This is a genomic window from Mucilaginibacter celer, assembly GCF_003576455.2.
GTDB classification, from domain to species: Bacteria; Bacteroidota; Bacteroidia; order Sphingobacteriales; family Sphingobacteriaceae; genus Mucilaginibacter; species Mucilaginibacter celer.
Genome location: NZ_CP032869.1, coordinates 4207169 through 4264254, shown reverse-complemented (window position 1 = coordinate 4264254; position 57086 = coordinate 4207169). Strand labels below are relative to the sequence as shown.

The window sequence follows — 57086 nt, the reverse complement described above, 5'->3', positions numbered from 1 at the left end:
TCTCGTTCTTTATCTTTTTTTAAAATTTCTTCATTTGCCAGGATATTGGATACCGCTGCGGATATTTGATAGGAAACACCTTTAACAAGGTCTAATACCCGGTCTGAATAATCGAAGTTGTTTTCCAGGTTGATATAAAGCACCCCAATGTTGCGGTTGTCTTCTCTCAGCGCAATGCCAATCCGCTTTCTGATCCCTGATTGATGGAGATACTGCAAACAGGCGGGCTCTTGCGTAAGGTCGGCAATTTTATCCAGGTTAAAATGCACTATTCCATCTGCTTCCATCACCCTGTTAAAGTAGCCGTCGTTGTATTCAAAACGAACCGGCCCGTTGCTATACCGGGCCAGATTTTCTTTAGTAAAAGCTAAATCCGTTGAAAGAAATATATCATGGGTTTGATCATCATTGTTCAATACCATGATAACGATGTTCTGAAATTTAAATAGTCTTTTTAGGTTGACCTGTATAATCTGCAGGAGGTCCTTTTTATCTTTGATAGAAGTTATATCATAGCTTAAGTTTAATAATAAGCCTTGCTCTGATTGCCTGGCCTGAATTGTTTCATTGGCAATGATATTACCAACTGCGATAGAAAACTGATTGGCTATATCTCTCACAATATTTATATACCGATGGTCTACTTCATCCTGCTCGCCAAGGCATAGCGCCCAAACGCCGATAAACCGGCCTGCAATTTCCAGGCTTTGCATAATTACCTTTCTGATACCACATTCATAATTGATTTGCAAATACTCGGGGATAGTCCCTCTCGCCGAAAGCTGTTCCAGGTCAAATACCTGAGGTTCACTTGCCAAAATCACCTTATTGAAAATCTGATCGGCAATGGTGTATTTTGCATAAGTAACCTGTTTATATTTAGGATGAAATTTGGTTTTAGATTCAGTATCCTGCATAAACGTGCTCAGCGTAAGCTCATCATCATTTACGGTTGCCACCCAATGATGGCTGAAGTTGAAAAGACTCCGAAGTTTATAGTGAATAATCCGGAGGAGGTCTTTTTTCTCCCTAATGGTTGCAAAATCTATGTTAAGAGATAATATAATTTCCCGTTCTTTATCACGGTTATCAATTTCTTCCTGCGCTTTGATATTAAGCACCGCGAAGGTTAAGTAGGAAGCTATCTGGTTACAAAGAGCGCCCATGTCAAAATGCTTTCCATCAGCTTTCTTTAACAGCATCACCCACACGCCAATAATTGCAGTTCCCTGGCGTAAATTAAAGGTATAGAAGTCAAAAGTTTCGTCAATCTCCCCGTTTATGAGGTATGGACCGGCGTTTCCATTCAGTACAAGTTCATCAAAATCAATTATTGGTTGCGGGGGCTGCACCTGGGGGGGATTGATATCATGACCAAAAGGTATCTTGCCGTTAAAAATGCGCTCAGAAAATTGATTCGGGTTTTCTTTGTCGCCAGATTGCTGTAAAAAATTGATAAGTTCTTTTCCATCGTCACCATGCATAAAAATGGTGGTATACTGGTATTCAACAATCCGCTTTAAAGAGCTGCCCAGCAGATTGTTTAATTGATCCCTGTTTTTTATCGATGCAATTTCCCAGCCCAACTGCGTGATAATCTGATCCTGTGTGTTAAATTTCCCTGGTAGTCCTTCCGTCATAATTTATTTACCAAGCGTGAAAAATAAAATCCCTGAGTTTCATCCGTAAGTACCTTGACGATTCTTTTTATGCAGGGAGTTTATAAATTTCATGCCATGTATTTAAATTATTTATAGCCAGTATTTTGTGTTTTTTAAGTTGAAAAAACGCCGTGGTATATCCCTTTTATTTTTATTTTCCGTGAAATATCACGGCATCTGTGCTTTGGCTGCGGAAACGCCAATAAGTTGCCGGAAAACATTATCCTGGCATTTTGTATCTGCTATTATCCGGCAATGGATAATGTTCTTGGCTGAACCGGTGTCGATTTAAGATTTTTTCTTATCCTGCTTAACGATGGAGGTTCGATACCCAAATAAGAGGCCAGGTATTTATCAGCAAACATTTGCAATAAGTGAGGCTCATTGCTCAATAGGTGGTTATATCTGTCGCTGGCAGATAGGGTGAGCAGATGAAATATCCGGTTATAGGCCGCAATTAATGAATGCTCTTTCAGTTTTTGTACGCATTTTTCTAATACAGGTACATGATCAGCATTGAGATTAAATCCACGGGTACCAATTCTAATAGCCCGGATATCGGTAAGGGCTTCGATATACAGGTTTCCGGGTGTCTGCGTCAGAAAACTTTTATAATCTACAATAAAAAGGTTTTTAAAATCGCTTTGAGTTTCATTAAAATGAAAAGCCCAGGTTATGGTTTTGCCCGCACGATCGGCGTAATATGACCGCGCTTTACCTGATATGATGAAATAGAAATATTTTGCAATTTCTCCATCTTTAAATATAGTTTGCCCCTTTGGAATCAGCACCTCTTTGCAGCTGTTTAAAATTACTTCAATCGCCGCATCATCCAGGCTTATCATCTTTTGGATGTAATTGAGTAAGGGTATTGTGTTAATTGGATAAGTGCATCTCATAGCTTAATGTTTCTTAGGATTTTGTTATTCGTATTTTTATCTGCGGGCTCAACCGGTTGAGCTTACATAAGGCTTTTTGCCTGAGCAACGGATTGCGCTAAACCAACTCATCATTTAATCCGTCATACGCCAGGCAAGAAGATCAGATGCTTCTAATTAAATTTTATGCCAGTAATTTATTGTATTGATAATCAATTTGTTGTGTTTGTTTTGTTTCAAATCAAACTCTTGGTATTACAACGCTACATGAGTTGCATTTGAAATATCAACAGGGAGTAGAGTTGAAGTTTGGAGCTCAAATAAGCGTATTAAAAGGCGCGTGCCTGCCAGGTAAATTGTCGGTTACACCTAAAAACAATTTGATCTGCGTTTAAAAAGAAACAACATGTTACTCTTGAAATATCAATACAAGGTGTGCGTTTGTTGAAATATCGATATGGAAAGGCGGGATTTGTGTTCTGATCTTCAGGGTTTTAATAAGTGGCACGAAATTATATTATGTGAAGCCGCCAGGAGCTTAGCGGATATTAAAAGGTGACGCTTCGGGTAAAATAAGAGCGCGTTAGTGCGGGTTATGATATGCTAACGGTGTCCCGGTGCTTAGGCGAAGATATAGGTAATGCCGATATCGCTAAAACATAGTTTGGTCTTTCAGAGGCACCCTGTTTTTAATCTCGGAAGATGAGTAGTTTTACATTGGTTATCCCTTTTCCCGGTACGGGCATGGGTAAAAAATATGGAAGTGAATAAAAAGAGCGTATCAAAAAAGATGCCCTGCATCTTTACAAAAAGTTTTGTGCTAAGCATTTTGCTGCTCATGTTCCATGTTAGGGGTTCAGCACAGTATTATCCGGCCCCGATGCCGGTAAACCCGGCAAATGAAAGTAAACTGGCGATTTCTTTAAAAAACAGCAAGCCTGATAAAAACAGGGTAGCTATACTGCTCGATCTGGCAAATATATATTCTTACAGGCCGGTAAGAAAGCAGGCCGATTTTAACCGCGCAATGGACTTTGCTAATGCTGCGACTAAATTGAGTGCCCGCTTACGTAATGACTCCCTGTATAATAATGCTCAACTTTTTACAGCGGAGATTTTTACACTTGAAAACAATATGAAATCTGCAGAAAGTATTCTTGGTTTGCTCAACGATACTTCAAAATTGAAGTTATTACTGAATTTAAGTTATAAATACTGGGAGAGGGAGGGAGATAAGAAAGAGGAAGACTGGCCTAAAGCAATTTTTTTTGCTGAACAGGCAAAAAAATTAAGCATCCAACTTCATTTGCCTCAATACGAAATTTTGGCGTTGAGTTACATGGCCCTGGTGCATTATAGTAAGGGAAGCCATACAGCCGAAGCCGAGCTCCTTGAAGTTTTGAAAAAATATAATGCCATAAAATACCGAAAGTTGCAATACGTCTATCATCCTTTGGCGGTTATTAGTTACAGGGCGGGAAAGCCGGACAAAGCGGACTATTATTCGATCAAGACTATTGAAAGTATGCAGGAAACAGGCGACACTACAGTTGCCGGCGACTTTTATTACTGGCGTTCGGTTATTACCGGCAACAATGAGGATTATCAAAAAAGTCTTGATTACGCGCTATTAGCTATCACTCATTTTAAAGTACATCCGGGACAAATAAGCTTAGCCGACCGGGCCGATGTACTTGGAATGCCTGTTATTGCATTGCGTAAAATGAAAAGGTACAGGGAAGCGCTAAATTATATCAGGAAAACAGATCAGGAGTACCCCCTGGTCAGTGTTGATGATAAAATTGACGATGTCCTCATGATCGGAAATATTTACAGGGATATGAAAGCTTATGATATGGCTGCAAAATATTTCGAAATTGCCCTGAATTTGAATAAAAAGCAAAATACGATCAATAATGGGATCTACTCCAATCTCGGCCAGCTTTACGTCGAATCCGGGCAATATGCGAAGGCGAAACCTATTTTAAATAAGTTTTTTAATATTATTTCGACATATAAAGGCCCTCCGATTGCTTCAAGTGTAATTAGCCATCTTAATTATATGGCTTTTCTGGCCGATTCTGCTACCGGAGATTACCGTTCGGCAATTAAGCATTTGTCTGATTATCGCGGGCTGGAAGAATTTAATTTGAGACAGGAGCAGAACAAGGAGGTGAGGCGGCTGGAGGTGCAATACGGTGTAAAAGAAAAGGAAGATGCATTAAAAATAAAAGATCAGCATATTACCCTACTCAATCAGAATTATAAGCTGGAGCAGATTAAGCTAAAGCAATCCAGGATGGAAAAGAATATCATCATTGCAGCAATAGTGGTGTTATTAATTTTTACAGGCCTGCTGTACAACCAGTACCGGAGTAAAAAGCGGGCCAACCAGGCCACTGTGAAAGACAATGAAGTGATTGCCTCGCAAAATGTACTGATCAATCAGAAAAACAGGCACCTGGAACTTTTACTACGGGAAAAGGAATGGCTGATCAAAGAAGTGCATCACCGGGTAAAAAATAACCTGCAAACCATTATCAGCTTGCTGCAATCGCAGGCTGCATACCTTGAAAATGACGCCTTAAAAGCAATACAAACAAGTCAGAATCGTATTTACACCATGTCTTTGATCCATCAAAAACTGTATCGCGGCGAAGATGTTCAGCAGATTAATATGGCAAATTATATCCCCGAACTGATCAAGCATCTGAAAGACAGTTTTGACAGCTCCAACAAAATTATTTTTAATGAAAAAATTGATGATATCGACCTCGATGCATCCGTTGCTATACCTATTGCCCTGATCATCAACGAGGCCGTGACCAACTCCATTAAATACGCATTTCCGGGAGAGGGGGCGGGTGAAATTACGGTAAGCCTGCGTAATCAGGACGATTTATTGAGGTTAGAATTATCTGATAACGGCGTAGGAATGGACAAAAATTCAATAAACGCAAACCCTGTTTCACTTGGGTTGCAATTAATCAGGGGCCTTACTAAAGAAATCCGGGGTGAGGTTAGTATAAAAGGCAGTCATGGTGTTAAAATCACCATTTTGTTTAAAAAACAGGCTATAGAATATGCCAATATTTTAACAGAGGATTTAATAAACCCGGCTTAAACCAGCACGTCATTTATGAATAACAAAATACTCATTGTTGAAGACCAGTTTATAGAAGCTAACAGCCTGCGCATCAGTCTTCAAAAAGCAGGCTACGCTGTTTGCGAAATAGCATCAACTGTAGAAGAAGCCATAAAGATCAAGAATAAAGAAAAGCCCAACCTGGTGCTGCTGGATATCCGGTTACAGGGCAAGCTGAGCGGTATTGACCTGGCCCGCATTTTACGATCAGAAAACATCGCTTTTATATTTATATCTGCCAACTCCAGCAAAGAAATTCTGGATGCGGCAAAAACCACGCGGCCATATGGGTTTATCGTTAAGCCTTTCCGGGATAAAGATGTTTTGGTGGCTATAGAGGTAGCGCTGTACCTCCATCAGCAAAACCAGGAAGTTATATCGAAAGATCAATTTTCAACCAATGAGATTCCCGGCGATGGCTTAACCGGTATTATTGGCGAAAGCCCTGCTATGGCGGCAGTGCTGAATAATATAAAAACAGTAAGTAATTCTTCTATATCAGTACTGATTTTAGGGGAAAGCGGCACCGGCAAAGAATTGGTGGCACGCTGCATTCACCGCATATCCCAACGCCGGGATAAACCTTATATCGTGGTAAACTGTGCCACATTGCCTGCCAACCTTGTTGAATCTGAATTATTTGGTCACGAAAAAGGTGCCTTTACAGGGGCTCAGGAAAAAAGAACGGGAAAATTTGAACAGGCAAACGAGGGTACTGTTTTTTTAGACGAAATAGGAGAATTGCCGCAGGACCTGCAAATTAAACTGCTGCGGGTTTTACAGGAAAAAGAAATTGATGTGATAGGCGGAAAAAAAAAGGCAATAGATGTGCGTATTATTGCTGCCACCAACCGCAACCTGGAAGAGGAAGTTGCTGCCGGCCGCTTCCGATTAGACCTCTTTTACCGGCTTTACGTATTTCCTGTTCATTTGCCGCCCCTGCGCGAGCGTAAAGAGGATCTGTTGTTATTGGCAAACCATTTTTTGCGGATTTATTCTCAAAAGGAAAAAAAGGCAGTGACCAGGCTAAGTGCCGGGGCACTTGATGCCATGCTGAATTATTCATGGCCCGGAAATATACGTGAACTTGAAAACATAATAGCCAGAAGCGTTTTACTGGCGAAGGGGGATACAGTGACCGATCTCCAACTGTTGTCATTTCAACAAAAAAGTGCCCCTGTGTTGTCTGCTGCAGCGCCAAAAACAATGGAAGAAAATGAGCGTGAATACATTATCAGCATAATCAATCAGTGTAACGGGAAACTTCAGGGATTAAACGGGGCCGCCAAAATGATGAACATCAATGTATCCACTTTAAGATCAAGAATGAAAAAACTGGGCATCTCAAAAACAAAATATTCATGAATTTTTGCCTTGAGGCAGGTTTATTTTAATAAATATAGCCGGGCGGATACGCCCTGTGATCTTGCAGTAACATTCAAATTAATTATGGAAAAGGCTGGAAATTTGTTGTGATGATGATGCTATCCTGTAATTAAAAAACTGATCGTCAATTTATTTTGCATACTCTTTTTCGATTTTAACCTGGGTTAAAGTTATTGCGGCGGCATCGCCCGATGTTTGCCATGTCCTAAACAATTAGGCATTAACAAACATGAAAACAGCAATAATAATGATGGCAATGAGTGTATTAGGTTTTACCGCTCAAGCCCAAAAATCAACTAACAAAAATTCTAAAACCGTTGTACTTGTTCACGGAGCCTGGTCTGATGCATCTTCATGGGATGCGGTAACCCCGCTGTTAAAAGCCCAGGGCGAAGAGGTAATTACTATTAACCTTACAGGCCACGGAAAAGATACTACCTCATTTGCCGGTATTACCTTTCAAACTTATGTTAACCAGGTAAAAGCAGCTATCGGTACCCGCACCAACGTAGTTTTGGTAGGGCATAGTTTCGCGGGAATGGTGATCAGCCAGGTTGCTGAAGAAGAGCCCACACAAATTAAAGAACTGATTTTCCTTGCGGCAGCATTACCGCATGACGGCGACAGCCTTTTATCGCTGGCACAACAGGATCCCGGATCTCACATCGGCAAATCGCTTACTATCGACAAAGAGCACGGTGCCGCTATCATCGCCAAAGACGCCGCGGCCGATATCTTCGCCGCCGATGCACCACAGCCGGTTCAGGAATATATTGCAGCCAACCTAAAACCAGAACCACTGGCACCACTGGCCACACCTGTACACCTTACCGAGAAGAACTTTGGCAGCGTTAAAAAAGTATATATCCACACCGCGAATGACCATGCCATCAGCTATCCTGCACAGCAGTATATGGTAAAAAACAACAAAGTGGCTAAAGTATACACACTGCAAAGCAGCCATACTCCATTCATTTCTATGCCCGATAAACTGGCCGCAATTCTGATTGCCGAAAGCAAATAATCAATTCTTCCTATCGTAAAACATAAAAAATGTCGCAAGATTTAAACACGGGTAATACTCCATTTACTCACGAAACAGTCCCTACAGCCTTTATTGATGTTAAAGGCACCAAATTCGCTTACCGCACATTCGGACAGCAGGAGGGCACGCCGGTAGTATTTTTACAACACTTTACAGGCACTTTAGATAACTGGGACCCGGCGGTTACCAATGAGTTTGCTAAAACATACCCTGTTATTTTATTTGATAACAAAGGTGTTGGCAGCAGCGAAGGCGAAACCCCGGCTACCGTAGCCGAAATGGCCAATGATGCCTATGATTTTATCAATGCTTTGGGCCTGAAAGAAGTTTATTTACTTGGTTTTTCGTTGGGTGGCTTCATTGCCCAAAACCTGGCGGAAAGCTATCCTGAACTGGTAAGCAAAGTAATTTTAGCAGGCACCGGCCCGAAGGGTAGCGAGGGCATAACCGAAATTGTGAACGTGGTAACCGCCGGCATGTCTGACGGCCCGGCAAAGGTTTTGCGGAATATATTTTTCACCAAAACAAGCAATGGCGTTGAGGCCGGCGAACAATTCCTTGAGCGTTTGCAGTTAAGAAAAGAGAACCGCGATACCCCTACAGCTTCGGCAACGGTAAATGCACAGGCAACAGCCATTATTACCTACGGCTATGAAAAAGACCCGGAACACCGGCAACTGCGCAATATTAAACAGCCCGTTTTGATTGTAAACGGAACTAACGATTTGATCGTACCTTCTGTCAACTCGTTCACGTTATCACAGCACCTCATCAATTCAAAACTCATTTTGTGGAGTGATTCGGGCCATGGCGCTATATTTCAATACAGCCAGGATTTTGTGAAGGAAGCCAATGCTTTTTTAGCAGCAGAATAAAGCATCTCCTTTAATGGAAATCTACATCGGGCATAAGTGAATTTAAGTAGCTTATGCCTGATGTATTTTGGCTTTTAAAGCTCAATTATTGATGACGAAACTATTCCATCAGTAATTTATGCTCATGAAACTAATTTGATACCACAAAACCAATCACATGAAAAAAACATTCTTACTTTTTTTATTAAGCATCGGCATGCTGCGTGCTGTAGCGCAGAGTCCTTCAGAACAGGAATTTAAGCACGGCCCTGACCTTCAGGGAGATAGCGTCATTTTCCCCTTAACACTTGTTGACGCTTTTCCTTTTGTATCAGTACAGGTAAATGGCGTTAAAGGAAAATTTATGTTTGATACCGGGAATAGGTGCTACATTGAAATTAACGATAACCTGGTGAACTTGCCGCATAAAAGAGCGGTAAGCAAAGGACAGGTTGGAAGCGGACAATCATTTATATCAAACACTAACGACACCATTGCTGAAGTTAAGTTTAAGAACGGCCTTATTTACCGCAACCTTTTAAATATTACCAGCGCTAATCTTGATTTTCTTCAAGATCATATCACACCCGATTGCATTGGGTACATAGGATATGATTTTTTTAAAGGGTATCTTTTTAAACTTGATTATGTAAAAAGAAAGCTCACTTTTTATAAGGTTACGGAGGATAGAAAACGATCAAAGGATTTCCTGAAAGGTGAACAAGTAGTGGCCGTGCTCAACTTTGAAACCAGGAGACTTCCCAATCACCCGATGGTCCACGTAAAGATAGGAGGTGTTGATTTTCTTGGCTCATTCGATACCGGGCAATATGGTTTGATCCAATTGGAAGATCAGGCAGCAAAAATTTTAAAAAAGAAGGGGCTGCTGGTTGACGCCGGAAAAAATGGCTACGATGACGAAACGGTAAATGTTAATGATATTGTTATAAACGTAAGCCTTAAATTAAGTGTTAAAGGCATTGCGCCATACAGCCTTGAACAAACTGCTCCGTTTAGAAAAGGCATGCAGATTACCGAGCCCAACTACATCTGTTTTGCATACCGTTTTTTTGAACAGTATAAAACGGTATGGGATTATGACGACAAGAAAATGTACGTGCTTGAAAAATAAAAGCCGTTAAAATGCCTTCAGTGCCTGAAGGATCAAAAAAAACTCTAATTTATTTTAGAGGTTTTTTTTGATTTTAACCCAGGTTAAAATTATCCCGGTTCTATAATCGGATGTTTGTAGTGTTCTAAACAATTAGGCATTAAACAATAATCTTTTAAAACCAAAAAACATGAAACGTATAGCAAAAGCACATTGGAACGGTACCTTGCAAGAAGGCAAAGGAGAAATCAGCACACAAAGCAATGTGCTTAACGATACCCAATATTCATTTAAAACCCGCTTTGCCGATGGCATCGGTACCAATCCTGAAGAATTGATCGCAGCCGCGCATGCAGGTTGCTTTTCGATGGCCCTTAGCGCAACCCTGGCCCATCACAACATCACCGCCGGCGATATTTTTACTACAGCCACAGTAGATCTGGATATGCAGGCATTAAGCATCACGGGCATACATTTAGATTTGCGGGCCAGCGTAATTGAAGGTGTTGATGAAGCAACATTTACCGAAATTGCCGAAGGGGCAAAGGCGCACTGCATTGTATCCAAAGCTTTGAATGTGCCAATAACATTAACGGTTGTTTACGCTTAATAAGAGCTGTAGCATCGGGTAGCATCAATAAAAAAAACTCACCGGACGATCTCCGGTGAGTTTTTTATTTTGACAATTGCCGCATCTCAAAGGGGCTTTAGTAATTTCGATTCAGAATAGGCATTAACATACATCAGCTGTTTTCAATCCGCCTGCTTTCCACAGCGTAAACAAAACTTTCGGCTTTGTAGTAGCCTACGTTGTATTCCATAGGGCGTTCGCCATGATCATAAACAAACCTTTTGCGAAAAAGCACCGGGCTGCCGCTTTCAATTTCGAGCTTGCCGGCTACAAATTTATCAGCCCTTACTGCGCTTATTTCTTCTTTGGAGAGGTTGGCTATGGTTGAATGCTCTTCTTCAAGCATTTCGTAAAGCGGGCGTTTAAAATCTTCTTCGCCGGTAAGGCCTATCCTTGGGTGAAAATACGAAATAAAGTAAACAAAAGGATCTTCGCTGTTGCCGCGCAGTCTTTCCATTTTCAGGATCTTTTTGTCGGTTCCTATTTCAAAAAAGCTGGCAACATTCTCGTCGGGTAAAACCCAGCTTACATGAAGCTCATAATTTTTAACCGTGATTCCCCTTGCCTTCATTTCCTGCGAAAAGCTAAGCCAGTTCATAGCCTTCGAACTGATTTTGGACGTGGCAACCTTGGTGCCGAACCCTTTTTTGCGGATCAGCAGTTCATCGTAAACCAGTTTATTGATAGCCTGCCGCAGGGTAGTGCGCGAAATAGCCAGTTTTTTGGCCAGTTCAACCTCGTTAGGCAGCAGTTTGCCACCCTGGTAAGCGGGATCTTTTATCAGCTCGCGCAGCAATTGTTCGGCCTGGATATGTAAGGGGATCGGGCTTTTATGATCGATGGATAGTTTCATTTTGTTGAGCGTTGGCAGGGGTAAATATAACGTAATTGTTGCTTATGTATTTACATGAAGCAGGCAATGTTTTAAAAATGAACTAAACATTACATAGTTATGTTTCATACCTTATGTTTAAAACAAACCCATACCAATATTTTGCCGCATTTAATTTTAATTGCTTTGTAATTTAACTGAAATGTGCATACAAGTTTACTATTATATTCGCAAAAGGGTAAGCCGACACAGCGTCGGGTTGTTATTTTTAAATGTCGGCAAAACATTTTTTATATTCTGAGATGTAGCGCTTAACTTAGGCAACCGAAATACCTGAATCTAAAACTTAACCAAACCATATTAATGAACTTAAAAAAACTTTCGTACGCAATAATCTGCGGCTTGTTGCTCAATACCGGTGCTTTTGCCAAAGTGATGCTGCCGGCTCTTTTTAGCGATAATATGATCTTGCAGCAAAAAACCATGGCAGGTGCATGGGGCACTGCGGATGCCGGCAAAACAGTAAGCGTTACTACATCATGGAACAATAAAACTTACACCGCTCAGGCCGATGCTTCTGGTAACTGGAAACTGAAAATGAAAACCCCATCGTATGGTGGGCCCTACACGCTTACCATAACAGATGGTGCCGATCCGGTTGTTTTAAACAATGTGTTGATAGGTGATGTTTGGGTTTGCTCGGGCCAATCAAACATGGAAATGCCTGTGGCCGGCTGGGGGCAGGTAAATAATTATAAAGAGGAGATTGCAAATGCCAACTACCCGCAGATCCGTTTGCTGCAGGTTTCGCAGGCTACAAATTTTATTCCTCAAACCAATATAAAAATAGCTAATAACGGTTGGATGGTATGCTCGCCGCAAAGCATTGGCGAATTCTCGTCGGTAGCCTATTTTTTTGCACGGGAGGTTACCAGGCAAACGGGCGTACCCATAGGGTTAATCAGCTCTAATTGGGGCGGCACCATGATTGAGGCCTGGAGCGATGAAAACTCCCTCAGCATTAACCCCGATTTCAGCACGCAAATAAGAGAACAACAGCAGCGTGCCAAAACCGAAACGCAGCAATCCTTTACCGAAAAGGTGGATGCCTGGAACAAACAAGCTACCGCTGCCGATTGGGGATCTACTAATAACAATGCCTTCAACCCCGATACAACCGGTTGGAAAACCATGACTTTGCCCCTGTTTTTTGAAAAAAGTGCACTTGGCGATTTTGACGGGGTTGTATGGTTTCGCAAAAAGGTAACTATTCCGGCTGCATGGGCCGGGCAGGATGTGAAAATTAGCCTGGGTAAAATAGATGATAACGAGATCACTTATTTTAACGGCGAAAAAATAGGCGCTACTGATGGCTATACCCAATCGCGCAATTACGTTATCCCGGCTGCAAAGGTAAAAGCGGGCGAAGCGGTGATCACGGTACGCGTATTTGACAGCGGCGGCGGTGGCGGCCTTTACGGTATGGACGAGATGCAGCTGGTATCGCCATCGGGAGATAAAATTGCATTGGCCGGTAACTGGGACTATAAGGTTGGTTTTAATATGAAAAGCCTGCCGCCTATGCCTGTTGCCAATAACCCTAATCAACTGGCTGTGTTATACAATGCCATGATCAACCCGCTTACACCAATGGCCATTCGCGGTGCAATATGGTACCAGGGCGAGGCCAATGCAGGCAGGCCCCGCCAGTATAACGCATTGTTTGAGGGCATGATTAAAGGCTGGCGCAACATTTGGGGTGAAGGTGATTTTCCGTTTTATTTTGTACAGTTGGCCAACTGGCAAAAGCGCGAAGCAGAACCTGTGCGATCATACTGGGCTGAACTGCGCGAAGCGCAAACCCAGGCATTAAAACTACCCAATACCGGTATGGCCCTCGCAATTGATTTGGGCGATGCAGATAACATCCACCCTAAAAACAAACAAGACGTTGGCCGCAGACTGGCATTAGTGGCTTTAGATAAAACTTACCACAAAAAACAGCAGTACTCGGGCCCGATGTATAAATCGCAAAAAATTGACGGCGATAAAATTGAGCTAAGTTTCAACCACACAGATGGCGGCCTCAAAGCACAGGGCGGCGATACGCTGCAGGGCTTTGCCATAGCCGGCGAGGATATGAAATTTCATTGGGCAACAGCGGTTATTAAAGGCGATAAAGTAATTGTGAGCAGCCCGGAGGTACCTAAGCCATTTGTTGTACGTTACGCATGGGCCAATAACCCGGTAAGTACCTTGTACAATGGTGCCGGTTTACCGGCATCGCCTTTCCGTACGGATAACTGGGCGGATAGATAGTGGGTTGAGATTAGTGGTTAGAGAATAGAGATTAGATTTTTTTCTGAACCTGAATTAAACGAATTTAAGAATAACAGAATACTTAAGTGAGTTCTAAAAATTCCAATAATTCGTTTAATTCAGTTCTTATAAAAGAATCCTCTTTACAATAACGGCCGCGGATCAAATATCACCCTGATGGAATTGATCTTCCCTTCTGCAACATGGTACCATCCACTGCTGAATATGGTTTTACCGCCTATATCGATATCATAAAATATACAAACATCGTCGCCATCACTAAATACGCGCTTAATGTCATATTTAAGTTTCATGCGTTCCATATCGGTAAAGTAGGCCTCAGCGCCATCGCGCTCGCCAAGTACGCCTATAAATTTCAAATCGTCGGATGCGCATTTGCGGGCCTCTGCAAAATCTTCGTCGTTTAGCGCTTTTATAAACGAAAGCACGATATCATTAGCGCTGCCAATGGGTGCACCTGCTTCTGTTGCCATAGTATATTATTTTAGGTTATGATGATGTTGTATTAACTATCAATAACTATTCCGTAATCAAAACCGGGCATTAATTTATTTTTAAAAAAATAAAGCCGCCCATATTGTATAGGCGGCTTTATAAATCAAAACAACAGAAAAACCAAAGGCTTAATTAAGCGGAGGTTGTAATTCGGTAGCTACCCCAATGCGGTTCCATGCGTTGATGGTAATGATGGCCATAATTACCTGGGCCAGGTATAATTCGTCAAACACTTTGGCTGCCTGTGCATAAGTGGTATCAGATACCCTGCCGGTAATCAGGGTTACTTCTTCAGTTAAGGCCAGTATGGCGCGTTCCTGCTCGTCAAAAAACGGGGCTTCGCGCCAAACGCTGATGTTGTAAATGCGGCGTTCGGTTTCGCCGGCTTTGCGGGCATCGGTGGTATGCATATCTACACAATAGGCACAACCATTAATTTGTGAAGCACGGATTTTGATCAGGTCTTTATGACGGGTGGTTAATTTAGTGCTTTCAATGTATTTTTCTAAGGCGATCATCGCTCTGTATGCTGCCGGTTCGGCAGCGTTCATTTTTAAACGGCTCATGTTTTTATCTTTTTTGTTGATACAAATTTGGGGATAAACACGCCCTCAAAAAATGAACTGAGTTTAAGAAAATCAGATTTTTTTAGCCCGCAACCTGCTTAAAAACTGCGGAGTGAAGCCCAGGTAGGAGGCCAGCATATACTGGGGCACCCGCTGAACAAATGCCGGGAACAGTTCGGTAAAATTACGGTAGCGCTCCTCATCGTTCATATTAAAAATATAGCCTATCCGGCGCTGGGCGGCAATAAAGGCCTTTTGCATCATTACCCTAAAGTATGCTTCCATTTGCGGCACAGCTTCAAATAAGGCAATTCTATTTTTTTCGGTAAGCAGAAGTAGCTCAGATGCTTCGATTGTTTGGATGTACGTGGTAGCGGGGATATGGTTTAACAGGCTGTCCTGATCAGCTATCCACCAGGTTTCCAGCCCAAACTGGATAATCTGTTCGTTCAGTTTATTATTAACAAAGTATTGCCGTACCAGGCCTTTAAGTACAAAATAGTTGCCTGCGCAAAGTTTTCCCGGCTCAAGCAGCAACTCCTTCTTTTTAAATTTTTTCAGCTCGAAATGCCTGCATATCGTGACCTCTTCGGCTTCGGTTAGCTTAACGTATCGTTTGATGTGATGGATAAGTTCGGGATACATGGTCTGGATGAAGTATACGCTAATGTCGCTAATTTTCCCAAACCGGACCGGGTGCCTGGCAGAATCTTTAATTCAGTTCTGCCTTTTCATCATAACCCAAATTCAAATCATCTTCAATTTTTTGCCTGGTAGGCCGAAGATAAATGAAGTACAATATAATTAATCCCGCTATACCAATAAATACCATGTTACCCGTTATCAGGAAACTTACAATGGCAAATAATGACGGTCCCTCCAGCAGCGCAAGCCTGATAATGGTTGCCGATTGATAGCTGATGAGTTTGGCCTTTAGCGGGCTCTGGCTATTAATATTGCTTAACAACTTTTTAAATAATAAGTGACCTGCCGCAAAACAGCTTACGGCAAGGGTGGGTACAATAAATATCAGCATATCGTTACTATGACCGGTAGCCGGCTTTTTAGGAATTAAAAAAGTGACCACCGCGAACAGAATTTGCCCCGCTGTTAAAGCCAGATGTATAATAATAGTTGTTTTTACCAGCGCCGCGGCGCTTTGGTTTGCCGGTTGTTTATTGATCATGTGATAGGTTAGTTTATATGCAGCAATGTAAATAATAATCTGCGGATCCGTATTATATAATTGTTAAACGCAATTTGCATCGATTTTGTTGATTGTGAACGATGTATTGTTTTACTGGTTAAACTGAACAGGCTGGAAATAAATATTTAGTCGGTAATGGCCCCTGATAATGTCACTTTTGCCCCCTGCTGCCACGCCCAAATCGTACTAACTTTATATCAAACAAAAACAAAAACTATGGGAACCAAGGAAATTGTATTACAGGTTGTAGAAGCCTTTGATAACAACGACGTAGAAAAAATACTGAGCTTTTTTGCTGATGACGTGGTGTGGACGATGACCGGCACCAATATTACTGTTATGAATGGCAAGGCCGAAGTTGAACGGTTTTTTGGCGGTATGGAAGAAGTAAAAATGATATCATCAACAAAAGATCATGTGGTGGCAGAGGGAAACACCGCAGCCGTTGATGGCCTGGTAAAATGCCAGGGTAAAGAGGGCAAGGTATTTGAAATGTACTATGCCGATTTTTATGAGCTGACCGATGGTAAGGTAAAAAAGATAAGCTCGTACGTGGTTGATAAAAAGCAATAACTATTAATTGAGTCAAACATCAAATAGTCGACGGTGCCACGCCGAATGCTTTCTTAAATGAGTATGAAAAATGCGAAAGGTTTTCAAATCCCACATCAAGATAAACATCTGATGCTTTACGGCCTTTTTCGCTTATCTGGTAATAAGCTTCGTTAAGGCGTTTTTGCTGCAGCCACCTACCGGGTGGAATGTTGAAAACCTTTTCAAAATCCCGTTTAAAACCGGCCAGGCTGCGGCCGGTGAGGCGGGCAAACTGTGCGGTTGATACATTGTACATGTAATGCTGATTCATGAAAGCCTCCAGGTCAATTTTGTGAGGCTCGCTGAAATCAAACAGCAGGTTTTTCAATTCGGGATTGGCCCGGAGTAGCAGTTCGACAGCTTCACGGGTTTTCAGTTCGGCCAGGGCTGGGTTTAACTGTGCCGAATTATCAAAATAAGGCAGCAGGGAATCAAAATAACCTTTAATGAAAGGATCGCCGGTAAGCTCTATCATGGGCTCGCCCGCGTAACGGGGCATTGAAGATAGCTTGTTTTCGGCCGCATACCGCCGTAAAAAATCCTGTTCTAAAAATATATTGATAGATTTGAAATCGCCGCCCGCGCCCGGTACTTTTACCGATTTTACAAGCTGGTTACGGCGGATCAGGCCAATCATACCTTCCTTAAATATTTGTGCACCATTACAGCTAAAGGAGTGCACTTCGCCTGCTATGATATATCCAAAAACATGCTCATGAACAAATTGCTCATTGCCCCGCTGTTTATCGGCAACGCAGGAGTACAGCAGGTTGCTGAACATGATGTGGTTTTTATCTTCCATTGGGTTTGCAAAGATAACTTAACTTCACTTCAACTGGCTGCTCATCATCTTATCAAAAGCATTATCCGGAAGCAGCCAACGCATAAAAAGCGCTAAACCTGCCATGTGACCGGCATGGTAACGGGTTTTAGGTTTTTTTGCGGCGATGGCTTTCCGTACCAGTTTAACAATCTCTGTCGGTCCCGGAAGTTTTGCGTCAATACTTTGGGTAAACGCCTTTACAAATTTATTAGCCATAGGCGCATAAGGTCCCTTGCCCGACACTTTCAGCAGGTTATCAACCGCTATGCCGCCCCATTCTGATTGGATACCTCCCGGCTCAATCACCACCACATTTATCCCGAATTGTTTTACTTCGTTTCGCAGCGCATCGCTCATGGCTTCTAATGCAAATTTGCTTGCATGATACCAGCCTCCAAGCGGCATTGCAAATTTGCCGCCGATACTGGATATATTGATGATAGTACCCGAACGCTGTTTGCGCATATGCGGCAAAACCAGTTGCGTAAGCCTTGCCACGCCAAACAAATTTACTTCCAGTTGATAGCGGGCATCACTGAGTGGCGTATCCTCAATAGCTCCCATTAAGCCAAAACCGGCATTATTGATTAACACATCAATGCGGCCTTCGGCTTTGATGATGGTATCAATACCCTGTGCCATCGCAGCTTCATCAGTTACATCCATCGCCAATACTTTAACTCCCTGTTTGGCAATAGTATCCATCTTATCAACCCGGCGGGCTGCCCCGTAAACCGTGTGTCCGTCCTTTAGTAATTCCTCCGCAAAGGCTTTGCCTATCCCGGCCGATGCGCCGGTTATTAATATTACTTTCTTATCCATTATTTTAAACTTTAAGCTGAAAAGCTTTTGCTTTTACAACAAAACAAAGATCGGTTTAAAATAAAGGTGTAGGTTTGGTGAGGGGCTCAAAATTACTTTGGTGACGGGCTCAGCTTCAAAAAAATCGCCCAATTATTTAATCCTGCTAAAATAAGTAATATCAGTTCGTGACCTCATTCCCGGTTCCAGATCATTATTAATTTCTGTTAAAGTAAGGGTATCAGGATGCGGAAGGCCAATATTCCAACTTCGGTTATCAATTGCCGAATAGTGAAATTTTAAGGTTTTTAACGAATAGCCAAATGGACCGTCGCCTCCGTCTGACACGCCCGAATACTTCGATTGAAAGTTAAGTACCACATATGTGGAAGTATCGCCGGATATGATTGTTTTTCCATCTGTTGTTACAACAATTTTTTCATATCTGGCCTCCCGCCATTTCCCCTGCAGGTCGTTATAGGGAAGCTTATCTTTTTTGCACGAAAATAATACGGCGGCAACACAAATAATAGGTAGTAGTTTTTTCATAATAAGGTATTACGTTATGTTTCTTAAACGTGATACAGTACGTCTTATTATAATTTAAACATCTTCATTTAAACATCTTCAAGTGTTAAAAGATTATCTGTACCGGATTTATCCTTTAATGAACTCAGGTGTTTTTTACCACCATCTTCGGGTTTTACTACGGTAAGATAGGTTTTACCCCTTTCGGTACTTACATAAAATGCCTGGCTGTTGGCTTCGATACGTTTGATGGCTTCGGCAACAGAGATCACCACCCGCGGCCTGTCTAACGATTCGTAATAACCGATATGCGTTATTTGTTCAACAGCGCCTGATGTTTTGGGTTTATCGATACAATTTACCTGGTAGCTTGCCATAAATTTTTGTGTGATGAGTGGTAAAGATATTGTTTATTATGACAGATAGCGGTGCCTGTCGTTAGGGAAATCGCTTTTTAAAAAAATATACTATATGTGGCCTCACCTAAATCCTCTCCAAAGGAGAGGACTTTAAAATAAGATGCTCCCTCTCCTTTGGAGAGGGCTGGGGTGAGGCTTTTTCACGTAGAAATAGCAACTCTGATTTTTAAAAGCGATTTCCCTGTGCCTGTCGTTTGATTCAAGGCGCATTTATGTAAAAAGCCTTACATTTGTTTTTTTACAAAACAAGGCAAATTTGTACTCGAAAGAACAGGCAACCCAGTTAAAACAGGCATTCTGGACGGCATTAGGTCAATATCTGAAACCCCGGCTTTCGGCAGATGGATTGAAGATTAACTGGGTTAATTATAAAACGGGGATTAAACATCTTTACTTCAGGATGCAGGCCGATAATAAATCAGCCTTTATAGCTATCGAGATGAGCCATCCAGATACGGACATCCAGCAATTAATGTTTGATCAGTTTATGGAGCTGAAAAACATCCTTAACAGCCAGCTTGATGAAGAGTGGGAATGGCAACTGCACACCGTTGATGAAAACTATAAAACCGTAAGCCGCATTATTAAAACGCTGCCCGGCGTAAGCGTATTTAACCAACAGGACTGGCCCGCGCTTATTTCCTTTTTCAAACCCCGCATTATTGCTTTGGATGAATTTTGGAGTATGGCGCAGTATAGTTTTGATTTGTTCAGATAGATGTTACAACAAAGTAGTCATGCCGGAATTTGTTTCAGCATGACTTTTCTTTTTAATTTTCCTCTTTACGCCATATGCGCCACATCATCCCCGGCACCTAAAAAACAATGATTAACCGCATCAATAATATCGCTCAGGTTAAAAGGCTTGGCAATAAATGCGTCTGAACCATAGTTACCTAATGATTCCAGCACACGCGGGTAGGCCGATACCATTACCACCGGGATATGTGCCGTGGATGGCGTTGTTTTTAAGATGTGGCATAATTCGCCACCGTTTATACCAAATAATATGTAATCCAATATCACAAGATCGGCTTTGGCTGATAGCGCCGCCTTGCAGATGTCATCAGTATAGTTCAGTACCTCAACTTCATAGTGCTCCATTTCAAGAGCCTCTTTCATCACTTCCAGAATATCCTCGCTATCATCAAGGATTAAAATCTTTTTCGACATAAATAATAATTGGTAAAGCAGATAACGCTGGGAACGTTTCTTTTGTTTTCAAAGGTATATCCAATTATTGTCATAAACAAATAACAGCTTGTAGCTCTAATGATAATGCACTAATTTACAACTTCAAAGTATCAACCAGTTGCTGCACCGAGCCGAGCACAATATCCAGGTTGGCCGGCGAATCGGTAACTTTCGAGATCATAATGCCGCCCTCAATAAGCGCTATTATGCTCAAAGCGGTTTCGGTAGTTTTGATGCCGGGCTTTAGTTCGCCTGCTTCAATGCCCGCTTTTATCAGGTTTTCGATGCTATTTTTCCAACGGATTACAGCTTTGGCGGCTTTGTCTTTAAGCATAGGATTGGTATCATCAGCATCAACGGCGGTATTAAGTATAGGACAGCCGCCGGGGATAAAATCGCCGCGGGTAAAGCTGTGATACACCTGGGCATATACCATCAATTTATCGTGATAGGAAGTAGCCCGGGCAATACGTTCAAGGATCTGCTTACGCACCTTGCCCGAGTTATATTCAAACACTTCGGCAGCAACCTCTTCCTTGTTTTTAAAGTTACCGTAAATGCTGCCCTTGGAAAGGCCGGTAGCCTCGGTCAAATCAGACATGGAAGTGCCGGCATACCCTTTTTTATTGAAAACAGATGAGGTGCGCTCAATAATGAACTGGCGCGTACGCTCGGCTTTTGACAATTCCTTTTCCATAATGCAAATGTACCAACTGGTATTTAATTTTTAATGATCGCCGATAATAACAACCGGTCCGGCTTGTTTTTTACGGTTAATAACCAGCAACAACAATGGCATAGCTGCTAAAAACACCAAACCGGTGAACAGGTAGGCATCTAAATAACTTAACAAATAAGATTGCCTGTTGATGGTGCCGTCAACTACTGCAATAGCTTTTTTATGAGCATCGAAGCTGGAGAAACCACGGCCCGCAAAGTAATTGGTGAGTTTAGTTAGTCTTGCCGTAGCCTGGTCATTAAATGTGGTTATGTTGCTTAGTAAATCGCTGCGGTGCAAACCAAAACGCTGGGCCACATAAGTGTTGATCACCGCAATGCCGAACGAGCCGCCCAATTGCCGCATCATATTGTTAAGGGCCGTGCCCTGCGGGATATCTTTAGGTGCCAGACCCGATACTGCCAAAGCAGTAAGCGGCACGGTAAGCAAGGCTATACCCATGGCGCGGTAAATAAGCGGGCCCACTAAATCGCCGGGAGCTGCTTCGAGGTTTACCCGCGACATTTGCCAGGCAAACGAGATAAAAATAACAAAGCCCGAAGTGATGATAACTAACGGCGATACACCTCTTTTTAACAAAGTTGCTGAAAACAGCAGGCCAACAATAGCCAATGCAGCACCCGGCAATAGAATAAGCCCTGTTATAGTTGGCGGGAAATACAATACCCTTTGCGCCAGCACCGGTGTAAGAAACACCGATGTAAACAAGCCGAAACCGGTTACAAAAGTTAATACGGCTGCCACCGCCAGCGATTTGCTTTTCAGTACCCGCAAATCAATAACCGGATTGGGCGTGGTTAATTCCCACCAGATAAACGTGCTTAAGGCAATTATGGCAACAATGGTTAATACAATAATATATTTGGCCGCAAACCAATCGTCGGTTTCGCCGCGTTCCAACACGGTTTGAAGTGAGCCGATCCCGATTATCAGCAGCAGGATGCCCCACCAGTCCACACTTTTTACTTTGGCTGCAATTTCCGGTTCGGACACTAACAGCAGGCTTGATATGGTAACCGCGATGCCGATAGGAATATTGATGTAAAAAATCCATGGCCAGCTATAGTTTTCGGTTATAAAGCCGCCCAATGTAGGACCAATGGTTGGGCCTAAAAACACGCCCACGCCAAACAGGGCACTGGCAATGCCTACGCGTTCTTTACCATAAACTTCAAACACTATTGCCTGCGATACGGATAACAGTGCACCGCCACCTATCCCCTGCAAAAAGCGGAAAGCAACCAATGTCCAGATATTTGTAGCGAAGCCGCACAAGGCCGAAAAGAGGGTAAAGGCAATAATGGAGCCTATATAATAATTACGGCGGCCCAGTTTGGCGGTTAAAAAGCTGGTCATGGGTATTACAATAATATTGGCTATGGCGTAGGCTGTAATTACCCACGATGTGTCTTCGAGCGTTGCGCCAAGGTTGCCGCTCATGTAATTGAGGGCTACGTTTACTATGGAGGTGTCAATCAATTCCATAATAGCAGCGGCTATAACGGTGATGACGAGGATACTTTTTTTTAGTTGAGTGCTCATTGTGGTATTGATAATTTTCCTAAAAAATACCGATTGGTATTTTTTAGGAAAAAAAATAAAACCAGAGATTATCTCTGGTGCAGGGCTTTTAATGCTTCGGCCGGGTTTGATAAAAACAGGCGGTAAAATGGCTCGGTACCGGCCACGCGGATCTCAAAATTATCGGTTTCAAAACCGGCAACAAATTCATCAGCAACCTGCGAAGCGGGGATGCCGTTATGCCCACCAATCTCGGCCGAAAATTCGGTGTTAACCAATGGCGGCATCAGCTCAAATACTTTAACATTACTACCCTCTAAAGCGGCACGTAACGAAATGGTGTATGAGTGTAAAGCTGCCTTGGTAGCCGAGTAGGTGGCTGTTTGTTTGCCTGGAAGAAACGCCACGATTGACGATACGTTAACGATAGCTGCTTCGGGCTGTTGCTGTAAAACCGGCAGTAGTTTTTCGTTCAGGCGGATAACCGAAATGTAGTTGGTAAACATTTCTTCCTGCGCTTTTTCAAAAACGTTTTTTGTGGTAAGCAAATCGTTGATGGAAGCGGCACCTGCATTATCAATCACCACGTTCAATTGCGGGAAATCTTTGATAATGCGGGCGGTTAAAGCGTCAACGTCATCGCCGTTTGAAATATCCGCTTTAATGGCTGTTACATTTTGTAACTGAGCGGCAGCTTTATCCAAACGTTCCTGGTTGCGGCCGATAATGATAACATGGTTGTTTTTGGCTGATAGTTGTTTGGCTATTTCGAAACCTATCCCGGCACTGCCGCCGGTAATAAGTACTGTATTTTGCGAAGTTTTCATTGTTTGTTTTGTTTTATGAGGTTTTTGGATGTTTATTCGATTGAGTTGATGGCTTTTAAAGCAGCTTCAGGATCTGAGAGGTATAAGCGGTAAAACTGCTCGGTACCGGCTACCCTGATCTCGTAGTTATCACTTTCCAAGGATGCGATAAACTCATCGGCAACCTGTGAGGCCGGAATCCCTCTTTCGGCACCACCAATCTCGGCCGAAAATTCGGTGTTAACCAGCGGCGGCATCAGTTCAAATACTTTAACGGTGGTATTGCGTAAGGCCAAACGTAAGGCGCGGGTGTAGGTATGCAAAGCGGCTTTGGTAGCTGCATAAGTAGCTAAGCTGATACTTGGCGCAAAGGCTACGATTGATGATACGTTTACAATTGCGGCTTCAGGCTGTTGCTGAAGCGATGGTAGCAGTTTTTCATTAAGCCTTACTATCGAAAGATAGTTGGTGAACATTTCGGCCTGGGCTTTTTCAAAAATATCGCCGCTTATTAAATTGTTTAATTGTACCGCGCCGGCGTTGTTGATCACTACATTTAGTTGCGGGAAATCATTTTGAAGCCTGCTAACCAAAGCGTCGATTTCTGCCACGTTTGATACGTCTGCTTTAATAGCTGTTACATTTTGTAGTTGGGCGGCTGCTTTATCCAAACGTTCCTGGTTACGGCCGATAATAATGACGTGGTTGTTTTTTGCTGATAACTGTTTGGCAATTTCGAAACCAATACCGGCACTGCCGCCGGTAATTAATATGGTGTTTTGTGAGGTTTTCATTTTGTGCGTCGTTTAATTTTGACAATACAAAAATATACCGATCGGTATTATTTTTTATCATCGCTTTGTCATTGTTGTAAAATGTTGATTTTCAGGTTGAGTTGGATTGATGGTTTTTAGGGGTTGGGCACGCAAAGGCGCTGGGCGCAAAGGTTTTTAAGATTGCATAGTTTGAGATTTTTAAGCACGCAAAGGCGCAAAGCCGCAAAGATTTTTAAGATTGAATAGTTTGAGATTTTTAAGCGCGCAAAGAGGCTAAGGCGCAAAGGTTTTTGGGGAGTGAATAGTTTGAGATTTTTAAGCACGCAAAGGCGTTAAGCCGCAAAGATTTTTAAGATTGCATAGTTAGAGATTTTTAAGTGCGCAAAGAGGCTAAGGCGCAAAGGTTTTTGTATCTAATTTCTTGCATCTTGTTTCTTATAGTCCTGAATCTTTTCGCCAGCCGTCAGCAGGAAAACTTCGGGTGAAAGCGGGCAGAACAATGGTGGCCTTGAGCGTTGGGAAGGGGCATAGCTACTTTTTGCAGAAGGGTGGGGATGGAGCGAATGCAATGGGGCAAAATTTAGCAGCCCGTGGTTCTGCCCGGTTTGCAGGGTAAAGGCAAGCGTAGGGATAGCGGGTATGCCAGTGCGGCAAAGAAGCCTTCCTGGTGACTTGACTTTTTGGGTACTTTTGTGTCAAGACAAAAGTACCTGGCCCCGGCCCGGCCAAGAGGGCGACCGTGTTAGTTAATAGCGAGATACTTGTTGTTGGCCTCGCGCCAGCGTGAATAGCAAAAGGCTTTCGTTACTCTCGTTTAGGGAATAGGATTTAGAGCTAACATACAGCATTTGCAGCTTTATACTTAATGCTTAAGATAATATAAACACCGACAAACTTCTCGGTCCATGCGCGCCAATAACCAGCGATTGCTCAATATCCGCCGTTTTTGACGGCCCGGAGATGAACGATCCATAACCATAATCGGCATCGCCAATTGCCTGGTAGGCCTGCGCCATGGTGGGCACAAAATTATCTTTACCAATCACTACCGCCAGGTGCTGGGCAATAAAAGGCAAAACCCGACTGCCCATTTGCTTTTCGGTAAGCCAGAGCGCGCCGTTTTCGGCAACTCCAAGTTTGGTGCGGAGTATGGTGAGCTCCACATCGGCAAAGTTATGGCCGTCTTCAAACTTTACGGTATCTGTGTAAATGTAATCGCTCAACTCATCAAGGGCCGAGATGATCTTTACTCCGGGTTTAAAATCGTTTTTAAGGATTGTCTTTATTTCATCAAAACCACTTACTTCATGCACAAAAGTGCCGCCCGCTGTGGCAACCGTTTTATATTTGATTACCAGATCGGTTCTTACATCGGTTAAATTATTCAGCACATCCATATCCGGAAGTGGCATGGCAGCAGGCTGATTAAATTTTACAGCGGCTAATATTTTATCCCTGCTCATTAGTTTTTTGCTCCTTTCCTTTTGGCATACCATTCGCCAAAGCTCTCTTTCGGCGCCCGGGGCATCTCGCGCTGGTTGTACCACGGATTAAATTTATTACTAACAGCAAAGGGGGCGTATTTAAATACCAGTCTGCCGGTTTTGCCGCCCATACGGTATAAGGTTGGTGAGGCCAGTGTAATAGCCATTGCCTTCATAGCCATGCTTTTGGCTGTTGGTGTATAACCTGCCTTAACAATAACCTGCCGCCATTTATACAACTGATCATGAATATCAATCTTAACCGGGCAAACATTACTGCACGATCCGCAAAGCGTTGATGCAAAAGGCAGATCAGCATATTTTTTCATATCGAGGTTAGGAGCCAGGATGGAACCTATAGGTCCGGCTACAGCGGTATGGTAGCTGTGCCCGCCGCTTTTGCGGTAAACCGGGCAGGTATTCATACAGGCCCCGCAACGGATACATTTCAGCGAATTACGAAACTCTTCACGTCCCAACTGTACGCTGCGCCCGTTATCAACAATAACAATATGAATTTCGCCGCCGTTTTGCGGTTTACTGAAGTGGCTGGAATAGGTGGTAATAGGCTGCCCGGTGGCGCTACGTGTAAGCAAACGCAAAAATACGCCCAAATGCTTCCGCTCCGGGATGATTTTCTCTATCCCCATCGATGCGATGTGAATTTCGGCCAGGTGCGCACCCATATCGGCATTGCCCTCGTTGGTGCAAATTACAAACTCGCCGGTTTCGGCTACGGCAAAGTTAACACCGGTAAGTGCCGCGCGGCGGGTTAAAAATACCTCGCGCAAATGCTGGCGGGCAGTTTCGGTCAAGATCTTCGGATCCGATTCACCTTTAGCCGAGCCTAAATGCTGGTGGAATATATCACCTATCTCTTCTTTCTTTTTGTGGATGCAGGGCAGTACAATGTGGCTTGGCGGTTCGTTGGCCAGTTGTACAATGCGTTCGCCCAAATCTGAGTCAATTACATCAATGCCCTGCTCTTTCAGGTATTCGTTCAGGTGGCACTCTTCGGTAAGCATCGATTTGCTTTTCACCATTTTGCTGATGCCGCGTTGTTCGAGCAGGTTATAGATGATCTGGTTATGTTCGGCGGCATCCTGAGCCCAATGCACTATAATGCCGTTTTTGGTTGCGTTGGCCTCAAACTGTTCTAAATAAGTGCTCAGGTTGGAGAGCACATTGAATTTTATTTGCGATGCGGTTTCGCGCAGCAGTTCCCATTCGGGCAGGTTGTTTGCTGCAATATCGCGTTTGGCGCGTACCCACCACAGGGTTTCGTCGTGCCAGTTTACACGTGGTTCGTCGCGGTTAAAGTCGGCGGCTAATTGCGGGTGATGTTTATCGGTAGCGGTACTCATTACAGGCTGTTATTTAAAATTTCGGCTACGTGAATAACTTTAACATCGCTGTTTTGGCGGCGGAGGATACCCTCGAGGTGCATAAGGCATGAAAGATCGGCCGAGGTGATGTATTGTGCCCCGTGCGATGTATGATCGGCCACGCGGTCTTTACCCATTTTGGCCGATACTGCTTCTTCAACCACGCAAAACGTACCGCCGAAACCACAGCAATCGTCCTGGCGACCCAGGCTTACCAATTCAAGTCCGCTTACCATATCCAACAGTTGGGCCGGTTTGCTAAAAGGTTCGGCAACCAGCTCGCTCATCTGGGCAATGCGTAAACCGCGCAGGCCATGACAGCTTTGATGTAAACCCACTTTGTATGGAAAACTTGCGCCAAGCTGCTTCACTCTTAAAATATCAACCAGAAACTCCGTTAGCTCATAAACCTTTTTGCGGATCCCGGCAGCCTGCTCTTCCTTACCATCGGCATGCAAATGCTCTTTAATATGCAGGGTACAACTGCCCGAGGGGCAAACAATATAATCGTACTCCGAAAAATTATCTACAAATAAACTGTTACAACCGCCGGTTAAATGCTCATAGCCCGAATTGGCCATAGGTTGCCCGCAGCAGGTTTGATTTTTAGGATAGTGAACCTCGCAGCCCAGTTTTTCCAACAACTCGAGGGTGGCAATAGCCGCCTGCGGATAAAACTGATCTACATAACAAGGAACAAACAAGGCAACTCTCATCGTTTACACGTTTACTTTATTGGTTAAAGCAATAATAGCGTTTATAATCAGCACAACCATCCTTTGGTATCCTGTACCCGGTTTTACGGTTATACACTAAACATCGAAAGTACAGCTAAGCAGCTTAACAGTTTTCAATTTTATTTGCAAAATGTTGACGTTTATTTGCAGGAATGGAGGGGAAGCGTGGGGACGGTTTTGACGTTATCTGATAAATTAAGTAAATTTGCTTATAAAGATTGGTAAAATGGCAACTCTCGTATGGAAATCTCATACAGAACTTAATCCTATACAGATTAGTTTGTTACGATTGTTCAATCGTCCAATGTCTGAAAAAGAGACATTGGAGTTGAAAAAGGTATTAACAGATTATTACGCCGACAAACTAGAAGAAGAATTAAATAAAGTAGTGGCAGAAAAGGGATATACTCAACAGGATTTTGATAAAATGCTTAACGCAGATAGCTAATGCGGGTAGTTATCGATACAAATTGTCTTCTTGCTTCTATCCCTTCACAAAGTCCTCATTATTGGCTATACAAAGCATTTAGAAATCTCAACTTTGAATGGCTCATAAGCAATGAAGTACTTACGGAGTACAATGAACTGCTTTCCTCATATTATTCTACCCAGACTGCCGAGATTGTGTTAGATTTATTGAGTGTCGCGCAGAATGTTATTTATATCGAAGCCTATTTTAAGTGGAATTTGATAACAAAAGACCCGGATGATAATAAATTTGTAGACCTAGCTATAGTGGGGAATGCAGATTATATCACAACAAATGATAAACATTTCGATGTTTTAAATAATTGATTTTCCTAAAATTAATGTCGTGTCTCTCAATTCTTTTAAAGAGATTATTGAGGGTAACTAGATGCTATGTTCCGTTTCCGAAGCACGATGCAGTTAATCTTGTATATAAGATAACTTCACATCCTTATAAGCAGGTTTCAATAACTGCTTCTTTAAACCAATAAAACTTTCAGTAGGCCCCTGCGCTGCAAACATGTTAATGAGCCAGGCCGGTACCGAACCTCCCGGATCAAGGTGCAGGGTATAAACTATGCTTACGTGGCTGCTGTCAACAGGTGTAATTACCCATCGCCCGGTTGAATGTTCAACCCGCACAATGCCGTCCTTTACGGGCATCATGTCTGATACAACAGGGGCATCAATGGTAACAACCTTGGTTTTAGCATCCTGGGTAACCTTAAGGTGCGCTATAAAATCGCGGTTATGCACGGGCCAGGGTATGTTAACTTCCGAGTAATAATAAATATCCGAAGGAGAGACAGTTTTAATAACAGTGGCTGATTTGGTATGATAAACCCATTCGCCGCAGGTTTTAATATCCATTAGTACGGCCACCAGTTGGGCAGGCGTAGCGTTAAGGGTGCATTCAACCTTTATGGCTTTAATTTTTGAATCGGCAATGTGGCGGGTATAAACTTTTATGCCATCCTTGTTGCTGCTTAAAGCCCAGGGTTCATCAGGAGTATTGGCAGCGGCAAACCTGGCTGCGAATAATAAAATTGCGATAGTAAATATTCTGTACATGGTGGTAACATGTGTAAATAAGGGTGAGGCAAATTTATATAACAAAAACAGGCCGGGTTGCCCCGGCCTGTCAATAAAAGGTCATTTGATGTATGCAGATTGCCAAATATGAAAATGCTATGGCAATTGCGGGGATATTATTTCACCTCGAACACATAACTGCCTGCACTTACTTTGTACAATGAAGGATTGTTAACAGGTTTGCCATTAAGCGAAACTTTACCTGCAGGAAAACTGATAGCTGCCGTTGAGTTTGCCGGCACTTTTACCTTATAGGTTACCATATCGCCATTGCGTTGCCATGAAGAAACGATTTTGCCAAACGGCCCTTTGTGAGTTGCGGTAAATTCATTTAAACCCGGAGCAAAGTGCGGTTGTAACAGCACGTTTTTAAAACCCGGATGTTCCGGATCAGGATGGATACCTGCTATACCTTTGTAAAACCAGGCACCAATCTCACCAAACATAATGTGGTTAAGGGAGATATCCGATTTGGCATCAATAGCCCAGTTTTCGTACAAGGTGGTGGCACCGTTCACCATCCACCAGCCCCACGATGGGTAGGTTTCCTGCGAAGCTATCCGGTAAGCAACATCCGAATGCCCATTATCACTCAATGCGCTTAAGATAGCTTTAGCACCCAATATTCCCACATCCAAATGGAAATTATCGGCAGCTACGCGTTTAGCAAGATTATCGGCTACCTTGGCTTTCATATTATCGGGAGTAACGCCCCAATAAAGCGGTACACTCAATTCGGTTTGCAGGCCTTTGCCGTAGATACCGGTTGTTGTATCTAAATATTTAGCATTGATGGCTTTTTTGATTTTATTAGCTAACGCCGAGTATTTTGCATAATCAGCCGGTCTGCCTAATATTTTAGCTGCCTTAGCCAAAATATTGGCATCGGCATAGTAATAAACTGATGAGGTTAGTTCAACCGGCGATACCGATTTTACCGGTACCCAATCGCCCAGGCCCCAGGTTGTTAGGCCTGTTGGATAAAGCTCATCAATATGATTTACGTATTTTTCGATAGCGTTGTAGCTATCGGCCAGCAGCTTGCTATCGCCATAAAATAAATAAATATTGTAGGGGATAATGGCGATGGTGCTGGTCCAATCTGGTCCGTTACCCCATTCGTAGCCCCAGCCACCGGTTGGGATTATGGATGGAAGTACACCGTTAGGTTGCTGCTCGTCGCGGTGATCGGCCAGCCATTTTTCATAAACAGTAATACCGTCGAAGTTGTACAAACCGGTTTCGCTGGCAATATGGGCGTCGCCTGTCCAGCCGTTCTTTTCGCGCTGAGGGCAATCGGTAGGGTAGCCGAACAGGTTGCTCAGATAGCTATTGTTAGTAGCCGACCAGATCTGGTTAATAACCGGGTTAGATGCTTTTACGGTACCGATGGGTTCAACATCGCTATGCATAAAAAACGCCTTGATATTCTCTTTGCCAATGGTGATCGGCTTGCTGCTGCTTACCTCGATGTATTGAAAGCCCTTGTAATTAAAGCGAGGCGAAAAAGTTTCTTCGCCATGGCCGCCCAAAATAAAAATATCGGTTTGGAACGGATCTTTGTCATCGGTAGGGCGATAGTGCAGATCGATGTTTGACTGATCAACATGGCCGTTTTTATTTAATCGCTCGGCATGTTTCAGGCGGATCACCGTGCCCGAATCGCCTTTAACGGTGATCTGGCTTACACCCGAGATATTTCGTCCCATATCAAACACCCAAACGTCGCTGTCAAGTTTAGTGACACTTTTTGTGCTGATGGTATCAACCGCACGGATAGGCTGCATGGCCTGCGATACGATGTTCATGGAAGGGGCCGAGCGGTTGATTACAGGCTTCCATTTGCTGTCATCAAAATTGGCGGTGTTCCAGCCCGTTTGCTCCAGTCGACCATCGTAATGTTCGGCAGTATAAATACTGTTGAAAACAACCGGGCTTAGTGAGGTTTTCCAGTCAGTGCCCGATTTTACGGTTTCAACCGAGCCATCGGTATAAGTGATCCGCAGATCCATACAAAAAGCTGGCCTGCCACGCCATGGGGCCTGGTGAAAATACCAAACCGCGGTACTCTGGTGGTTGTACCAGCCGTTACCTAATAACACACCCACAGCGTTTTTGCCGTTTTGCAGCTGCGAAGTAACATCATACGAAACATAAAGCGTCCGCCTGTCGAACCGGGTATACATTGGGTCGAGGCGGTGGTTGCCAATTTTTTTGCCGTTTAAATAAAGCTCATATAAACCGGCAACAGCGATATAAGCCCTTGCCGAGCGGATAGTTTTATCAACTTTAAAAGTATTGCGGAAATAAGGCGCAGGGTTAACCGCAATACCCTTGTTATCGCTGATCCATGATCCTTTCCAGTTTTGCATCCCCATCATGCCCGTTTCAAAGCTGCTTACGGCCGATGGCGCGATTTTTTTACCAGCCTGGCCCCAAAGCTGAACTTTCCAGTAATATTTGGTAAAAGGTTTTAATGTTTGGCCATTATAAATAGCCAGATTGTTTGATGAAGCAATTTTGGTTGTAGCTAACATATTGCCTTTACCACTAACTATCGCTGTAGAATCAGTCCCCACAAAAAGCTGGTAAGCGGTTTGGGCTGCGCCCTGTGCTTTATCATTCATTAACCAGGTAAGGCGCGGGTGTATAGCATCGATACCTATTGGCTTAACCAAATATTCGCACTTAAGCCCAAAAGCAGTAGGGGGTTGAGCATAGATACGGGTAGAAAAACAAAACAAAAGGATAATGCAAAGCGAAAGCTTACATAAAAGGTGTTTCATGCTGGTTAAGATAGCGGTTTATACAATATTGGCCAAAGCCTATGATATGTTGTCACAATTAACAATGTTAACAGGATGGGTTGGGATTGGCATCCTGAACTGTCTTATTTTGTCTGAACTCGAATTTATAGAATGAAGGAATAGGCAGAATGCCAAGCAAATTCAATAAATTCAATTAATTCGTTTAATTACGGTTCAGACAAAATAAGACAGTTCAGATAATTTATACATTTGCACCATGAGCAAGTTATGGCAAAAAACTACCAATGTTAACCAACTGGTTGAGAATTTTACTGTTGGCCGCGACCGTGAATTTGATGAGCAAATGGCCGCTTTTGATGTTTTAGGATCATTAGCACACACCCGTATGCTGCAAAGCGTAGGCCTGATGGACGATGCCGACCTCGAACTTGTTCAGCGCGAACTGAAAAATATTTATGCCGATATTGCCAAAGGTGGTTTCAAAATAGATGATCATGTAGAAGATGTTCACTCGCAGGTTGAACTGCTGCTTACCCAACGCATTGGCGATGCCGGCAAAAAAATCCATAGCGGCCGTTCCCGTAACGACCAGGTTTTGGTTGACTTGAAACTGTTTTTCCGCAGCCAGTTACAGGAATTGGTTGAAAGTACCGAAACGCTTTTTCGCTTGTTGATTGAACTAAGTGATAAACATAAAGATGTATTACTGCCAGGTTATACCCATTTGCAGGTAGCCATGCCCTCATCATTCGGCCTATGGTTTGGTGCCTATGCCGAAAGTTTGGTTGATGACCTGGAGCTGGTTTTAGCTGCTTACCGCATCACCAATAAAAACCCCTTGGGTTCGGCAGCAGGTTATGGCTCATCGTTTCCGCTTAACCGTACTTTAACTACGCAGCTTTTAGGTTTCGATAACCTAAATTATAACGTGGTTTACGCCCAGATGGGCCGTGGTAAAACGGAGCGTATTATAGCGCAGGCTATCTCCACAGTAGCAGCTACCCTGGCGAAAATGGCTATGGATCAAACCCTGTACCTGAGCCAGAACTTCTCGTTTGTAAGCTACCCTGATGCGCTAACAACAGGCAGCAGCATCATGCCGCATAAAAAAAACCCCGACGTTTGGGAAATTATGCGGGGCAAATGCAACCGCTTACAAGCCCTGCCAACTGATGTAGCCATGATGACCACCAACCTGCCATCTGGCTATCACCGCGAGCTTCAACTTTTAAAAGAACTGCTGTTCCCTGCCTTTGCCGATTTGAAACACTGCCTGCAAATGGCAACCTTCATGCTGCAAAACATCACTGTAAAAACCGATATTTTGGATGATGCTAAATACGCTTATTTATTCAGCGTTGAGGAAGTGAACCGTTTAACCCTAAGCGGTACGCCATTCCGCGATGCTTATAAGCAGGTAGGGTTAGCTATTGAAGCAGGAAACTTTAATCCTGATAAAACGGTGAACCATACTCACGAAGGAAGTATCGGTAACCTCGGTAACGAGCAGATTACCGAAGCGTTTGATAAGCTGATAGGTAATTTTGATTTTGGAAAAGTAGAGCAGGCTGTAAAAGGTTTGGTTGAATAAGAAAACAATATATACTTGATAACGTCATTGCGAGGCACGAAGCAATCCCAAACTATACAGGGCGAATTTTGCATAGCCGCTCTGCTCATCGGGGATTGCTTCGTGCCTCGCAATGACGGGGGGTAGATAATCAGTGAAATCAAAAAAAACATTCTAATCACAAAAAGCAATCAGCGTAATCAACGTAATCAAATAAATCAACGGCCATGAACGGACAAAACAGAAGCGATATTTACCCTGGCCTTGAGGTTGACATCATCCTAAAAAAAGATCAGCGCACAGGTACCCTAACCCGTGGCTTTGTAAAGCGCCTGCTCACCAGTGCCGCATACCACTCACGCGGAATAAAAGTGCAGCTGGAAGATGGCCAGGTTGGGCGTGTAGCCTGGATTATCGACGAAGAAGATTAAAGTTTTGTATCTTCATTCAATCTACACCAAACATAATGATATTTAGGGTGTAGATGAATTGATATGCCTTCCAAAACAAAAACAAACAAAAAAGTATTTTTCAGTCTCGATGCCCATTACCGCCTGCTTATTTCGTTAGGGGCGGCAGCAGTAACGCTGTTTTTTAGTTGGGCGCATTTTTCGGCTCCAACAGTTGCACTTACAACCTGGCTGGCATTTGGCTTATCCGTTATCATCATGGATTGGATAATTATCCTTACCGCGAATCCTGCCGAGATCCGCAGAATAGCAAGTATCGAGGATTCGAGCCGCACACTGATATTTTTGTTTGTGATAGTATCATCATTAATGAGCTTATTGGCTATAGTGTTTTTGCTGTTATCAACCAAAAACCAGTCGGATGCTGTGGTAACTGCCCGGGTTTTGCTGGCCATGGCTTCGGTAATCGTATCATGGTGGCTGGTACATACCATTTTTACGTTAAGGTATGCCCACATGTATTACACTACCGATCCGGATAACGACAGCAAAACCAAACCCTTGGGTGGGCTTGATTTTCCGGGAGATATGGAAGAACCCGATTACCTCGATTTTGTATATTTCTCCTTCGTTATCGGCATGACCTTCCAGGTATCTGATGTCGAAATCTCTTCACGCTCCATCCGTCGCCTGGCCTGGATGCATGGGTTGATCTCTTTCGCTTTTAATACAGCTATTGTGGCTTTGAGTATTAATGTGATATCCGGGATGATATCAAAGTGAAACAAAACATTGCCATCCCGAATTTATTTGGGATCCAACATGCAGTGCCCACTTGCCTTGCTTAAACTTAGCGAGTGGGGTGCTGAAACAAGCGTGACCCGTTTTTTATTTTTCAATTCGCTGCTTTGTAACATTTAACAACCCAAAACCCCTGCGCCTTTCAAAACAGTTAAATATTTTGTTACTTGTAATGCCTTTTATTTAAACGTTTATGCACAGAAGAAATTTCCTGAAAACAGGTTCGTTAGCCGGGTTAACTATATCAACACTGGTAGCAGCATCATGCAACGAGCCATCGGCCGAAAATCAGGCTGCTGATACAACGGCAACAGCCAATGCGAGGGATGATATATTTGAGTTAAGCGAGGCTACGATAACCGATCTGCAACAAAAAATGCAGTCGAAACAGTTTACCTCACGGCTTATTACCGAACTGTATTTGAAACGCATCGACCAGATTGATAAAAAGGGGATCATGCTTAATTCAGTCATCGAGCTGAATAAAGACGCTTTGAACATGGCCGATGCCATGGATAAGGAGCGCGAAAAAGAAAAAGTTCGCGGTCCGCTGCATGGCATCCCGGTACTTATAAAAGATAATATCAATACCGGCGATAATATGCATACCACAGCCGGATCATTGGCTCTGGCCGATAACTTTGCCAAACAGGATGCTTTTATTGTACATAAACTACGCGAAGCAGGTGCCGTAATATTGGGCAAAACCAATTTAAGCGAGTGGGCAAACTTCCGTTCAACACATTCAACCAGTGCCTGGAGCAGCAGGGGAGGGCAAACCAAAAATCCTTATATTTTAGATAGAAACCCAAGTGGTTCGAGCGCGGGCACGGGTACAGCTGTTGCCGCTAATTTATGTGCAATAGGTATTGGTACCGAAACGGATGGTTCGATAGTTTCTCCGTCATCGGTAAACGGATTGGTCGGCATTAAACCTACCGTTGGTTTATGGAGCCGGTCGGGTATTATTCCTATCTCAAAAACTCAGGATACCGCGGGCCCAATGGCCCGTACGGTTAAAGATGCAGCCATATTACTTGGACTGCTTACCGGTATTGACACCGCCGACTTGGCCACATTAACAAGTAAAGGCAAGGTTGAAGCCGATTATACCAAATTTTTAGATACAAACGGATTAAAAGGCAAACGGCTTGGGGTTGAGAAAAATGCCCTGGATGGTAACCCCGCTGTTGTGGCTTTATTAAAAGAGGCTATCGAAACCCTAAAGAAACAAGGTGCCGAAGTTGTAGAAGTGCAGTTATATCATGAAATGAAAGATATCGGCAAAAATGAATTTAATGTGTTGCTGTATGAGTTTAAAGATGGCCTTAACCAATACTTTGCCAATGCCAACAGTAAAATTAAAACCCTGGCCGATGTAATTGCCTTTAACAAGCAAAACGAAGCCAAGGCCATGCCCTTTTTTAAACAGGAAACCATGGAACTGGCCCAGGCCAAAGGCGATTTGAATAGTAAAGAATACGTCGATGCTGTTAAACAAACCAATTTGGGCACGCGAAAAGTTATTGATGATATGCTAACCAAATATAAACTCGATGCGATTATTGGTACTACCAACGGGCCTGCTGTATGTATCGATTTGGTAAACGGCGATTATGACAACGGTTTCGGCTTTTCGGGGCCGGCGGCAATGGCGGGTTATCCGCACATCACGGTGCCCATGGGTTCGGCGCACGGGCTTCCGGTTGGTTTATCATTTTTCAGCACTGCTTACCACGAAGGAGAGATCATTAAATTAGCTTATGCCTATGAGCAGGCTTCCAAAAAGCGGGTAGCGCCATTATATAAGCCCGATTTGTTTAGTTAATTTTGTGATATGGAAGCAACGCTCACCATTCCGAAAAAGATCCTGGCCCGCCAGCACGAGATTACTGCCGATTATTTAAAAGCCATCGACAAACATCTTGATGACGTGATGAATAACCGTGTGCCGGATATGTACGAGATTCGCGATTTTGCTGATGCGATGCACATCCATCCAACTCACCTGAGCAATACCATTAAACTCACCACCGGCAAGCATCCCTGTTTCTTTTTTGAAGAGAAAATTATGGAGATAGCTAAAGCGTTACTGCAGGAAAACAGGATAAGCGTAGCCCAAATAGCCGGTCGCCTAACCTTCGATCCATCAAACTTTACCAAGTTTTTTAAACGCTTTGAGGGCATAACGCCCAAGCAATACCGGGAACAGTGGCTTATGAAAACCCTGAACCTTGATCTGTAGGATTTTGGGATGGCCCTGATGTGATGAGGTGATCAGGTTGTTTTTATTAACAAGCAAAGATTTTAGAGGGGTTTTAACCCCTCGTATTATCCCTGAAATTTTGTGCGCGAACGGCAATTTGCTCTAAAGTAAGTTCGCCATATTTTTTTGCACGATCGGCCCAGTCGGGAGCGTTATCCACCAGGTTATCGATGATCGATTTTCCGTCGGGTCCTTTTTTGGTTACGTAATTGATGCCGTAAGCAACAGCTGCGCCTATGGCAATGGTTTTTATAAAGCCCATGGTTTTAGTTGTTTTTTGTTATTTGAATATATGACAATGATAATGCCAGTTTGTTACTATCGTTATTAAAAGCTTCTATATTTGGGGCAACTATTGCCCAGTTATGTTTTTTATATTCTCTAAAGTACTATCCTTTTTAATGAACCTGCTTTTGTGGGTGTTTGCTTTTTTACTGATAGCCTTGTTTGGAAAGAACGCAAAAAGGAAAAGAAAATTTTTGATTTGGGGAATAGTGATATTGTATATATTTTCTAATTCGCTGCTCATTAATATCTTTAGCTGGAACTGGGACATCCGCTCGGCCGATATAAAACCCGGTGCAAAATACAGTTGCGCCATAGTACTGGGAGGTTTTAGTGCTGATGATGGTAAGGGGAGCGGCTTTTTCAATATGGCGGCCGACAGGTTTATCCAGGGGCTGCGCTTAAAGCGGATGGGGAAGGCTAACAAAATTCTAATTACCAGTGGTAATGGCTTACTAATGCCTTCGGCTTACCGGGAGGCCGATTGGAGCAGGCAGCAGTATAAAGATTTACAGGTACCGGATAGTTGTTTGCTGATAGAAAATAAATCGCGCAACACCATAGAAAATGCCGCTTTTACCAAACAGTTGCTACAGCAGCAAAAGCTAAAGGGCCCATATTTGCTGGTAACCTCTGCTTTTCACATGCGCCGCTCGTTAATGATATTTAAAAAACAGGGTATTGATGTTATTCCTTATGCCTGTAACTTTTCAAACCGATACTTCACCTTTTCGCCCGAAGATTTGTTGCCCAGTGCAGGTGCTATGGCCGGGTGGGGTATGTATATTAAAGAAGTGATAGGTTACACCGTTACGGTTTTGTTTAAGTAAGCGTTAACCCTGTTTCAGGTGCCTGATATTATCGTTGTCAGTTCCTGGTTTATGGTTATGCCTGTTCCAGGCATCAATGTCAACCATGCCGGGTTTTGAAGGGTAATGATCGGCATTTGCCTTGCACCGTACTATAAATTTACCGCCGGGCACCTGCTCAATAATAGGGCGGCTGCCGCAAACGATGCACCTCTCAACAAAAATGGATTCCTGAATTTTAATAAACTTGTTCATAATTTAAAACTAAGGTGCTATCATTTTACAAAAAAACATATACCAATGAGTAGGTATTTTTACAACCTGCCGGTCTTTTATTTTTTTACCGGCTGATGCATCATTAACTCCTCAATGGCTTTGGCAATTTCTTGCGGTTGTCTGGCAAACCGGAGGTATAAAAACCTTTGGCCAGGTATTACCACATCGGTACCATTGTTTTTTATCTGCATATTAAGTTTACGGTAGGTAAAATAGGGCTTTGGTCCGCGTATGGCAGTTAGCACCGCGGTTTCGTCCCAGCTATTACGGCCCACCGTATTTTTATCTTTAGTTAAAGCAATTTTAAAAGCATCTTTTACAGGGCTGTTCTGTATCGATTGGTTATTGATAAGTGTTATGCCCGTCAAAATTTTTTCGCCAATTTCAAAGCCACTTAAAACAAACTCTGTCGGCCAGTTATTAAACACTTTTTGCGATGATGATGCATCAACATTTACATTATACTCGCTAAAAGTTTTGCCATCCGGGCCAATGCCCGCCGCCATCGAAACAAGCCGTTTTACCTTCTTTTTTACCAACTGCAGGCCGTTCAGTTTGCTGTATTTATCTGCAGATGAACCCAGCAAATCAGCCAGGTTGGTGAAAAAGCCTACCGAGATTATGGTAACACTGGTATCGGGCTGGGCAGCCAGTATTTTGCGGTAAAGGGATACCGCTTCTAAAGCTTCGCTGTTCGATTTAATTTTGTGGGGATATTTGGCGATGATTGCCTGCGCCCATTGCTGCTGGCAATCCTTATTAGGTTTAGGTTTTTTAACGATGCCTACCGGGATATCAGGCCTGCCAAAATAAGTATTGATTACGCTGATGGTTGGGGCTGTAGTTTGGAAGGCGTTGCTGGAAATGGTGGCCAGAATGTGGGCCTCGCCTTTATCGGCAAAGGCATGGAGCAGGGCCATAGCACCTACATCGTCATAATCGCCTGCTATATCGGTATCAAAAATTACCGGTACAGGCTTATGTTGCTGAGCCAAAGCAATATTTGCAGTAACAAGGAATAATAGAAGCAGGATTGGCTTACAACTCATTGCTATACAGGATGAAAAGGTTAGGCAATATAAATAAATGTTATTAACAAATCATAGTTTTATTGCCGATTTATCAATAAATGAACTGTAATTTAATAAAATTTAGTATTATTAAACAACAATGTTATAGCCGCCGCCTAACAGCTAAATGCACATAAATACAGCTTCAATTAAAACGATAAAAACATGCCATATGAAATTTAATGTGTTTAGCCGGTTGGATTACATAGTGCAGGCTGCGGGCACATTGGTACTTAACGTTCATGCCCTCAACACATTTAAGCAAACCATAATTAATGAAGAATTTTGGCTGGAGCCATATGTAAATTACAGCTCCTTTCAATCTTTACAGGGCGAAAAGCGCCTGGTTAAGTTTGGCGTTACCGAATATACCCCTAACCTTAGCGCCTTTTACCAGGCCACGGTTGATAATTGTTATGAGATTAATGATTTTAGCTATATAACCGAAACACAGGTATCAGCACTTGATAGTGCTGTGCTGCCGTATCTTAATCCGAGCAGGTATTGCGAATCGGATAAGTTGTACCGCATGGCACATAATATGTTTGGTCATATTTCAAATCCGTTTCAGCAGGTGCTTACGTTAACTAACTGGATTAATAAAAACGTTCAATATCTAAGCGGTTCAACCAATTCACAAACATCTGCATTTAATACCGTTACGGAGCAGGCGGGCGTTTGCCGCGATTTTGCACACCTGGGTATTGCCCTGTGCCGGGCGCTTACTATACCGGCACGTTACTTTACCGGTTATGCATACCAGCTTTACCCCGCCGATTTTCATGCCTGCTTTGAGGCCTATTTAAATGGCAAATGGGTATTGTTTGATGCCACCGGATTAGTGCCGCTTAACGGCTTTGTTAAAATAGCTACCGGCTTCGATGCTGCCGACTCGGCCGTAGCCAATATTTTTGGCGATGTAATGTTTAACAACATGGAGGTAAACTGCGAACTGGCCGAAAACTATTTCGAACCGTTTTATTACCGGGAAGACAGTTTTTTGGGGATAACTTATTTGTAACTATAAATCAGCGTTTTTTTGCAGATTTTGCCGGAGCCACTTTTTTGCCTTGCTTTACCCCATATATCCAGTTGGTGGCCAGTACCGCAACACAGATCAGCAAACCAAAAAACTCCCGCGCTTCTTCAACCCAGGGTTTCTCGGCCTTCATGGTTTGCACCAGGCTTTCGGCGTGATGAAACTCAAGCCAGTCGATCAATCCGTTACTGTCGAAAATTTTATAAATAGCATAACCTGTAAAAACAACAATGCCAACAGCGTAGCCGATAGGGTAAAACTCTTTTTTGATAGCGAGGTAACAAAACCATGCGCAATACAGGTAAATCGGAATCCAAAGATAGGGATCGGGATCGTTGTATTGAAGGCCTGCAAAAATGATAAAAAGTACAACCCAAACAATATTGAAGATCTTCATAAATGATGCTGATAGTTTAAACCGGTTTTTATTGGCTTATATGCAGGTTAAGCTCGGCTAAATATAATAAATAAGTTTTTCAATGTTCCAAGCGGATTATAGTTTTTAAGCGGCCGATATGAAGAAACGAATATTGTACGCTGAGACCTGGCTTGACGCACGGAATGGCCGAAGCGGGTAACGGGAAAAGGAAAAAGCAGTTAAAAAAAATGATGTCGCGGGCAGATTCGAACTGCCGTATAGGGTAATGCGGACCCCCACCTATCCTCTCGGTCACGCGACTTGAAAACTGTAAGATCACTTAATCAGATCGGTTGTGGGGCAGATATTAATTATCTCTCTCCTCGTTTTGCACAGGAGCAGGAATTAGCACCTTACGCATTTTGCTGATGCACAGGTTGCTAAGACGTCTATGGGCCTTTCCCTCAGTCTTTCTTGATAAGTCAATACAAAGAACGTTCTGTCGTTATTGACAATGCAAATATAAGAGTAAGTTATATAATTCCTATAGTTTTAGTAGTTTATTTTAAATTTTATTTGTTTTTGATTGATTTTGAGGGAGATAATTTATGGGTCTGGCTTCTTAAATTGAGACTTTTGAATTGAAATTAAGCAGACAAGATGGAGTTTTGGCGAAGAGTTGTGTGCCTCTGGCACACAAAAAAAATCTTACCCGGTTGCTACAAAGCTTTTGCACCTCTGGTGCACTCTGTAAACTGCTTAATTTGAAAAAGGGATTTTTCGTTTCAGCGTCATTCACATTTAATTTCTACAAAAAATCTTTGCGTCTCCGCCTCTTTGCGTGTTTAAACATCTGCAATATCCAAATCTCCCAAATAGATCTTTGCGCCCCTGCGTCTTTGCGTGCCTACTTAAATTAACCATCGCTTTGTGCGCTTAATCATCCTCGCGTCTTAAAAAAACTGAAATCATCACCATTTAATCTGAAGTAGTCACCATAAATTTCCGCAGCAACTATCGCAACTTTGCATTGTTAAAACATTAAAACACAAATCATAATGAAAACAAATAAAATTGCATTAGTAACCGGCGGCAGCCGCGGTCTTGGCAAAAACGCCGCCCTGCATATCGCCAAAAAAGGTTTCGACATAATCGTCACCTACCGCAGTAAAAAAGAAGAAGCAGAAGCCGTAGTTGCCGAAATAGAATCGGCAGGCCAAAAAGCGGCTGCTTTGCAACTGGATACAGGTATCGTATCAACATTTAATGCTTTTATCGATAGCTTAAAAACAACGCTAAAAGAAAAATTTGACGCCGATACTTTCGATTTCCTGGTGAATAACGCAGGTATCGATGCTGCGTCGCCATTTGCCCAAACCACCGAAGAGGATTTTGACAACCTGTTTAACGTTCATTTTAAAGGCGTTTACTTTTTAACCCAAAAAAGCCTGCCGGTAATTGCTGATGGCGGACGGATCATCAATCTATCCAGCGGTTTGGCCCGTTTTTCAACTCCGGGTTATGCGGCTTACGCGTCAATGAAAGGCGCTATTGAAGTATTTACCAAATACCTGGCGAAAGAGTTGGGCGGCCGTGGCATTGCTGCAAACGTTGTGGCCCCTGGTATTATCCGTACCGATTTTACCAAAGCGGCACTTGAAGGACATCCCGGTTTAGATGAAATACTCTCAAAGTCTACTGCTTTAGGTCGCATCGGCATGCCTGATGATATTGGTGGCGTAATTGCCTTCCTGTGTACCGAAGATGCACGCTGGATTACTGCGCAGCGTATCGAGGCTTCGGGCGGGATGTTTTTGTAGGTTGGTTGTCTGAATCAGAATTTTCAGAATTTGAGAATTTTCAGAATATAAGGCATTAGATCAAAAGCATTCTGTTAATCCTTAAATTCTGTAAATTCTGATTCAGACATTACAATTTCCTATCTTTCGGCCAAAATAAACCATTATGGAATTTGGCCGTGTTACCGATGAAGAATTAGCAGGTGTTGATTTTACCCTGCCGCCCGATCCGCAAATTACAACCGATACCCTTGCCGCTGCAAAAGGTAAAGGTGCTTTACAGGTACACGTAGGCTGCGCCAAATGGGGAAGGAAAGAATGGGTAGGCAAAATTTATCCGCCTAAAACCAAAGACGCTAATTTTTTGGATGAATATGTTAAGCACTTTGATTGCATTGAGCTTAACGCCACTTTTTACAATGTTTACGGGCCCGATACCATTGCCAAATGGAAAGCCAAAGCCGATAGCAATCCGGCATTTAAGTTTTGCCCTAAGTTTTCGCAAAGCATCAGCCATATCCGCAGGTTAAAAAACGCGGAAGATATTACTACAACATATTACGAAGGCGTTTTGGCTTTTGGTGATAAGCTTGGCCCATTGTTTTTACAACTGAGTGATAACTACACCCCTAAAAGTTTTCCGGAACTAAAGGCCTATCTTGAACAGCTACCAAAAGATATCCCGGTATTTGTAGAGCTACGCCATAAAGAATGGTTTGCTATTGCCGAGAACCGGGATAAAGTGTTTAATCTTTTCCGCGATTTAAATATAGGCTCCATTATAACCGATGCCAGTGGCAGGCGCGACGTGGTGCACATGGCTTTGCCAACACCGCACGCTTTCATCCGTTTTGTAGGCAACAGCCTGCACCCTACAGATTATGCCCGTGTGGATGAATGGGTTGAACGCATTGCAAGCTGGAAAGAACAGGGCCTGCAATCAGTATGGTTTTTTATGCACCAGCACGATGAGCGTTACTCGCCCGAGCTGGCCGATTATGTTGCCGAAAAGCTGAATGCTGCCTTAGGGGTACAACTCATGCGCCCGCAGTTTATCGACAGGGATAGACCAACCAATCAGATAACTATGCTATTGTAACGGCTCTGTGGTTGTAGCTGGTATTTTTAATTGGGGATTAAAGTTGGGAATAAGTTGGCTCACCTTATCGGCGCCCGAATTATTCAGATCTAAAAACGACCAGTTTTTGCCGCCATCTGCGCTAACGGCCAGCAGGTGACTATGCATGGCTATCCTACCTTTAGGGCTGCTCATAATAAGGGTTTCGGGCAAAAGGCAATGAATCTCTTTGCCGGCCTTGTAAAATTTACCGGGATCGCCTACAGTAACACTTTCAAAATTAATTTTGGCCGCCTTCATTTGCTCCATACCGGTAGTTATCAGGCTTATCATTTTTTCTTTACCGCCGACCAGTTGTACGGCCTTTGGATACGTGTAGTTAATAAGAGTTTTATAATCGCCTTTGGTCATGCTTTGGGCCATAATTGTGGCCTGTTGTTTCACTACAACCGGGTTTTGTGCATGCAGTAGTAGGGGAAATAACGCGGTTAACAGTAAGCCGAATATTTTTTTCATGCGTATGTTTATTTTTTGCGCAGCACCTTATCGGCCAGTTCGTCTGTACCATCGGTTTTGCCGCTGTATTTTAGCCCTAATATGCGGTTTACTAAATTAAAAACATCAACATTTTTAAACGGAGGGACCTCGGTATGTGGTTTAAATGCCGGTCCCCAGGCTAAAAATGTGGCGTGCATGTCTTTAACCTTGTAAGGGTCGTAGCCATGCCAACCCATGTTAAGCGTTTTTCTGTTCCATAGGTTAAACACTTTGGGGTAGTGGGGGATGAGCAGGATATCGCCAATGCGGTTATGCCAGTCGTCGGCAGCACTGTAGTGCAGATTGGCGGGCATATTGGTTTTCAGGTATACATCATAATCTTTGGCTTCGGCTTTCAACTGCTCGTAAGCCGGTTGAATGGCCGTTTTATCTTTAGCATAAAGTTCAACTAAAATACCATCGCCCGATATTTTAAATTTATTGGTATCGATAGCTGCCGGGATGCCTATCGGGTGGTCGCGATAAACTTTGGTCATGCCATGGTCGGCAACAAAAATAAAATTAACATTAAGCCCGGTTGTTTTAACAGCTTTATTCAGTTCATTAACTGCCGAATCAACAAAATGCACCTCATGCTCTGTTTCGGGCGCATCGGGGCTAAACACATGCCCGGCATGATCAACCTGCGGAAAGTAAAAAGTAATAAAATGCGGGCGTTTTTCTTCGGGCAGTTTAAGCCAGTTAACTACCGCACTGATGCGATCATGTATTGCAATCTTTTCGTTGTAAATGTAATAATAGCTTGGGTTGATGCCCTGTATGGCCGCTTCCGACGCCACCCAGTAAAAACTTGCCGAAAGCATTTTTTGCTGTTCGGCCAATACCCAAAGCGGCGTGCCGAAATACCAGCTGCTATCCTTAACTTTTTGTTTATCGCCCATCGAGTAGCTATCGCCCCGTTCCCTGTCGTAAAAAACGTTATTTACCAGGCCCGAGTGCGATGGGTATAAACCGCTTACCAAAGCATAATGGTTAGGGAAAGTTACCGAAGGATAGGAGGGGATCATAGATTCGGCCTGTACACCTTCGCCGCTTAGGGCAAGTAAGTGTTGGGCATTGTATTTTTTAGCATAATCATACCGGAAACCATCGGCCGAAATTAAAATTACATATGGCTTTTTTTGCTGCGCGATACTGTTTTCGCGGCCCGGAACTATTTTTTGCGTAGTGTCCTGCGCAAAAGCCGGGGCTGCCATCAGCAGGGATATGATGAAATAAATGTATCTTTTCATGTTATTAGCAATAATCGGCGAAGGTATAAAAACAGGATTAGGGCAATAACAAGTACATGTAAACTTTAACTGTTTTTATCATTATCTAATCAGATTTTTACATAGTGATACAATAACAGCAAAGGCGGTATAAATTGCTTTCGTACTAATTAAAAAGGAGATATGAAACACTCGGTAGCTCTGTTTGCTATATTGTTGATAAGCTTGTCATTACAGGCACAAACGCCCGTTGCGGTTAATGGTAAGCTTCAGGTTACCGGCGGCAAAATTGTAAACAGCCGGGGGCAGGCACCACAATTACGCGGACTGAGTTTTTCATGGTCGCTTTGGCAGGGACGTAAATATTACAACCCGGGCGTTGTAAGCTGGCTTGCGGATGATTTTAAAGCTTCCATTATCCGTGCAGCCATGGGCGTACAGCCCGACGGAGGTTACCTGCAGCAACCCGATGAGCAAACCGAACTGGTAACCCAAGTTGTTGATGAAGCCATCCGCACCGGGATTTATGTACTGATAGATTGGCACGATCATCACTCGAACGAACACGTAGCTGCGGCAAAGGATTTTTTTAAGCAAATGGCAAAAAAATACACAGGCAAGCCCAACGTAATCTACGAGATCTGGAATGAACCCGAAAAGGTAGATTGGAAAACGGTGAAGGATTATGCCCTGCAAATTATCCCCGTTATCCGAAAATATGATCAGAATAACATCATAGTGGTGGGCAGCCCGCATTGGGACCAGGACGTTGACATTGCCGCTGCCGATCCAATAACCGGCTTCGATAATATAGCCTACTCCTTCCACTTTTATGCCAGCGACCCTAATCACCAGGAGGGCCTGCGCGCCAAAGCAGATAAAGCGATAGCCATGGGCCTGCCGCTTATCATCACGGAATGGGGCGTAGGCGAAGCCAACGGCAACGGCGAGTTTAATTTACAGAAAACCCAAACCTGGCTTAAATGGGTTGAAGATAACAAGCTAAGCTGGGCAAACTGGAACATTACCGATAAACACGAAACCACAGCGCTATTGCAACGCGATGCGCCGGTATATGGCGGATGGACGGAGGGTAACTTAACCCCGGCAGGTATTTTTATCAGGAATGAGTTGAGGGAGTTGAATAAGTAAAGGCGTTGGGTTTTAAGTTTGTTTGGCTTCTCTTCACCACCTCATTGCGAGGTACGAAGCAATCGCACGGAGGCAAATCCGCCCTGTATAGTTCGCGATTGCTTCGTACCTCGCAATGACGCCTGGTTTAAATAAAATATCTGTTATATTACTAATCCCCAGCTATTTTAACTAACTTAAGTTTCTCAAATTAATTTAGTTAGATGGCTGGAACCTGTATTGTAAAATATGCCAGGATACTGATCCGGATTTTACCGGTATTAGTAATGCTTGCATCCTGCAGCAAACACAAACAGGCATTTCAAAGTGATTGCAACACCGGCACCGTCTACAAAAAAGTTTCGTTTACCGAGCTGGTCAATCATGTCGCGAAATACCAGCATCAATACATCGAGGTTTCAGGCAAATACAAGGAAGGCTTCGAGCAATCGGCACTATTTAACGGTGGTTTTTTTTCGGATCATTCAAATGCCAAGGCTTTGTGGGTTGATTTTAGCCAGGATTGTCCGCTGTATATCCCCGGTACACATATCGGTTTGTTTACCTATAATAACGGGCAGTTTACACAAATTAATAACCGACCGGTTACCATCCGCGGTATAGTTGATGTTAACGACAAAGGGCATTTGAATCAATACCGGGCTACTATTGATAGGGTGAGCTTTATAGAACTATAAAAACAATAATCGCGGTATAGCAGTTGTTAATATAAACTAACAGTTATGACTATCAACTCCAATGATATACCCGATAATGGCTTTTTTGATGAATCGGATGATGAAGAGATCATCAGGCAAAATCAACTTAAAGGCTCAAATACAATAAAAGATCCGGACGAATGGACAACCGGCGATGAACCTATGACCGGTGCTCAACACTCTTATCTCAAAACTTTATCCGATGAAGCAGGTGAAGAATTTGATGAAGCTCTAACCAAAGCCGAAGCATCCAAACGGATAGAAGAGTTGCAGCACAAAACCGGCCGCGGGTTAAATAACTAAATGCTTTAAAAAGATACCGAAAGCTTATTGGTATCAACAAACGTTTTCAGCATGATAATGGTAGGGTGCTTACTATCCCCAACAAAATTTTTGCTGGTGGGGTTGAGGTAGCCTTCTATCGTAGCCAATGTTTCGGCATCTACCGATGAAAAGGCCATTGTCCAGTTAGGGAAAACCCGTTCTGTAATTTTTCCGGTTATCAGCTTAATGATATTACGGTGCCTGATATCGAGCTCAATAGCGGCGAAAATTTTTTCAAGATCATCTTTTTCGCCTTCAAGGGCCTGCATAAATGTGCCTTCGCCATAGAGTAACAGCCCGGTAATGCCGTGTATGGCATTTTTTTCGCGGGCCTGGGTAAGCAGTTCCAGGAGTTCCTCGTCGGTCATCATTTTTTTGGCGGTGCTTACATACACAAGATATTCCATAAAATCAGGGGCTATTTTATATCAGTTTAAGATACGGATTTAAACAATAGGGTTGTAGCGTTAAATTTCCAGCTTAAGGCCGTCATAAGCCAGCTCAATGCCGGGCGGCAGTTCTTTAGTGATATCAGCATGTTTGCCCAGCCTATGGCTTATGTGCGTAAAATACGTGGTTTCGGCACCTATTTCATTGGCAAAAGCAACGGCTTCATCAAGGGTGAAATGCGAAATGTGGGTTTCTTTTTGCAGGGCGTTGATTACCAGGATCCGGCTGCCTTTTATTTTTTCCATTTCTGCTGGTAAAATAGTTTTGGCATCGGTTACATAAGTAAAATCTTTTATCCGGTAGCCTTTTATTGGCAGGCGATAATGAAAAACCTCGATAGGGATTAACCTGATGCTGCCGATATTGAACGGCTCGGAAGCTACGGTATGCAGGTTTACCTGAGGGATGCCAGGGTATCCCGTTCCATCGAAAACGTAAGGAAACTCCCGGGCCAGGGCTTTTTGCACCCGCTCATCGGCATAAATATCCATGGGCACGTTTTGCTTGTAGTTAAACGCGCGGATATCGTCCATGCCGGCAATATGATCTTTATGTTCGTGGGTAAAAACTATGGCATCCAGGTGCTGCACATGGGCACGCAACATCTGGTACCTGAAATCGGGCCCCGAATCTATAATAATGGTTTTATCTTCGGCCTCAACCAAAACCGAACTGCGAAGCCTTTTATCGCGCTTATCGGCCGATAAACATACCTCGCAATTGCAGGCAATAACAGGTACGCCCTGCGATGTTCCGGTTCCTAAAAATGTTATGGTCACAGCTGCAGTTTGGTTTGTTTAATTTCCTGTAAAAATGCAATCTGTTTATCATCCAGTAGCTTGTAATCAACCTCAAGGTCGCGCAGCAGTTCAACCAAAGCCAGTATTTTGCTTTCGAGGTTGGAGAAACGGTTCACCACAATCATTTTACTGCTCTGTAGCAGGCAGGCGCCGGTTTTAAAGTTACCTTTTTCATAACGCACCTTGTATCCTGCAGTTTTTAGCAGCATTTCCAGTTTTTCGAGCGTATGGTTGGTTGCGGGTAACATGAATACCAAAAGTAGTAAAAACACAGCTATTTATAGGCCGAATTTGGCATATGCGTGTCACATTTGGTAATTAAATAGCTATTTTTAATAACCTTTTATATCCTAAAGTTTTATTTATGAAGAACTTAATCCTTACCGCCGCAGGTGTAATTTTAAGCGTAGCCCTTAATGCCCAGCAAACTAAAACCTATGCCGAAAAGCTTGGCTGGCCAAAAGGAGCACGTGTAATTATTATTCATGTTGATGATGCGGGTATGTCGCACGAGAGTAATGAGGGCGCCGAAATGGCCATTGGTAACGGAGTAGCTACATCAACCAGTGTAATGATGCCCTGCCCCTGGATGGCCGATTTTAAGCACTATATGGATAAGCATCCCGGTATAGACGCCGGGCTACACCTAACCCTTACATCCGAGTGGGAAGGCTATCGCTGGAGCCCTCTGGCAGGTAAAACAACTGTACCCGGATTGGTAGATAAAGAAGGAGCTTTTTGGCCGACAGTTGCCGCGGTATATTTCAGGGCAACCGCCGATGAGGTGGATAAAGAGATCCGCGCCCAGCTTGATCGTGCCCTGACTATGGGTTTTACGCCCACACACCTCGATTCGCACATGGGTACACTGTTTGCCAAGCCTTCGTACCTCGAAAAATATATTAACCTCGGTATCGAGAAAAAAATCCCTGTGATGATTCCCGGCGGTGAAGATCTGTTTTACAAGGCCGAAGCAAAGAACGCCACCATTGCCCAGCTAAAAAAGGATGGCAAGTATACCGATGGCATGACCATAGCCGATCCGCCCGAATTGGCCAAAGCCAAAGAAATGGGCGCAATGGCCTGGAAAGGAGGCCTGCCGGTACTTGACGACCTGGATAATTCGAGCTATGATTGGGTGATGCCCAACATTGAAAAAGCAGGCGATAAAGAACTGCAAAAATGGTACACCGATCATTATATCGAAAATTTCGAACGTTTTTCGCCCGGTTTAACCATGGTGCTGATGCACTGTACCAACCCATCGCCCCAATTTAAAAACATCTGCAACGAAGGCCAGAAACGAAAAGGCGATCTGCTGGCCATGACCGATCCGCGGTTTAGAGCTTACCTGAAACAGAAGGGCTTTATTTTAACTACCTGGCGGGAGGTAATGGAGCGGAGGTTGAAGGTGGGGGATAGTGAATAACCGATGTAGACTGTTATTATTAAAATTACTCAATACACTGAGTAATTTTACTCAACGTATTGAGTAATTTATTTTTGTTTATTTGCCGCCTCAAGATAACTATGTGATGCATATCAACATTTTTGGCGCCTCCGGCGCAGGCGTTACTACTTTGGGCAAGGTGCTTTCCGAAAAACTCGGCTACCCTTATTTCGACAGCGATTATTATTTCTGGGAGAAATCAAACCCGCCATTTACGGTACGGCGCGATCCGCTGGTTCGTAACCGGTTAATTAACGAAGCCATGTCTGGTTTGGATAACTGGCTGCTTGGAGGTTCCGTTATCAACTGGAATAATAACTGGCAATTTGATCTGTCGGTATTCCTGTATATCCCGCAAGAGCTTAGGTTGCAGCGTTTACGAGATAGGGAATATGAGCGCTACGGCGATATCATTCATAGTGATAAGTACCGAAACCGGCTTTATCATGAATTTATTGACTGGGCACGGGGATATGATGAACTGATTACCAACAGCCGCAGCCTGCATGCACACCGCGACTGGATAAGCAATTTGAAAACACCTGTGTTAGCTATTGAGGGCGATACTACAGTTGAGGAAAGGGTGGAGGCTGTTATGAGAAAGATAGCGGAGTTAAAAATGATAAAATTGTAAAAAAATTCCTGGTTGAAGTTTAGCGATAGCGTAACTTCGACCTAAACTGTAGGAAGCATTCTGCTTCCGGATGCAAATAACTGTTATGCCTGTAAAGTTAAGCTGAAAGCTTAACCCAGTTTAGGACGAAGTTACGCTGTCGCTAAACTTCGACCAGTTTTGGGGTTAAGTCAGAGACTTAACTTGTTTTTCCCACGGGTTACGCTATCGCTAAACCCGCGGTAGCGACAGTAATAAGAAGCAATAAAAAAAGCCGGGAAAAATCCCGGCTCGCAATATCTCAAATCTCACGTCTCCAATCTCACATCTAAATAAAACTTACCTCAAATCCACCACCTCAACACCTGGATGGCCTTTGGCATCCCAGGCAAAAGTAGCATCTGGTGCAGGCACGTTAGGTGTAAAACTGCGCACAGTGTAAGTATACCTGTTGCCGTTTTTATCAAACAGCAGGGCACTGTAAATTTGTTTTTTTACCTTATCGATAGTTAGTTTTACCTTGAATATTGATTTCTTTTCATCCTCAGGAGTAAGCTCAATATTTTGATAAACCTTGCCGGCAATCTTTTGCTCGCCGGTGTATAGGTATTTAAAACCTTTTTCGTATATGGTGAAAATCTGGGCCGGGTTACCAAGGCCATCGCCGCTTTTATCTACATCGCCAACCTGTACCTCTTTATCTTTTTTAAGGTAGGTCCACTGGGTTTTGCCATCGCTCATAATCTCTTTATCAATTTCGGGTTTGGCTGCCGAGTTGTACAGGCTTACGCGATATTTTCCGCTTTTTGCCTTTGATATTAACGTGCCGGTTTGTGTTTCTTTAATGCCGGCCTGCTGGTTGTTAAGGCTGAAGGTAAAATCGGTTTTGATAACATCGTACGATTTATATTTTTGGCTCACCTGGCCCAATATAGCTCTTGCCTGGCTGTCTTTTTGCGCAAAGGCAGCAGTACTTGTACTTATTGCTAAAACGGTATATAAAATGATCTTTTTCATTCGGTTTTTATTCAACAACAACTATCCCTATCGATAGTTATAGTTTAGAGTAATAATTTACAGGTTGGTTTAATCTTTAACAGGTTTTTGAAGTGTTTCGAGGTAACGCTCCAGGCTGTACTCGTCCGGGTAAAGCACATCACGGGCCTTGCTGCCTTCAAAGGGCCCAACAATTCCGGCTGCTTCCAACTGATCTATAATGCGGCCTGCACGGTTATAACCAAGCTTCATTTTACGCTGAATAAGCGATGTTGAGCCTTGTTGGTGGATCACAATCAAACGGGCTGCCTCCTCAAACATCGGGTCGCGATCATCAGGATCATATTCTTTGGTGCTGCTGGCTTCGCCTTCACCCACATATTCGGGCAGGTACATAGCCGATGGGTAGCCTTTCTGGTTGCCTATAAAATCGGATATTGCTTCCACCTCGGGCGTATCCACAAAGGCGCACTGCAAACGGATGAGATCGCTGCCGGTTGAGAACAACATATCCCCGCGACCGATCAACTGATCAGCACCGCCCGCATCCAGAATAGTGCGCGAATCTATTTTAGAAAGCACCCTGAATGCCAGCCTTGATGGGAAGTTGGCCTTGATGGTACCTGTAATGATATTAACAGACGGACGTTGTGTTGCAATAACCAAATGGATACCCACCGCACGGGCCAGCTGCGCTATACGGGCAATAGGCATTTCAACCTCTTTACCGGCTGTCATCATTAAATCGGCAAACTCGTCTATCACCAGCACGATGAATGGCAGGTAACGGTGTTTTTCCGGATCGCTTATTTTGCGGTTAACAAATTTGGCGTTGTACTCTTTCAGGTTACGTACCTGGGCGTCTTTCAGCAAATCGTAGCGCTGATCCATCTCAATACATAACGAATTGAGGGTATTTACTACCTTTTTTGTATCGGTAATAATAGCGTCGCCATCATCGGGTAGTTTAGCCAAAAAGTGCCTTTCAATTTTGCGGAACAGGGTTAACTCTACTTTTTTAGGGTCAACCAGTACAAACTTCAGCTCGGCAGGGTGTTTTTTGTAGAGCAGGGATACCAGGATGGCGTTAATACCAACCGATTTACCCTGACCTGTAGCACCAGCCACCAGTAAGTGAGGCATTTTAGCTAAATCGGCAATAAATACTTCGTTTGATATGGTTTTGCCCATGGCAATAGGCAAGTCCATCGTAGTGTTCTGATATTTTTCGGTTTCAAGGATAGATCGCATCGAAACCATTTCGGGGTTTTGATTAGGCACTTCAATACCGATGGTGCCCTTGCCTGGCATAGGCGCAATAATACGGATGCCCAAAGCAGCTAAACTTAAGGCAATATCATCTTCGAGGTTTTTGATTTTGCTGATACGTACGCCCGGTGCCGGGATAATCTCATACAAAGTAACCGTTGGGCCAATTGTCGCCTTGATCTTATCAATCTCGATGTTGTAATGGTTCAGCGTTTCAACAATTTTGTTTTTGTTGGCTTCCAGTTCCTCGGGCCTAACCGAAATTTTGTTTGAGCCGTGGTTTTCTAACAGATCTAAACCCGGCAGTTTATACCCCAGCAGGTCCATTTTATGATCGTAAACACCGAATTTGCTCAGCAGGTCATCCTGTTTAGCGTTGTCGCTCTGCTCTACGCTCAGTTCGGGCAGTGGCCGGTTGGTATCGATAGTGAGGGGGATCTCGTCCTCTTCTTCAGGTTCGTGCTTAATGGTGTTTTCGGGGCGTAAAACAACCGGCTCGGTAAATACCGGGGTTTGTTCCATCGGTGGCCGCCTTAACGGATCGGGCCTGACAGGTTCCTGTTGCAACCGTTCCTGCACAGTTGGCTCCGGCTCGATGGTGTTTATGTGCGTTTCGCGGATTTTGTTATTTCCGAGTGGCCATTCTAAAGGTTCAGAATATTCTTCATCAATCAGGTCAACAGGTTCTGGCGCAACTTCATCAATCTCCATGGCTGCAACCGGGCGGTTTTTGCGTTTGGGGATCTTAAAATCGATGTTATAGGCAATAACCAATACGGTTAGCGCCAAAAATACCAGTAAACCACCGGTACCCGCCGGGCCAATTTGGGCGGCAAGCAGGCGGTTGCTCCAAAAGCCAAAACCTCCCTCCAGGTAATGCGGATACTCAATCAGGAAGGAGTGAACATAAGCTATGGTTACCGAGATAAATACGATACTGAAAATGGAATAAGCCAGTGTTTTGCGGATAGAGAATAACCGGGCCTTAAACAGCATGCGGTAACCTATCACAAAAAATATAAAAATAAACAGGAACGAACCTACGCCAAACCACTCATATATAAACTGGTTTGAAAGCAGTGCCCCAAGTTTGCCCAGCCAGTTTTGAGCTTTTATACCGGGATCATTGATATCCGAAATTTCGTGAATGGTGGTACCTGTTGAAAGGTTATGCCAGCCGCCGTTGGTTTTGGAGATATAGCTCTGATCTTCCTGCCAGGTAAACAGGTAGGATGTAAACGCTATAAGAAAAAATACCGAGAGCAACAGCGAAAACAGGCCCGCTATTTTAATGGCACGGCTGTTTTCCATGTCGAGCTCAAAGCGTGGCAGTTTGAATGATCTCTTACTCGCAACACGTTCATTTTCAGCTTTTGCACTTTGGCGTGGCTGATTTTCTCCCTTAAAACTATTTGATTTAAACTGATTTCCTTTTGCCGGCATCCTGATGTAACAATCGTTATTGCAAACTTACATAAAATTTCGCCTGTGTAAACCTTGCGGCTGCAACAGGTAAATTTTAATATAAGACCCGAAACCTGTCAAAAAATTACAGGCCTCTTCATTATAAAGTTAACAGATTAAATAAGTTTTAAACAATAATTTTAAATTTTTAGTATAATTGGAAAACATCATCTACCCACAGCCGAAAAACATTTTTAATATAAAAGAAAAACAGCCGCGTTAAATAAAAACGCATACTTAAGATGTAATGAGTATAGAAAGACTGGAAGAATATATTGCCGCCGCCGATTTAGATGCTATCAACACCCTGTTGGGCCGCGACCCGGCATTAGCTAAGCAAAAAACAAGCCTCAACGTGTCGCCGCTTATGCTGTCTTGTTATTATAAACAGTCGGCAGTAACGGCCTTGCTGCTTAATTATGTTAGTGATTTGAGCCTGTTTGAAGCCGCTGCGGCGGGTAAATTTGATGATGTTGCTCATTGGATAACCACTCATCCGGATACGATTGATGATTATGCCGAAGATGGTTTTACCGCTCTTGGTTTGGCCTGTTACTTCGGCCGTTTTGATGTAGCCCGGTATCTTGTATTGAAGGGGGCAAATGTTAACCTGCAATCAAATAACGGTTTTAATGTGTTCCCGATTCACTCGGCCGCTGCCGGCAATTATACTGATATTGCCCGGATGCTGATTGAAAACGGCGCTAAGGTTAACGTGGTACAGCAAGCCGGAGCAACCCCGCTGCATTCGGCAGCGCAGAATGGCAACCTTGATCTGATTATCCTGTTACTTGAAAACGGTGCCGAGGTTTATACCCGTATGGAAGGTGGCAAACTTCCTGCCGATCTGGCCCGCGAAAAAGGCTTTGAAGAGATAGCCGAAATTTTGGGTTAATGTTTAAACGCTTAATATTAAACTGGTTAAGCGATAGGTTTTTACGGCGGTCAAACGTTTTTTGTGGCTGGTAAGGCATTGGTATGACGGGCGCTTTTATATATTTGTATAGAAACCGGATCATAGCAAATGAAGGAAATAGCACTGCTTATTCACGAGGATATTAATCTTTCAACCATATCGGGCGTACTGGATATGGTGAGGCATACCAATCGTTTTTTGGTTGAAAGTGGCAAAACCGAGGCTTTTCGCGTAATGCTTGTTGGCGAAAAGATTAATAACAACCTGCTGTATTTCCCTGCACAGTTTACCGGTTTTAAAACTATTGATGAAATAACCGATATCGACCTGGTGATAGCTCCCGCCTTTTACGGTCCACCCGATTTGGTAATGCGGAAAAACAAAAAACTGATTGATTTTATTGCAAGCATGTACGATAAGGGGGCCGAAGTAGCGAGCCTTTGCTTCGGCAGCTATTTTTTGGCCGAAGCCGGTGTGTTGGATGGTAAACCCTGCACAACGCATTGGGTAGCTGTTGACGATATGAAGCGCCGATACCCCAAAGTAACTATCCTGGCCGATATGGTAACCACCGATAAAGATGGCACCTACACCAGCGGCGGTGCTTTTTCGAGCATGAACCTGGTGCTTTATTTGATTGAAAAATATTGCGGCAGAGATGTAGGTATCTGGGCCAGTAAAATGTTCTCGCTGGATATCGACCGTACCAGCCAGGCGCATTTCCAGGTGTTTGAGGGGCAGCATCAGCACGAAGACCAGGAGATCAGGCGCTCGCAGTTGTTTATCGAAAATAATTACCACCTACCTATTTCGGTTGAAGAAATTGCCGGGCAAACCAATATGAGCAAGCGCAATTTTATTCGCAGGTTTAAAAGCGCTACCCAAAACACCCCGATGGAGTACCTGCAAAAGGTGAAAATTGAATCGGTAAAAAAAGGGTTGGAGAAGACCAATTTCAACGTTAGCGAATTGATGTATAAGGTGGGTTACAATGACCTGAAAACTTTCAGGAAGATCTTTAAGCGGATAACCGGTTTAACACCGCAGGATTACCGGAATAAGTATTGCCGGAGGGCGGTGTTGGAGAATTAGACGGTTGGGATGGGATTGCCTGTGAAGGAACCCGGTGCTGTCGAGT

59 protein-coding genes and 1 riboswitch (1 of these 60 cut by a window edge) are annotated in these 57086 nt (G+C 43.4%); of the genes, 27 read left to right on the top strand and 32 right to left on the bottom strand.

The annotated features are described in order from the left end of the window. Together HYN43_RS30635 and HYN43_RS17190 are read right to left on the bottom strand one after the other, a co-directional pair. On the bottom strand, positions 1-1640 hold the beginning of the coding sequence (locus tag HYN43_RS30635; protein ID WP_119410523.1) for a sigma 54-interacting transcriptional regulator. Its footprint begins 2083 nt before the window's first position; only the first 1640 of its 3723 coding nucleotides appear in the window; the start codon lies at positions 1638-1640; the stop codon falls past the left edge of the window. Positions 1641-1906: 266 nt separating this feature from the next. Then, on the bottom strand, positions 1907-2506 hold the full coding sequence (locus HYN43_RS17190) for a Crp/Fnr family transcriptional regulator (RefSeq protein WP_162996532.1): 600 nt from the start codon (positions 2504-2506) through the stop codon (positions 1907-1909). A gap of 790 nt (positions 2507-3296) precedes the next feature. Here HYN43_RS17190 and HYN43_RS17185 point away from each other — a divergent pair. The 6 genes from HYN43_RS17185 to HYN43_RS17160 all read left to right on the top strand — a co-directional run bounded on the left by HYN43_RS17185 (position 3297) and on the right by HYN43_RS17160 (position 10690). Next, positions 3297-5663, top strand: coding sequence for a histidine kinase dimerization/phosphoacceptor domain -containing protein (locus HYN43_RS17185; protein ID WP_119410521.1), 2367 nt, complete (start codon positions 3297-3299; stop codon positions 5661-5663). Positions 5664-5678: 15 nt separating this feature from the next. After that, a complete protein-coding gene (locus HYN43_RS17180) occupies positions 5679-7049 on the top strand; it encodes a sigma-54-dependent transcriptional regulator (protein WP_119410520.1) in 1371 nt (456 codons plus the stop codon). 250 nt (positions 7050-7299) lie between these two features. Then, complete coding sequence (locus tag HYN43_RS17175; protein ID WP_119410519.1) at positions 7300-8094, top strand: alpha/beta fold hydrolase; 795 nt, start codon at positions 7300-7302, stop codon at positions 8092-8094. Positions 8095-8123: 29 nt separating this feature from the next. Then, complete coding sequence (locus HYN43_RS17170) at positions 8124-8990, top strand: alpha/beta fold hydrolase (RefSeq protein ID WP_119410518.1); 867 nt, start codon at positions 8124-8126, stop codon at positions 8988-8990. A 157-nt stretch (positions 8991-9147) separates the two neighbouring features. Further along, on the top strand, positions 9148-10101 hold the full coding sequence (locus tag HYN43_RS17165; RefSeq protein ID WP_119410517.1) for a hypothetical protein: 954 nt from the start codon (positions 9148-9150) through the stop codon (positions 10099-10101). Positions 10102-10270: 169 nt separating this feature from the next. Then, complete coding sequence (locus HYN43_RS17160; protein WP_119410516.1) at positions 10271-10690, top strand: OsmC family protein; 420 nt, start codon at positions 10271-10273, stop codon at positions 10688-10690. Between the two features lie 133 nt (positions 10691-10823). Here the strand turns inward: HYN43_RS17160 and HYN43_RS17155 are convergent, their stop codons facing one another. After that, positions 10824-11564 carry a GntR family transcriptional regulator gene (locus HYN43_RS17155; protein ID WP_119410515.1) on the bottom strand — a complete coding sequence of 247 codons (741 nt, stop codon included), beginning with the start codon at positions 11562-11564 and terminating at the stop codon, positions 10824-10826. 342 nt (positions 11565-11906) lie between these two features. On the opposite strand from HYN43_RS17155, the gene HYN43_RS17150 reads away from it, so the two are divergent. Continuing rightward, positions 11907-13862 (top strand): sialate O-acetylesterase, encoded by a 1956-nt coding sequence (locus HYN43_RS17150; protein ID WP_119410514.1) that lies wholly within the window; start codon positions 11907-11909, stop codon positions 13860-13862. 143 nt (positions 13863-14005) lie between these two features. On the opposite strand, the gene HYN43_RS17145 is transcribed toward HYN43_RS17150, so the two are convergent. The 4 genes from HYN43_RS17145 to HYN43_RS17130 all read right to left on the bottom strand — a co-directional run bounded on the left by HYN43_RS17145 (position 14006) and on the right by HYN43_RS17130 (position 16130). Continuing rightward, entirely contained in the window at positions 14006-14356 is a 351-nt protein-coding gene (locus HYN43_RS17145) for a nuclear transport factor 2 family protein (RefSeq protein WP_119410513.1), read from the bottom strand. A gap of 150 nt (positions 14357-14506) precedes the next feature. Next, on the bottom strand, positions 14507-14944 hold the full coding sequence (locus tag HYN43_RS17140) for a carboxymuconolactone decarboxylase family protein (protein WP_119410512.1): 438 nt from the start codon (positions 14942-14944) through the stop codon (positions 14507-14509). 72 nt (positions 14945-15016) lie between these two features. After that, complete coding sequence (locus tag HYN43_RS17135) at positions 15017-15589, bottom strand: Crp/Fnr family transcriptional regulator (RefSeq protein ID WP_119410511.1); 573 nt, start codon at positions 15587-15589, stop codon at positions 15017-15019. 67 nt (positions 15590-15656) lie between these two features. Then, positions 15657-16130, bottom strand: a complete 474-nt coding sequence (locus tag HYN43_RS17130; RefSeq protein ID WP_119410510.1) for a hypothetical protein — start codon at positions 16128-16130, stop codon at positions 15657-15659. 237 nt (positions 16131-16367) lie between these two features. On the opposite strand from HYN43_RS17130, the gene HYN43_RS17125 reads away from it, so the two are divergent. After that, positions 16368-16724 carry a nuclear transport factor 2 family protein gene (locus HYN43_RS17125; protein ID WP_162996531.1) on the top strand — a complete coding sequence of 119 codons (357 nt, stop codon included), beginning with the start codon at positions 16368-16370 and terminating at the stop codon, positions 16722-16724. 19 nt (positions 16725-16743) lie between these two features. On the opposite strand, the gene HYN43_RS17120 is transcribed toward HYN43_RS17125, so the two are convergent. From HYN43_RS17120 to HYN43_RS17105, 4 genes are all read right to left on the bottom strand, one after another. After that, on the bottom strand, positions 16744-17547 hold the full coding sequence (locus HYN43_RS17120) for a helix-turn-helix domain-containing protein (RefSeq protein ID WP_119410508.1): 804 nt from the start codon (positions 17545-17547) through the stop codon (positions 16744-16746). 24 nt (positions 17548-17571) lie between these two features. Continuing rightward, positions 17572-18390 carry an oxidoreductase gene (locus tag HYN43_RS17115; RefSeq protein WP_119410507.1) on the bottom strand — a complete coding sequence of 273 codons (819 nt, stop codon included), beginning with the start codon at positions 18388-18390 and terminating at the stop codon, positions 17572-17574. A gap of 132 nt (positions 18391-18522) precedes the next feature. Further along, positions 18523-18918, bottom strand: a complete 396-nt coding sequence (locus tag HYN43_RS17110; RefSeq protein WP_119410506.1) for a hypothetical protein — start codon at positions 18916-18918, stop codon at positions 18523-18525. 68 nt (positions 18919-18986) lie between these two features. Further along, positions 18987-19274, bottom strand: a complete 288-nt coding sequence (locus tag HYN43_RS17105; protein WP_119410505.1) for a DUF3892 domain-containing protein — start codon at positions 19272-19274, stop codon at positions 18987-18989. Positions 19275-19572: 298 nt separating this feature from the next. On the opposite strand from HYN43_RS17105, the gene HYN43_RS17100 reads away from it, so the two are divergent. Continuing rightward, positions 19573-20034 (top strand): DUF4268 domain-containing protein, encoded by a 462-nt coding sequence (locus HYN43_RS17100; RefSeq protein WP_119410504.1) that lies wholly within the window; start codon positions 19573-19575, stop codon positions 20032-20034. 65 nt (positions 20035-20099) lie between these two features. Here the strand turns inward: HYN43_RS17100 and HYN43_RS17095 are convergent, their stop codons facing one another. The 8 genes from HYN43_RS17095 to HYN43_RS17060 all read right to left on the bottom strand — a co-directional run bounded on the left by HYN43_RS17095 (position 20100) and on the right by HYN43_RS17060 (position 27937). Further along, entirely contained in the window at positions 20100-20489 is a 390-nt protein-coding gene (locus HYN43_RS17095) for a response regulator (protein WP_119410503.1), read from the bottom strand. Positions 20490-20604: 115 nt separating this feature from the next. Then, positions 20605-21207: a TetR/AcrR family transcriptional regulator gene (locus HYN43_RS17090; RefSeq protein WP_119410502.1), complete on the bottom strand. Its 603-nt coding sequence runs from the start codon at positions 21205-21207 to the stop codon at positions 20605-20607. A 30-nt stretch (positions 21208-21237) separates the two neighbouring features. Further along, positions 21238-22791 carry a DHA2 family efflux MFS transporter permease subunit gene (locus HYN43_RS17085; RefSeq protein ID WP_119410501.1) on the bottom strand — a complete coding sequence of 518 codons (1554 nt, stop codon included), beginning with the start codon at positions 22789-22791 and terminating at the stop codon, positions 21238-21240. 68 nt (positions 22792-22859) lie between these two features. Beyond that, on the bottom strand, positions 22860-23597 hold the full coding sequence (locus tag HYN43_RS17080) for an SDR family oxidoreductase (protein WP_119410500.1): 738 nt from the start codon (positions 23595-23597) through the stop codon (positions 22860-22862). A 32-nt stretch (positions 23598-23629) separates the two neighbouring features. Beyond that, positions 23630-24370, bottom strand: a complete 741-nt coding sequence (locus HYN43_RS17075; RefSeq protein WP_119410499.1) for an SDR family oxidoreductase — start codon at positions 24368-24370, stop codon at positions 23630-23632. 851 nt (positions 24371-25221) lie between these two features. Then, positions 25222-25815: a LutC/YkgG family protein gene (locus HYN43_RS17070; protein ID WP_245446934.1), complete on the bottom strand. Its 594-nt coding sequence runs from the start codon at positions 25813-25815 to the stop codon at positions 25222-25224. Then, the gene (locus HYN43_RS17065) at positions 25815-27200 is read right to left on the bottom strand and encodes a lactate utilization protein B (protein WP_119410497.1); all 1386 of its coding nucleotides are present in this window, start codon (positions 27198-27200) and stop codon (positions 25815-25817) included. The genes HYN43_RS17070 and HYN43_RS17065 overlap by 1 nt, the downstream gene beginning before the upstream one ends. Beyond that, a complete protein-coding gene (locus tag HYN43_RS17060) occupies positions 27200-27937 on the bottom strand; it encodes a (Fe-S)-binding protein (protein ID WP_119410496.1) in 738 nt (245 codons plus the stop codon). The genes HYN43_RS17065 and HYN43_RS17060 overlap by 1 nt, the downstream gene beginning before the upstream one ends. 247 nt (positions 27938-28184) lie before the next feature. Here HYN43_RS17060 and HYN43_RS17050 point away from each other — a divergent pair, with 247 nt between their 5' ends. Next, positions 28185-28406, top strand: a complete 222-nt coding sequence (locus tag HYN43_RS17050) for a hypothetical protein (RefSeq protein ID WP_119410494.1) — start codon at positions 28185-28187, stop codon at positions 28404-28406. Further along, on the top strand, positions 28406-28753 hold the full coding sequence (locus HYN43_RS30980) for a putative toxin-antitoxin system toxin component, PIN family (protein ID WP_119410493.1): 348 nt from the start codon (positions 28406-28408) through the stop codon (positions 28751-28753). The genes HYN43_RS17050 and HYN43_RS30980 overlap by 1 nt, the downstream gene beginning before the upstream one ends. Before the next feature lie 93 nt (positions 28754-28846). Here HYN43_RS30980 and HYN43_RS17040 read toward each other — a convergent pair whose 3' ends face one another. Both HYN43_RS17040 and HYN43_RS17035 read right to left on the bottom strand, forming a co-directional pair. Beyond that, on the bottom strand, positions 28847-29497 hold the full coding sequence (locus tag HYN43_RS17040; RefSeq protein WP_119410492.1) for an START domain-containing protein: 651 nt from the start codon (positions 29495-29497) through the stop codon (positions 28847-28849). Between the two features lie 137 nt (positions 29498-29634). After that, a complete protein-coding gene (locus HYN43_RS17035) occupies positions 29635-32304 on the bottom strand; it encodes an alpha-L-rhamnosidase (RefSeq protein WP_119410491.1) in 2670 nt (889 codons plus the stop codon). Between the two features lie 238 nt (positions 32305-32542). Here HYN43_RS17035 and argH point away from each other — a divergent pair, with 238 nt between their 5' ends. The 5 genes from argH to HYN43_RS17010 all read left to right on the top strand — a co-directional run bounded on the left by argH (position 32543) and on the right by HYN43_RS17010 (position 37312). Further along, positions 32543-33877 (top strand): argininosuccinate lyase, encoded by a 1335-nt coding sequence (gene argH, locus HYN43_RS17030; protein WP_119410490.1) that lies wholly within the window; start codon positions 32543-32545, stop codon positions 33875-33877. Between the two features lie 206 nt (positions 33878-34083). Further along, complete coding sequence (locus tag HYN43_RS17025; protein WP_119410489.1) at positions 34084-34287, top strand: YwbE family protein; 204 nt, start codon at positions 34084-34086, stop codon at positions 34285-34287. Positions 34288-34350: 63 nt separating this feature from the next. Further along, positions 34351-35049: a DUF1345 domain-containing protein gene (locus HYN43_RS17020; RefSeq protein WP_119410488.1), complete on the top strand. Its 699-nt coding sequence runs from the start codon at positions 34351-34353 to the stop codon at positions 35047-35049. A gap of 211 nt (positions 35050-35260) precedes the next feature. Further along, positions 35261-36895 carry an amidase gene (locus tag HYN43_RS17015; protein WP_119410487.1) on the top strand — a complete coding sequence of 545 codons (1635 nt, stop codon included), beginning with the start codon at positions 35261-35263 and terminating at the stop codon, positions 36893-36895. Positions 36896-36904: 9 nt separating this feature from the next. Beyond that, on the top strand, positions 36905-37312 hold the full coding sequence (locus HYN43_RS17010) for a helix-turn-helix domain-containing protein (RefSeq protein ID WP_119410486.1): 408 nt from the start codon (positions 36905-36907) through the stop codon (positions 37310-37312). 73 nt (positions 37313-37385) lie between these two features. Here HYN43_RS17010 and HYN43_RS17005 read toward each other — a convergent pair whose 3' ends face one another. Further along, entirely contained in the window at positions 37386-37595 is a 210-nt protein-coding gene (locus HYN43_RS17005; protein WP_119410485.1) for a YtxH domain-containing protein, read from the bottom strand. Between the two features lie 103 nt (positions 37596-37698). On the opposite strand from HYN43_RS17005, the gene HYN43_RS17000 reads away from it, so the two are divergent. Next, complete coding sequence (locus HYN43_RS17000; protein WP_119410484.1) at positions 37699-38448, top strand: YdcF family protein; 750 nt, start codon at positions 37699-37701, stop codon at positions 38446-38448. Positions 38449-38451: 3 nt separating this feature from the next. Here the strand turns inward: HYN43_RS17000 and HYN43_RS16995 are convergent, their stop codons facing one another. Together HYN43_RS16995 and HYN43_RS16990 are read right to left on the bottom strand one after the other, a co-directional pair. Further along, positions 38452-38682: a hypothetical protein gene (locus HYN43_RS16995; RefSeq protein ID WP_119410483.1), complete on the bottom strand. Its 231-nt coding sequence runs from the start codon at positions 38680-38682 to the stop codon at positions 38452-38454. Positions 38683-38759: 77 nt separating this feature from the next. Then, positions 38760-39752: a nucleoside hydrolase gene (locus HYN43_RS16990; protein WP_119410482.1), complete on the bottom strand. Its 993-nt coding sequence runs from the start codon at positions 39750-39752 to the stop codon at positions 38760-38762. A gap of 193 nt (positions 39753-39945) precedes the next feature. Between HYN43_RS16990 and HYN43_RS16985 the strand changes: the two genes are divergently transcribed. Then, positions 39946-40794 carry a transglutaminase-like domain-containing protein gene (locus HYN43_RS16985; protein ID WP_119410481.1) on the top strand — a complete coding sequence of 283 codons (849 nt, stop codon included), beginning with the start codon at positions 39946-39948 and terminating at the stop codon, positions 40792-40794. Positions 40795-40801: 7 nt separating this feature from the next. Here HYN43_RS16985 and HYN43_RS16980 read toward each other — a convergent pair whose 3' ends face one another. Further along, a complete protein-coding gene (locus tag HYN43_RS16980; protein ID WP_119410480.1) occupies positions 40802-41209 on the bottom strand; it encodes a transmembrane 220 family protein in 408 nt (135 codons plus the stop codon). Between the two features lie 329 nt (positions 41210-41538). Beyond that, a riboswitch (SAM riboswitch) is annotated at positions 41539-41654 on the bottom strand. A gap of 574 nt (positions 41655-42228) precedes the next feature. On the opposite strand from HYN43_RS16980, the gene HYN43_RS16975 reads away from it, so the two are divergent. Beyond that, positions 42229-42990: an SDR family oxidoreductase gene (locus HYN43_RS16975; protein ID WP_119410479.1), complete on the top strand. Its 762-nt coding sequence runs from the start codon at positions 42229-42231 to the stop codon at positions 42988-42990. Between the two features lie 145 nt (positions 42991-43135). After that, the gene (locus HYN43_RS16970) at positions 43136-44068 is read left to right on the top strand and encodes a DUF72 domain-containing protein (protein ID WP_119410478.1); all 933 of its coding nucleotides are present in this window, start codon (positions 43136-43138) and stop codon (positions 44066-44068) included. Here the strand turns inward: HYN43_RS16970 and HYN43_RS16965 are convergent. After that, positions 44060-44563, bottom strand: coding sequence for a hypothetical protein (locus HYN43_RS16965; RefSeq protein WP_119410477.1), 504 nt, complete (start codon positions 44561-44563; stop codon positions 44060-44062). The genes HYN43_RS16970 and HYN43_RS16965 overlap by 9 nt on opposite strands. An 8-nt stretch (positions 44564-44571) precedes the next feature. Next, the gene (locus HYN43_RS16960; RefSeq protein WP_119410476.1) at positions 44572-45837 is read right to left on the bottom strand and encodes an alkaline phosphatase family protein; all 1266 of its coding nucleotides are present in this window, start codon (positions 45835-45837) and stop codon (positions 44572-44574) included. Between the two features lie 162 nt (positions 45838-45999). Between HYN43_RS16960 and HYN43_RS16955 the strand changes: the two genes are divergently transcribed. The 3 genes from HYN43_RS16955 (at position 46000) to HYN43_RS16945 (ending at position 47969) form a co-directional block, all read left to right on the top strand. Beyond that, entirely contained in the window at positions 46000-46968 is a 969-nt protein-coding gene (locus HYN43_RS16955; protein WP_119410475.1) for a glycoside hydrolase family 5 protein, read from the top strand. 203 nt (positions 46969-47171) lie between these two features. Next, positions 47172-47645 (top strand): hypothetical protein, encoded by a 474-nt coding sequence (locus HYN43_RS16950; RefSeq protein WP_119410474.1) that lies wholly within the window; start codon positions 47172-47174, stop codon positions 47643-47645. Positions 47646-47690: 45 nt separating this feature from the next. Then, positions 47691-47969 (top strand): DUF3072 domain-containing protein, encoded by a 279-nt coding sequence (locus HYN43_RS16945; protein WP_162996530.1) that lies wholly within the window; start codon positions 47691-47693, stop codon positions 47967-47969. A 5-nt stretch (positions 47970-47974) separates the two neighbouring features. On the opposite strand, the gene HYN43_RS16940 is transcribed toward HYN43_RS16945, so the two are convergent. Genes HYN43_RS16940 through HYN43_RS16930 form a run of 3 tightly spaced genes read right to left on the bottom strand, consistent with a single transcriptional unit; the run spans position 47975 to position 49488 of the window. Next, positions 47975-48397, bottom strand: coding sequence for a BLUF domain-containing protein (locus HYN43_RS16940; protein ID WP_119410473.1), 423 nt, complete (start codon positions 48395-48397; stop codon positions 47975-47977). Between the two features lie 60 nt (positions 48398-48457). After that, entirely contained in the window at positions 48458-49219 is a 762-nt protein-coding gene (locus tag HYN43_RS16935; protein ID WP_119410472.1) for an MBL fold metallo-hydrolase, read from the bottom strand. After that, positions 49216-49488: a hypothetical protein gene (locus HYN43_RS16930; protein WP_119410471.1), complete on the bottom strand. Its 273-nt coding sequence runs from the start codon at positions 49486-49488 to the stop codon at positions 49216-49218. The genes HYN43_RS16935 and HYN43_RS16930 overlap by 4 nt, the downstream gene beginning before the upstream one ends. Positions 49489-49604: 116 nt before the next feature. Here HYN43_RS16930 and HYN43_RS16925 point away from each other — a divergent pair, with 116 nt between their 5' ends. Together HYN43_RS16925 and HYN43_RS16920 are read left to right on the top strand one after the other, a co-directional pair. Then, positions 49605-50669, top strand: coding sequence for a polysaccharide deacetylase family protein (locus HYN43_RS16925; RefSeq protein WP_119410470.1), 1065 nt, complete (start codon positions 49605-49607; stop codon positions 50667-50669). 106 nt (positions 50670-50775) lie between these two features. Continuing rightward, positions 50776-51324: an AAA family ATPase gene (locus HYN43_RS16920; protein ID WP_119410469.1), complete on the top strand. Its 549-nt coding sequence runs from the start codon at positions 50776-50778 to the stop codon at positions 51322-51324. Positions 51325-51642: 318 nt separating this feature from the next. Here the strand turns inward: HYN43_RS16920 and lolA1 are convergent, their stop codons facing one another. Beyond that, entirely contained in the window at positions 51643-52320 is a 678-nt protein-coding gene (gene lolA1, locus HYN43_RS16915; protein ID WP_119410468.1) for an outer membrane lipoprotein periplasmic chaperone LolA1, read from the bottom strand. Between the two features lie 69 nt (positions 52321-52389). Then, a complete protein-coding gene (locus HYN43_RS16910; RefSeq protein ID WP_119410467.1) occupies positions 52390-55011 on the bottom strand; it encodes an FtsK/SpoIIIE family DNA translocase in 2622 nt (873 codons plus the stop codon). 268 nt (positions 55012-55279) lie between these two features. Here HYN43_RS16910 and HYN43_RS16905 point away from each other — a divergent pair, with 268 nt between their 5' ends. Together HYN43_RS16905 and HYN43_RS16900 are read left to right on the top strand one after the other, a co-directional pair. Next, the gene (locus HYN43_RS16905) at positions 55280-55927 is read left to right on the top strand and encodes an ankyrin repeat domain-containing protein (protein ID WP_119410466.1); all 648 of its coding nucleotides are present in this window, start codon (positions 55280-55282) and stop codon (positions 55925-55927) included. Positions 55928-56056: 129 nt separating this feature from the next. Beyond that, entirely contained in the window at positions 56057-57040 is a 984-nt protein-coding gene (locus HYN43_RS16900; RefSeq protein ID WP_119410465.1) for a GlxA family transcriptional regulator, read from the top strand. The last annotated feature ends 46 nt before the right edge of the window (positions 57041-57086 follow it).

Bases quoted from the DNA above. Each gene is read 5' to 3' on its own strand.
- HYN43_RS17190 (WP_162996532.1), bottom strand. From the start codon at position 2,506: ATGATAAGCCTGGATGATGCGGCGATTGAAGTAATTTTAAACAGCTGC.
- HYN43_RS17185 (WP_119410521.1), top strand. From the start codon at position 3,297: ATGGAAGTGAATAAAAAGAGCGTATCAAAAAAGATGCCCTGCATCTTT.
- HYN43_RS17180 (WP_119410520.1), top strand. From the start codon at position 5,679: ATGAATAACAAAATACTCATTGTTGAAGACCAGTTTATAGAAGCTAAC.
- HYN43_RS17175 (WP_119410519.1), top strand. From the start codon at position 7,300: ATGAAAACAGCAATAATAATGATGGCAATGAGTGTATTAGGTTTTACC.
- HYN43_RS17170 (WP_119410518.1), top strand. From the start codon at position 8,124: ATGTCGCAAGATTTAAACACGGGTAATACTCCATTTACTCACGAAACA.
- HYN43_RS17165 (WP_119410517.1), top strand. From the start codon at position 9,148: ATGAAAAAAACATTCTTACTTTTTTTATTAAGCATCGGCATGCTGCGT.
- HYN43_RS17160 (WP_119410516.1), top strand. From the start codon at position 10,271: ATGAAACGTATAGCAAAAGCACATTGGAACGGTACCTTGCAAGAAGGC.
- HYN43_RS17155 (WP_119410515.1), bottom strand. From the start codon at position 11,564: ATGAAACTATCCATCGATCATAAAAGCCCGATCCCCTTACATATCCAG.
- HYN43_RS17150 (WP_119410514.1), top strand. From the start codon at position 11,907: ATGAACTTAAAAAAACTTTCGTACGCAATAATCTGCGGCTTGTTGCTC.
- HYN43_RS17145 (WP_119410513.1), bottom strand. From the start codon at position 14,356: ATGGCAACAGAAGCAGGTGCACCCATTGGCAGCGCTAATGATATCGTG.
- HYN43_RS17140 (WP_119410512.1), bottom strand. From the start codon at position 14,944: ATGAGCCGTTTAAAAATGAACGCTGCCGAACCGGCAGCATACAGAGCG.
- HYN43_RS17135 (WP_119410511.1), bottom strand. From the start codon at position 15,589: ATGTATCCCGAACTTATCCATCACATCAAACGATACGTTAAGCTAACC.
- HYN43_RS17130 (WP_119410510.1), bottom strand. From the start codon at position 16,130: ATGATCAATAAACAACCGGCAAACCAAAGCGCCGCGGCGCTGGTAAAA.
- HYN43_RS17125 (WP_162996531.1), top strand. From the start codon at position 16,368: ATGGGAACCAAGGAAATTGTATTACAGGTTGTAGAAGCCTTTGATAAC.
- HYN43_RS17120 (WP_119410508.1), bottom strand. From the start codon at position 17,547: ATGGAAGATAAAAACCACATCATGTTCAGCAACCTGCTGTACTCCTGC.
- HYN43_RS17115 (WP_119410507.1), bottom strand. From the start codon at position 18,390: ATGGATAAGAAAGTAATATTAATAACCGGCGCATCGGCCGGGATAGGC.
- HYN43_RS17110 (WP_119410506.1), bottom strand. From the start codon at position 18,918: ATGAAAAAACTACTACCTATTATTTGTGTTGCCGCCGTATTATTTTCG.
- HYN43_RS17105 (WP_119410505.1), bottom strand. From the start codon at position 19,274: ATGGCAAGCTACCAGGTAAATTGTATCGATAAACCCAAAACATCAGGC.
- HYN43_RS17095 (WP_119410503.1), bottom strand. From the start codon at position 20,489: ATGTCGAAAAAGATTTTAATCCTTGATGATAGCGAGGATATTCTGGAA.
- HYN43_RS17090 (WP_119410502.1), bottom strand. From the start codon at position 21,207: ATGGAAAAGGAATTGTCAAAAGCCGAGCGTACGCGCCAGTTCATTATT.
- HYN43_RS17085 (WP_119410501.1), bottom strand. From the start codon at position 22,791: ATGAGCACTCAACTAAAAAAAAGTATCCTCGTCATCACCGTTATAGCC.
- HYN43_RS17080 (WP_119410500.1), bottom strand. From the start codon at position 23,597: ATGAAAACTTCGCAAAATACAGTACTTATTACCGGCGGCAGTGCCGGG.
- HYN43_RS17075 (WP_119410499.1), bottom strand. From the start codon at position 24,370: ATGAAAACCTCACAAAACACCATATTAATTACCGGCGGCAGTGCCGGT.
- HYN43_RS17070 (WP_245446934.1), bottom strand. From the start codon at position 25,815: ATGAGCAGGGATAAAATATTAGCCGCTGTAAAATTTAATCAGCCTGCT.
- HYN43_RS17065 (WP_119410497.1), bottom strand. From the start codon at position 27,200: ATGAGTACCGCTACCGATAAACATCACCCGCAATTAGCCGCCGACTTT.
- HYN43_RS17060 (WP_119410496.1), bottom strand. From the start codon at position 27,937: ATGAGAGTTGCCTTGTTTGTTCCTTGTTATGTAGATCAGTTTTATCCG.
- HYN43_RS17050 (WP_119410494.1), top strand. From the start codon at position 28,185: ATGGCAACTCTCGTATGGAAATCTCATACAGAACTTAATCCTATACAG.
- HYN43_RS30980 (WP_119410493.1), top strand. From the start codon at position 28,406: ATGCGGGTAGTTATCGATACAAATTGTCTTCTTGCTTCTATCCCTTCA.
- HYN43_RS17040 (WP_119410492.1), bottom strand. From the start codon at position 29,497: ATGTACAGAATATTTACTATCGCAATTTTATTATTCGCAGCCAGGTTT.
- HYN43_RS17035 (WP_119410491.1), bottom strand. From the start codon at position 32,304: ATGAAACACCTTTTATGTAAGCTTTCGCTTTGCATTATCCTTTTGTTT.
- argH (WP_119410490.1), top strand. From the start codon at position 32,543: ATGAGCAAGTTATGGCAAAAAACTACCAATGTTAACCAACTGGTTGAG.
- HYN43_RS17025 (WP_119410489.1), top strand. From the start codon at position 34,084: ATGAACGGACAAAACAGAAGCGATATTTACCCTGGCCTTGAGGTTGAC.
- HYN43_RS17020 (WP_119410488.1), top strand. From the start codon at position 34,351: ATGCCTTCCAAAACAAAAACAAACAAAAAAGTATTTTTCAGTCTCGAT.
- HYN43_RS17015 (WP_119410487.1), top strand. From the start codon at position 35,261: ATGCACAGAAGAAATTTCCTGAAAACAGGTTCGTTAGCCGGGTTAACT.
- HYN43_RS17010 (WP_119410486.1), top strand. From the start codon at position 36,905: ATGGAAGCAACGCTCACCATTCCGAAAAAGATCCTGGCCCGCCAGCAC.
- HYN43_RS17005 (WP_119410485.1), bottom strand. From the start codon at position 37,595: ATGGGCTTTATAAAAACCATTGCCATAGGCGCAGCTGTTGCTTACGGC.
- HYN43_RS17000 (WP_119410484.1), top strand. From the start codon at position 37,699: ATGTTTTTTATATTCTCTAAAGTACTATCCTTTTTAATGAACCTGCTT.
- HYN43_RS16995 (WP_119410483.1), bottom strand. From the start codon at position 38,682: ATGAACAAGTTTATTAAAATTCAGGAATCCATTTTTGTTGAGAGGTGC.
- HYN43_RS16990 (WP_119410482.1), bottom strand. From the start codon at position 39,752: ATGAGTTGTAAGCCAATCCTGCTTCTATTATTCCTTGTTACTGCAAAT.
- HYN43_RS16985 (WP_119410481.1), top strand. From the start codon at position 39,946: ATGAAATTTAATGTGTTTAGCCGGTTGGATTACATAGTGCAGGCTGCG.
- HYN43_RS16980 (WP_119410480.1), bottom strand. From the start codon at position 41,209: ATGAAGATCTTCAATATTGTTTGGGTTGTACTTTTTATCATTTTTGCA.
- HYN43_RS16975 (WP_119410479.1), top strand. From the start codon at position 42,229: ATGAAAACAAATAAAATTGCATTAGTAACCGGCGGCAGCCGCGGTCTT.
- HYN43_RS16970 (WP_119410478.1), top strand. From the start codon at position 43,136: ATGGAATTTGGCCGTGTTACCGATGAAGAATTAGCAGGTGTTGATTTT.
- HYN43_RS16965 (WP_119410477.1), bottom strand. From the start codon at position 44,563: ATGAAAAAAATATTCGGCTTACTGTTAACCGCGTTATTTCCCCTACTA.
- HYN43_RS16960 (WP_119410476.1), bottom strand. From the start codon at position 45,837: ATGAAAAGATACATTTATTTCATCATATCCCTGCTGATGGCAGCCCCG.
- HYN43_RS16955 (WP_119410475.1), top strand. From the start codon at position 46,000: ATGAAACACTCGGTAGCTCTGTTTGCTATATTGTTGATAAGCTTGTCA.
- HYN43_RS16950 (WP_119410474.1), top strand. From the start codon at position 47,172: ATGGCTGGAACCTGTATTGTAAAATATGCCAGGATACTGATCCGGATT.
- HYN43_RS16945 (WP_162996530.1), top strand. From the start codon at position 47,691: ATGACTATCAACTCCAATGATATACCCGATAATGGCTTTTTTGATGAA.
- HYN43_RS16940 (WP_119410473.1), bottom strand. From the start codon at position 48,397: ATGGAATATCTTGTGTATGTAAGCACCGCCAAAAAAATGATGACCGAC.
- HYN43_RS16930 (WP_119410471.1), bottom strand. From the start codon at position 49,488: ATGTTACCCGCAACCAACCATACGCTCGAAAAACTGGAAATGCTGCTA.
- HYN43_RS16925 (WP_119410470.1), top strand. From the start codon at position 49,605: ATGAAGAACTTAATCCTTACCGCCGCAGGTGTAATTTTAAGCGTAGCC.
- HYN43_RS16920 (WP_119410469.1), top strand. From the start codon at position 50,776: ATGCATATCAACATTTTTGGCGCCTCCGGCGCAGGCGTTACTACTTTG.
- lolA1 (WP_119410468.1), bottom strand. From the start codon at position 52,320: ATGAAAAAGATCATTTTATATACCGTTTTAGCAATAAGTACAAGTACT.
- HYN43_RS16910 (WP_119410467.1), bottom strand. From the start codon at position 55,011: ATGCCGGCAAAAGGAAATCAGTTTAAATCAAATAGTTTTAAGGGAGAA.
- HYN43_RS16905 (WP_119410466.1), top strand. From the start codon at position 55,280: ATGAGTATAGAAAGACTGGAAGAATATATTGCCGCCGCCGATTTAGAT.
- HYN43_RS16900 (WP_119410465.1), top strand. From the start codon at position 56,057: ATGAAGGAAATAGCACTGCTTATTCACGAGGATATTAATCTTTCAACC.